Origin of the sequence: Achromobacter sp. SLBN-14 (assembly GCF_006715415.1) — a bacterium.
Classification (GTDB): domain Bacteria; phylum Pseudomonadota; class Gammaproteobacteria; order Burkholderiales; family Burkholderiaceae_B; genus Achromobacter; species Achromobacter mucicolens.
On sequence record NZ_VFNE01000001.1, the window covers coordinates 5,961,570 to 6,018,106 of the forward strand.

The following is a 56,537-nucleotide window of genomic DNA, read 5'->3' on the forward strand; positions in this document are numbered from 1 at the left end:
TCGGCGCCGTGGGCATCGCCCTCGTTTCCCAGCACGTCTTCGACATGCCGCCCTGCGCCTGGTGCGTGTTGCAGCGCCTGATCTACCTGGTGATCGGCGTGGTCGCCCTGGTGGGCGGCTTTGGCGGCGGACGCGCCCTGACGCGGATCTGCGGCTTTCTGGCCGCCCTGCTGTCGCTGTCGGGCATCGTGGCCGCCTGGTACCAGTACAGCGTGGCCGCCAACATGCTCTCGTGCGACCAGACCTTTGCCGATCGTTTCATGACCGGCATCGGCCTGGAAAGCGCCATCCCGTCGCTGTTCGGCATCTACGCCACCTGCATGGACGCCAAGGTGCCGGTGCTGGGCATTGAGTACGCCCTGTGGAGCCTGGCGCTCTTTGTCATCCTGTTCTTCATGGCGCTGCCGGTGGCGTTCAGGCGAGGCCGTGCCTGAACCCCGCGTGCACATGCAGACACTGAAATACCTTGCCGGCTATCCGGAACCGCTGCTGGCGCAGGCCCAGAAACTGCTCGACCAGGACAAGCTGGGCGCGGCCCTCCTGGCGCGCTATCCGGAAGGCGCGCACGACGTGCGCACCGACAAGGCGCTGTACCAGTACGTGACCGAGCTGAAGAACGCCCACATGCGCAATGGCGACCAGATCAACAAGGTTGCGTTCGACAGCAAGATCCATGTGATTCAGCACGCCCTGGGCCAGCACACCTACATTTCGCGGGTGCAAGGCGGCAAGCTGAAGGCCAAGCACGAGATCCGCGTGGCAACGTTGTTCAAGAACGTGCCCGCGCCGTTCCTGAAGATGATCACCGTGCACGAGCTGGCGCACTTGAAGGAGAAGGACCATAACAAGGCCTTCTACAACATGTGCCTGCGCATGGAGCCGCACTACCACCAGTACGAATTCGACCTGCGCCTGTACCTGACGCACCTGGAGGCCACGCGCACGCCGCTGTGGGAAGCGAAAGGCTAGATCGCATCTGCAACGGGTAAAAAAAATGCCGTCCCGAGGGACGGCATTTTGTTCTGCGCGAAACGCCGGCGGCGATCAGGCGTCGTCGGAGGTGTGCCCCATGTTGAAGCGCAGACCGCCCGCGTCTTCGTCCTTGCCGGGCTCGGAGCGCGATTGCCCCAGGCGGGCCAGATACTCGGGCGTGATGTCGCCGGTGATGTACTGGCCATCGAAGCACGAGGCCTCGAAGCGCGTCAGCTTGGGATTGATGTCGCGCACGGCCTGCTGCATGTCGTGCAGGTCCTGGTAGACCAGGCTGTCGGCGCCGATGGCGCGGGCGATTTCCTCGTCGGTGCGGCCGGTGGCGATGAGCTCGCTCTGCGTGGGCATGTCGATGCCGTACACGTTGGGGAAGCGCACAGGAGGCGCGGCCGAGGCGAAGTACACCTTGTTGGCGCCGGCGGCGCGGGCCATGTCGACGATCTCGCGGCTGGTCGTGCCGCGCACGATGGAGTCGTCGACCAGCAGCACGTTCTTGCCCTTGAATTCCATGCCGATGGCATTGAGCTTCTGGCGCACCGACTTCCGGCGCACGGCCTGGCCCGGCATGATGAACGTACGGCCCACGTAGCGGTTCTTGATGAGCCCTTCGCGATAGTCCAGGTTCAGGCGCGCGGCAAGCTGCATGGCGGCCGGGCGCGAGGAATCGGGAATCGGCATGACGACGTCGATGTCGCCCAGGCGCATGTTGCGCGCGACCTTGTCGGCCAGGTACTCACCCATGCGCAGGCGCGCGTCGTACACCGACACGCCGTCGATCATCGAATCGGGGCGGGCGAAGTAGACGTATTCGAAAATGCAGGGGACCAGCTGCGGGTTGTCGGCGCACTGGCGGGCCACCATGCGGCCGTCCAGGTCGATGAAGACGGCTTCGCCGGGTTCCACGTCGCGCACGAACGTGAATCCGCTGCCTTCAAGCGCCACGGATTCCGAGGCAACCATCCATTCCACGCCCTCTTCGGTTTCCTGGCGGCCAATACACAGCGGGCGGATGCCGTTGGGATCGCGGAAGGCCAGCAGGCCGTAGCCGGAAATCTGGGCCACGACGGCATAGGCGCCGCGCACGCGCTTGTGCAGGGCGGACACGGCGCGGAACATGGCGTCCTCGTCGAGCGACACGCCGTTGGCGGCCGATTGCAGCTCGTGCGCCAGCACGTTCAAGAGGACTTCGGAATCGGAGTTCGTGTTGATGTGGCGGCGGTCGACGCGATACAGCGACTCGCGCAGCTCACGCCAGTTGGTCAGGTTGCCGTTGTGGGACAACATGATGCCGAACGGGGCATTGACGTAGAACGGCTGGGCCTCTTCCTCGCTGGCGCTGGAGCCGGCGGTGGGATAGCGGACCTGGCCGACGCCCGACGTGCCGGGCAGCGCGCGCATGTTGCGCGTGCGGAAGACGTCGCGCACCAGGCCGTGCGCCTTGTACATATTGAACTGGTTGCCTTGCGACGTCGCAATGCCCGCGGCGTCCTGCCCGCGATGCTGCAACAGCAGCAAGCTGTCATAGAGCAGCTGGTTGACCGGCCCGCGCCCGATGACCCCTACGATTCCACACATGGTGAGATTTCCTGGTTGATTTGAAGCTAATCAGTACGGCAGCCACGTCGCCAGGGTTGGCGGCAGCCACGTCTTGATATGTTTGATGGCCTCGATGGCCGAATGCGAAAACATGGCGTCCTGCCACCACGGCTCTTGCGGCAGCGGCGTATACCCTGCGGCGGCGACCAGCGCCAGCACGATCAATAGACCACGGGCCAGCCCGAACATTCCGCCCAGGCCGTGATCGGCGGGGCTGAGTCCGGTGCTGCGGATCAGGGCGGCAAGCGTCATATTGACCAACCCCACGCCGAGCAACACGATGATGAACACCGCCGCGTAGGAGACTCCCATGCGCAGCAGCGTCGTTTCAATATAGGGCTCCAGCCAGGTGTACACCGTGGGCCCCCACCATATCGCGGCCACGAAGGCCAGCAGATAGGCGACCAGCGACAGCACCTCTTTGAGCAGGCCGCGCACCAGACCCAGCACACCCGATACCACCAGGATGGCCAGCACGACGAAGTCGAAGCCGGTCACTATTGGGCGGCAATGAAACCATTGTCATAGCCCAGCGTGCGCAACCGCGCCTGGGCCGCCTGGGCCGCCTCGCGCGACGGGAACGGCCCCACGCGCAGACGGTACTGCTGCTTGCCATTGATCGTGGCCTGCTCGACAAAGGCGTTGGTGACGCCGGCCTGATGCAATTTGCCGCGGCGCGACTGGGCGTCTTCGGACGTCGTGTAGGCAGCGATCTGCAGCACGAAATTACCCTTCGCGGCGGCGGGTTTGGACGCTTCCGGCTTGGGCGCCGATGCCGGCGCACTGCGGCCCTCGAGCAGCGCCAGGGCGCGCGCGCCGTCGTCGGAACGCGTTTCAGGCTTGGCTGGCGTGGTCGGCTTGGCGGGCTCGGGCTTGGGCTTGGTTTCGGGCTTGGGCGGCGTGGCCGGCGGGACGGCAGGCGTCGCGGGCGGGGCGGCCGGCTGCGTGGTGTGGGGCGTGGTGGGCGTGCCGGACGCGGCGGCCACGGGCGGCACGGAATTCACGGCGGGAGGCGTTGGCACCGCGGCCGGGTCGGTGGCCCCGGACGCCGAAGGGTCGGCGGGCGCGGCAACCTGGGGGTCGGAGACCTGAGGCTGGAACGGCGTCGTGCGTTCCGGCACCTTGATGGGGATGTTGTCGTCGACCGGGGCGGGCTGAGAGTCCAGCACCATGGGCAGGATGATGACTGCGGCCAGCACCAGCGCCACTGCGCCCGCAAGCCTGCGCCGCGCGCGGCCGCGCAACTCGGCCGCCTGGACCTCGCTGGGCACGGCAGCCCGTTTGGAGGCCTGCGCCTGCTCGGCAGGATCTTTGCGTTTGAAAAAACCCATGGAAGAGAATTCCTTGCGGCGCCTTGCGGCATTGCGGCGGCACGGCCGCCATGACGCGAATGGCCCGATTTGCCTATGCCTTGCGACCCAGAGCCTGCAAAACGGAGGCTACGGTGAGAAACGATCCGAATACGACGATTCTATCATTCTCCCCTGCCCGTTCGCGCGCTGCCGCAAAGGCCTGCGCAGGATCGGCGTAGGCCTGGATGCCGGGGCTTTCGCTGCCGGCGGGCAGCGGCGGGAGCGCCGCGCCGACCTGGTCCGCGAGCGCCTGGCCCGGGGTACCGCGCGGTCCGGGCAGGCCCGCGCAATACCAGTAGTCGATGCGCGAACCGAGCTTGGCCACCACGCCGGCGAGGTCCTTGTCGTTCAGCATGCCGAACACCGCGTGGGTGTACGGATGAAAGCCCATGTTGTCCAGGTTCTGCGCCAGCACGGCGGCGGCGTGCGGGTTGTGCGCAACGTCCAGAATAACGGTGGGCTGGCCCGGCAAGATCTGGAAGCGGCCCGGCAGCGAAGCTTGCAGCAGCCCCAGGCGCACGGCCTGCTGCTGCACGGGCAGCCGGTCGCGCACGGATTCCAGCGCGGCCAGCGCCGCCGAGGCGTTGAGCAATTGATTGGCGCCGCGCAGAGCCGGATAAGCCATCGCGCTGCGGCGCTGCTCGCGCCCGCCGTAGGCCCACTGCTGGCGGTCGCCCGAATAGTTGTAGTCGCGTCCGAAAAGCCACAGGTCCGCGCCGATCTCCTGGACGTAATCCAGCAGCGACTGCGGGGGCACCGGGTCGCTGCAGATGGCGGGCCGGCCGCTGCGGTAGATATGGGCTTTTTCGAAACCGATCTTTTCGCGCGTGTCGCCCAGCCAGTCGGTGTGATCGAGGTCGACGCTGGTGACGATGGCGCAGTCGGCGTCGACGATGTTCACGGCATCCAGGCGTCCGCCCAGGCCGACTTCGAGGACGACGGCGTCGAGCCGCGATTGCGAGAACAGGCGCAGAATGGCCAGCGTGGTGAATTCAAAGTAAGTCAGCGACACGTCGCCGCGCGCGGCTTCGACGGCCTGGAACTGGGCGATCAGGTCCTGGTCGGACGCGATCTGCCCGTTGACGCGGGCGCGCTCGTTGAAGTCGATGAGGTGCGGCGAGGTGTACAGGCCCACCTTGTAGCCCGCCGCAAGCAGGATGGCCTCGAGCATGGCACAGGTGGAACCCTTGCCGTTGGTGCCGCCGACGACGAACTTTATGCCCGGCAGCGACAGCGCCATGCGGTCCGCGACCTGGCGCACCCGGTCCAGGCCCATGTCGATCGCCGTGGCGTGGATGGACTCCAGGTACTGCAGCCAATCAGACAGGTTGGCGGCGGCGTCAGGCGTGCGGACAGAAGACATGAGGCGGGTTCGCGAAAGGAAATCAGCCTGCGATTTTAGCAGTCCGCGCCCGGTGTTTTCCCTAATCCCCTAGGGCGCGACCCGGTATCCCGGAGCAAAAAGTGCTTGCCCATGTTTTTCTCATACGTAAAAATAAATTCATGTATGAAAAATATAAGGAAGAGACATGACGCAGCGTGATACCCCGAGCTGGCTGGTGCGTGAAGCCGACGTCCCCGGTTACCACCCGGCCAACCACACCGGCACCCTCAACCGCCGGCTGATCAGCCCGGACACCGTGGGCGCCCGCGGGGTGGAAGTCCTGCTGGGCGTGATCGACAAGGGCAAGGGTGCGCTGCCGCATGCGCATCCCGGCATCGAACAGGTCTGCTACCTGATATCGGGCACCGCCCGCGCCCAGGTGCAGGACGAATGGGCCGACATGGGCCCGGGCGACTGCTGTTACTTCCCGCCTGACATCCCCCACGTCTTCACGGTGACGAGCGACGAGCCGGCCCGGCTGCTGGTCATCTACACGCCCCCGTACGAAGAATCCCCCGACCGCGTGATACGCGATTTTCCGGCGTCACCCTCGGCCGCTTGACGCGGCTTGACCCAGGCAGCGGCCGCAGAGCCGCGCCGCATTCCATAAAAACAGGAGACACACCCATGCAATCCCTACGCCTGCTGGGCGCCGCGCTAGTGAGCGGCGCCGCCTTGATGGCCGCTGGCCCCGCGCACGCCGCCGATTACCCCACCAAGCCCATCACCCTCGTGGTGCCCTTTCCCGCCGGGTCCGGCACGGACGCCGTGGGCCGCATCTTCGGGGCCGAACTGTCGACCATCCTTGGCCAGCAGGTCGTGGTCGAGAACAAGCCCGGCGCCAACGCGACGATCGCGGCCAACTACGTGGCGCGCGCCAAGCCGGACGGCTACACGCTCTTCGTCACCACCAACACGTCCCATTCGGCCGCGCCGTGGCTGATGAAGAACGTGCCATACGACCCGGTGAAGGATTTCACCCCCATCGCGCGGGGCGGCAACCTGCCCTTCATCCTGGTCGTGAACCCGAAGCGCCCCTGGAAGACGGTGGCTGACCTGGTGGCCGACGCCAAGAAGAATCCCGGCCGCATCACCTATGCCAGCGGCAACAGCACCGGCATCGTCGCCGGCGCAACACTGGCCAACCGCGCCAAGATCGATATCCTGCACGTGCCCTACAAAGGCACGCCGCAGAGCCTGACGGACGTGGTGGGCGGCCAGGTGGACTTCATGTTCACCGATCTGGCCTCGGGCCTGCCGTTCGTGCAGTCGGGGCAATTGCGCGCCCTTGCCGTGTCCACGGCCGAGCGCAGCGCCATCGTGCCCGAACTGCCATCGATGGCCGAAGCGGGCGTGCCCGACTTCGACCTGAATTCCTGGAATGGCTACTTCGGCCCGGCCGGGATGCCGCCCGAAATCGTGGCCAAGCTGAATGCGGCCATCAACAAGATCGCGGCAAATCCCGACACGAAAAAGCGCCTGGCGGGACTGGGATTTGATGCGTTCTCCAGCACCCCCGAGGCCTTCGCCCAGTTCGTCGGTGAACAGCGCGACCTGTGGGGCAAGCTGATCCGCGACGCGGGGATCGAGCAGCAATGATCGACCAGCCCCTGCCCGACACGCCGGCCGCCGGGCCGCTCGCCGGCGTGCGCATTCTGGACCTGAGCTCGGTGGTGATGGGGCCGTATGCGACCCAGGTCCTGGCGGACCTGGGCGCGGACGTCATCAAGGTGGAGTCGCCGGCGGGGGACAACATGCGGGCCGTCGGCCCCATGCGCAACCCGGGCATGGGGCATCTGTACCTGCACCTGAACCGCAACAAGCGGTCGATCGTACTGGACCTGAAGACCCCCGAGGGCCGGGAAGCCTGCCTGAAACTGGCGGAAGGCTGCGACGCCCTGCTCTACAACATCCGCCCGCAGGCGATGGCGCGGCTGGGGCTGTCGTACGAAGCGGTGGCCGCGCGCAACCCGCGAATTGTCTATGTCGGCGCTTATGGATTCGGCGAGGCCGGCCCCTATGCCGGCCGCCCCGCCTACGACGACCTGATCCAGGGACAGACCGGCATTGCCGCGCTGTCCGCGCAGCAGAGCGGCGATGTGCCGCGCTATGCGCCGCTGACGCTGGCTGACCGGGCGGTCGGCCTGCACGTCGGCATCGCGCTGGTATCCGCGGTGCTGGGCGCCCGCACGCTCGGCCGCGGCCAGCAGGTGGAGATCCCCATGTTCGAGGGCATGGCCCACCTGGTGCTGGGCGACCACCTGGGCGGCGCGACCTTCGAGCCGCCGATGGGTCCCACGGGCTACGCGCGCCTCTTGGCGCCGCATCGCCGGCCGTATGCCACCGCGGACGGATACATCTGCCTGCTGATCTACAACGACAAGCACTGGCGTAACTTCTTCGCGTTGATCGGGCGTCCCGAGCTGTCGCAGGATCCGCGCTTTTGCACGCACGGCGCCCGCGCGGCGCACATCAGCGAGGTCTACGCCTTCGTGGCCGAGGTGATCGCCACCCGCCCGAGCCAGGACTGGCTGACGGAACTGGCGCGCGCCGACATTCCCGCCTCGCAGCTCTACACCATCGACGGTCTGCTACAGGACGAGCACCTGACCGCCACCGGCTTCATCCAGGAAATGGACCACCCGTCGGAGGGCCGCATTCGCACCACCGGAACGCTGGGCCGCTACGAAGGCACGCCGACTTCGATACGGCGCCCTGCCCCGCGCCTTGGGCAGCACAGCCGCGAGGTGCTGGCCGAGGCGGGCTACTGCCAGGAACAGATCGACGCCATGCTTGCCCGTGGCATTACCCAGGACGGAAACAACGATGGACTTTGAATTCACTCCCGACCAGCTCGCCCTGCGCGACGCGGTTTCGCGCATCTGCGACCGCTACCCCGACGAATACTGGCTGGAACGAGACCGCGAGGGCGGCTTTCCGGAACCCCTGCACGCGGACCTGGCGCGCGACGGCTGGCTGGGCATCGCGATGCCGCAGGAGTACGGCGGCGCGGGCCTGGGCATGACCGAAGCGGCGCTGATGATGCAGACCATCGCCGCGTCGGGTGCGGGCTTTACCGGCGCCTCGGCCGTCCACATGAACATCTTCGGGCTGAATCCGGTCGTGGTGTTCGGCAGCGATGAACAGCGCGGGCGGTGGCTTGAACCGCTGATCGCCGGGCGGGAAAAGGCCTGCTTTGCGGTCACCGAGCCCGACGCAGGGCTGGACACGACCAAGCTGAGCACCCGCGCCGTGCGCCAGGGCGACGAATACATCGTGCATGGCCGCAAGATCTGGATTTCGACGGCCCAGGTGGCCAGCAAGATGCTGCTGCTGGCCCGCACCACGCCGCTGTCCGAGGTGGACAAGCCCACGCAGGGCCTGTCGCTCTTCTACACCGATCTGGACCGCGAAAAGATCGAAGTGCGGGAGATCGAGAAGATGGGCCGCAAGGCGGTCGATTCGAACATGCTGTTCATCGACGGCCTGCGGATTCCGGTGGCCGATCGTATCGGCGAGGAAGGCCGCGGCTTTGAATACATCCTGCACGGCTTGAATCCCGAGCGCATCCTGATCGCCGCCGAAGCGGTGGGAATTGGCCGCGCGGCGCTGGACCGGGCGGTCAAGTACGCCGGCGAACGCACCGTATTCGGCCGCCCCATCGGCAAGAACCAGGGCATCCAGCACCCGCTTGCCCAGGCGTGGATGCAGCTGGAGGCCGCGGACCTGATGGTGTTCAAGGCGGCCAGCCTGTACGACGCGGGCAAGCCCTGCGGCCCGGCCGCCAACTCGGCCAAGTACCTGGCAGCCGAAGCGGGCTACAACGCCTGCCAGACGGCGGTGATGACGCTGGGCGGCATGGGCTACGCCAAGGAGTACCACGTGGAGCGGTTGCTGCGCGAAAGCTTCATCCCCCGCATCGCGCCGGTCAGCCCGCAGCTCATCATGTGTTTCATTGCGGAAAAGGTGCTGGGCCTGCCCAAGTCGTACTAGGCACACCCGCCCGCAGGCGGGCGCGGTTCAGGCCTGCTGCTCCAGCCCCGTGCACGCCGCCCGCAGGATCCGGGCATACGATTCCTGCTCCGGCTCGATCCGGTAGATCGGGCCGCCCACCGAAATGGCGTAGTGTTCGCCGGACAGCGTGACCGGCCAGGCGATCGCGCCCACGTCGGCGATCGACTCGCCGCTATTCATGAACCATCCCCGCTGCCGCGAGGCGTCCAGATCCGCGAGCAGCGCCTCGCGGGTCACCAGGGTGCGCTCGTTGTAGCGCGTCATGGGGATGCCCGCCAGCAGCGCATCGCGCGCCGTGTCGTCCAGCAGCGAAAGCAACGCCTTACCCAGCGAATTGGCGTGAACGTCCTTGAACTCGCCGGCAACCGGCGCGTATCGGATCGTATGGGGGGAGTCGAGCACATCCAGGTACACGACACGGCCGTCGGCCGACAGCTTGGCGAAGACCACCGTTTCGCGCGTCGCGTCGCGCAGTTCGACCAGGCTGGGATACACCCGGTCCAGGACAGGATCGGCCCGCGCGATGCGCTGGGCCATGGCGAGCAGCCGGCCGGTCGGGTAGTAGCCCTGGCGCCGTCCGGTTTCATACAGGTAGCCCAGGCTGGTGAGCGTGCGGATCAGCGCCAGGCAGCTGGAGACCGGCACGTCCAGCAGGCGGGCCAGTTCCGACAGGGGCAGCGCGCGTTTCTCGCGGGCGTAGGTTTCGATGATTTCGATAACTCGCAACGCCGTCTTGACACTCATTGCCCGATCCAGACTCTTAGCACGTGAACCATCCAGTTGCGCGGGGCTAAAGTTCGCCCCGAGGGTGCCGTTATGGTAACTGAGAATTTCCTGAAAACAGCGCGTTCTCCGAGACGCCCCCCTCGCCGTTGGAGTGATCATGGCCGTAACCCCGTTAGCCCCCGCAGCGTTCGCGTCGTTACCGGTTTCGACCGTTATCGCCACGCCCGACCCTTCCGCCACCGCCACGCCCGCACCCGCCAGCAGCAACAGCAGCGGCTCCGGCAACGCCACGTCGGATCAGGCCAATGCGCAGAAGATGCCGCTCGATAAGGCGCTGGACGAGATCAACGAACAGATGAAGGCCTGGTCGACCCAGCTTCAGTTCGAGATCGACCCGAATGTGCACCAGGTGGTTGTGTCCGTGATCGACGCCGAGTCGGGTGACGTGCTGCGCACCATCCCCAGCGAAGCGGTGCTGAAGATCGCCAAAATGATCGTGAACATGCAGGGAAACGGTATCAAGACCTCGGCCTGATCCGGCACTTAAAACGCCGTTCGCCAAAATTGAAGCGGGGCCCGGCACGAGAACCGTCGAAATAGGCCCGCCTTATGCCTTTACCCGGCCGATAGCCGGGACCACATTTTTGTCAGAATTGCATCGCTAGGAAGGAACTTCACATGGCCACCATCACCAACCTCGGTTCGAATTCAGGCTTGCCCCTGGAGGACATCCTCTCGAAGCTGGAAGCTGCCGAGGAAAAGAAGCTGCAGCAGTACACCGTACGGCAGACCAGCTTCGAAACCCGCGTTACGGCATACGGCCAGCTCAAGAGCGCCGTGGAAGCCGTGCAGAAGGCTGCCGCCGCGCTGGGCAAGCCCGAGACGCTGGGCGCCGTGAAAGGCAGCGTGACCGGCGGCGACGCCCTGACCGCGACCGTGGCCGCCGAAGGCGCCGTGGCCGGCCAGTACACGATCAACGTGAAGAACGTTGCCACCTCCCAGACCCTGCAATCGGGCGCGGTCGCCGACCGCAAGGCGTCCAATGGCGCCACCGGTTCCTTTGAAATCGAACTGGCCGACGGCACCAAGAAGACCGTCGACCTGAAGGACGACACCTCGCTGAACGGCATCGTCAAGGCGGTCAACGCCGACGACTCGCTGGGCGTGCGCGCCACCGTCATCACCGACGGCGACGGCAAGAGCTACCTGATGATGACCGCCAAGGACACGGGCGTGCAGGCGTCGGTCAAGTCCATCACGGTGACGGGCGACCAGTCGCTCAAGGACGTCCTGAACTACAACACCGACGCTGCCGACACCAGCGCGAAGATGACGGCCACCGCCGCTGTCGACGCTGAAATCGACATCAACGGCATCACCGTCAAGAGCGGCACGAACAACATTTCGACCGCCATCGACGGCGTCACGCTCAACCTGTCGTCCAAGACCGAAGCCGGCAAGCCCATCACGCTGAAGCTGGAAAGCGATCCCTCGGTGGCCAGCAAGGCGATCCAGAGCTTCGTGACCGCCTACAACACGCTGCAGACGACGATCAAGAACCTGACGGCTTTCGACGCCGCCGCCGCCACCAACCAGCCGCTGACTGGCGACGGCACGACGCGCGCCATCCAGTCGTCGCTCGCCAGCGCCCTGCAGTTCGTGACGGGCGAAGGCACGCTGCGTTCGCTGGCCGACCTGGGCATCACGACCAACCCGCAGACGCGCCAGCTGACGCTGGACCAGACCAAGCTGGACAAGGCGCTGTCCACGAACGGCGCGGACGTCTCGCGCATGCTGACGGGCGAAAACGGCCTGGCCGCCAATTTTGAAAAGGCGACCAAGGACATCCTGAGCGACACCGGCTCGATCAAGACCAAGACCGACGGTCTGGCCAAGTCGATTGCCAATGTGAAGGATCAGTACACGCGCGCGAAGGCCGCTGGCGAAGCTTCGCTGGAGCTGATGCGCGCGCAGTTCGTCCAGTTGGACAAATTCGTTGCGCAGCAGTCGGTCACGGCCAACTACCTGACGCAGCAGTTCGCGGCCATGAACAAGTCGACGAAGTGATAACCGAGAAGATGCATTAAATGACGTACGCCGCGCGCCGCCCCACAGGCTCATACTCTGTCCGCTCCTACGCCGATATCGGCCTGGAGACCCAAGTGATGAGCGCCACCCCGGAAAGGCTGATCACCCTGCTTTACCAGGGTGCGCGCGCGGCAATCGGACAGGCTCGCCTGCATCTGCAGGAAGGGCGGGTTGCCGAGCGCGGCGCAGCGATCACCAAGGCCATCAAGATCGTCGACGAAGGCCTGAAGATGGGCCTGAACATGGAAGCCGGCGGCGACATCGCCGCCAACCTGAGCCGGCTTTACGACTACATCGTCCGCACCCTGCTCATGGCAAACCTGAAAGCCGACGTCGAGCAGTTGGACATTGCGGACCGCCTGCTGGCGGACCTGGCCGACGCCTGGCAGACTTCCATCGATCGGCCTGCCCCGGGCGCAACGCCTTGATGGCCCCCATAACCGCTATTGCCAGCCATCGATCGCCCGAGATTTCTATGACGTCGCTCACCCAGTCTTCCACCATCCTGGAACAGTACCAGGAGATCGCGCTCTCAACGAGCGAGATGTTGACGGCCGCCCAGGCCGGCGACTGGGACACCGCACTCATGCACGGCCAGCTCTATTGCGAGCAGGTCGAGCGCCTGCGCCATGCCGAACCCGTCAATCCGCTGGACGAAGCCGGGCGCAGCATGAAGTACGACTTGCTTGTGCGCATTCTTGAAAACGATGCCATGACGCGCGACCTGGCGCTGCCCCAGTTGGCGCGGCTGGGCGAACTGCTGGGACGCATGAAGCGCCAGCAGACCCTGCTGTCCGCCTACGGCAACCAGGCGCCTGACGAATGAGCATCGGTCCCGCCGCGCTCGGCAACGTCCTGGTGCAGCGGTTGGACGCCGTGCTTGGCACGACGATGTCCGCCGCGAACGCCAACCAGATTTCGGGCGCGCGGCCCGATGCGGTCAGCCAGCCCGGCAGCCCGGAGAAAGCCGGGCCTTCGGACGGCTCGGCGCGCGATACCCGGCAAGGCATACAAACTGGCGGCGCCCGAGGCGACCGCCAGAATACTGTTGTCGACCCCAAAACCGCCGCCGCGCTGGCACTGGCCGCGCGCGGCCTGGTCACCAGCAGCGACACGACCGCGTCAGCCCCGACCACGCTGGGCACGACGGCCCGCACCATCCTGGCCCTGCTTGCCCAATACCCCGAAGCCGCACCGGCCGTGCAAGGCCGAGCGCCCTTGTGGAGCGCCGATGCGCAGGGCGGACAGCAACCCGGCGGCGCCGCCCCGGGCAGCCAGGCCGGCCCGGCCCAACCCGGCCAACCCGCGCAGGCTGGCCAGCCCGGCCAGCCCGCCGCCGCACCGGCAACCCCGCTGCCCGCTGCCGCCGCCACGTCTGCCGCCACATCTGCCGCCACCCCGGGCGCTACCCCCGGCGCTGCCCCTTCTGCGGCCGCAGACGCGGCCAGCGCCAAGCCGGCCACGCATCCGGCTGGACAAGCCGTTGGCGCGAAAGGCGCCGACGCCGTCTCGCACGCCTCGCTTGCCGCCGGCGGCCCGTCTGCCCGCGCCCTCGGCCAGGCCTTGCGCAATGCGTTGCAGACCAGCGGCCTGTTCTACGAATCGCATCTGACCGACATGGTCTTTGGCCGCAAGAATCCGTCCACGCTGGAGAACGAGCCGCAAGCCCGGCTGTCTCGCGACACGGCCTCGCACGCCAACGTCCAGGCCCGCGGCCGCACCGAAGCGGCCAGCGCCAGCCGGTCTGCCGGCGGCGCAGAAGCGCCGGCATCCTCGGGCGGCTCGGCGGCATCGTCCACGCCCGGCGCGCCGATCAGCGGCATCCATCAGGATCTGACGGTGCTGGTGCGCCAGCAGCTGGACGTGCTGGCCAATCAGACGGTGAACTGGCAAGGCGAAGCCTGGCCCGGCACGCAGATGGAATGGGAAGTCGAACGCGACCCCTACGGCGCCGACCGCGAATCGGCGGTTCCCACCTGGGCCACGCGCGTCAAGCTGGATCTGCCGCGCCTGGGCCTGGTGGACGCGCGCCTGAACCTTGCGGGCGACCAGATCGTGCTGCAGCTCATTGCGCCGCACAGCGCCTCCGAGATCAATGACTCCTCGGACATGCTACGCTCGCGCCTTCTGGCTGCCGGCCTGACCCTGAGCAATCTGACGGTAAGCGTGGTTGAACCCCGCCCCGTCATCCCGACCGATTTCTGATGAACACCCCCTCCTCCCCCGCGGACGCCGGCCCGAACGCCAACCGCAACGCGGCGGTCGCCATCTCGTACGACGAAAGCGACGGCGCGCCCCGCGTGGTGGCCAAGGGCTATGGCCAGCTGGCGGACACGATTGTCCGCGCGGCCGAGGAAAACGGACTGTACGTGCACGAATCGCGCGAACTGGTGGGCTTGCTCATGCAGGTCGACCTGGACGCGCATATTCCCCCCCAACTCTATGTCGCGGTGGCAGAATTGCTCGCCTGGCTCTACCGCCTGGAATCGCGCGACATACCTCAGGCCGCGCGGCCCGAAATCTCTACCTAAGGACGATCACCGTGTTGGATGCCGCCGATCCGGAATTCCTGCTGACCCGGCCGGAAGACATGCGCTCAGCCCTCTTCGAGCTGACGCACCCTGACAGCCACATCCTGGTGCGCGATGCCGCGGACCGTGAGATTGCCGTGCTGATCCTGGGAGCCGACAAGCAGACGCGCCAGTTCTTCTGGCGCCCGCGCGACTACGATGGCGCGGACTTCGAGCAGTCGGACAGCATGGGCCTCTTGAGCGGCACGAACTTCCACTTCCACGCCACCGCCTATGGCGGCGTGCAGATCCGCTTTCGCGTCCAGCGTCCTGAAGTCATCCACTTCGATGACGGCAGCGCGGCGCTGATGTCGCCCTTCCCCGATCGCCTGGCCCGCATCCAGCGGCGCAAGATGTTTCGCGCCTCGATGATCACCAGCGCCAACCGGTGCCTCGCCACGTGGCAACCGGCGCCGGCGGACAAACCGGTGGGTTTCACCGTGCGCGACATTTCGGTGGACGGCGTGGGCCTGCGCGTGGGACTGGCCGTGGGCGAGCTACCCGAGCGCGGCACGGTGATGCAAGACGTGGAGCTGGATTTCGGCGAACTGGGCAAGCTGAGCGCCGACCTGGAAGTGCGCAACATCTATCCGGTGTCGGGCCAGCCGATGGCCGCCGCCGACGGCAGCGACGGTGAAGCGCCCAAGCACGTCTCGCTGACGGGCGAACCCCCGGTCAGCCATGTGGGCGCCCTCTTCATGAACCTGAACGCCCGCCAGGAAAACTGGCTGCAGCAGGTGGTGTGGCGCCTGGAGAAAGGCGCGCAGCGCAACTGAAGCGGCGTCTTGCGGGCACATGGCGTGCCCCTGATGACGCGCTCCTGTTGGCGCCGCTGCAACGCAAAAGGCCTTCCCGCGGGAAGGCCTTTGAACTGCTTGCCGGCCTTACACGGCCATCGACGAGATTTCCTTGTAGGCCGCAACCAGCTTGTTGCGCACCTGGACCGCCGTCTGAAAGCCCAGGCTGGCCTTCTGCAGGTCGATCATGACGTCGTTGAGCGAGATGTCGGGCGCGCCCAGCTCGAAGGCCTTGGCCTGGTTGCTGGCGGCGTTCTGGGCGGAGGTCACGCGACGGATGGAGCGCTGCAGTTCCGCGGCAAAACCGTCGGGTTGCGCGACGCCCTCGCCGGCGGACAGATTACCCGTCTCCGCCTTGCTCACGACCGCGCGCATCTGCTGGAGCATGCCTTCGATGCCGGACAAGCCTGATACAGCCATTACCTATTCCTTGCTGGTGGGGGATTACGCCAAATTGAAGACGCAGCGTAACGCCGATCCGGGCGGTCCATAGCCGACAAGAACCGCCAAAAAACCCGACATTTCAACGAATGCGAACGTCCCCCGCGGGGGATGCGGCCCCGCTTTGCGCCTCGTCATCGACATAGGGCTTAAGTAACGCCAAAAAACGGCTGTTTTCATCGATTGGGATTGGTGTCTCAGGGGCAATAATCCACGCTCTCCCCAGACCAGAAGCACGTTGCATGTGTAATCGGCCCTACCCAGACATGAAGTCATTTTCCCTGCTCCGCGAAGCCAGCGGGAGCCGTCAATGAATCAGCAGGCTACCCTGAGCTCGTCGCTTCTGGCCAAGTTCCCGGTGCTGGAACGGGTCCGCGCGCTTCCCAAGCCCGTCCTGCTCGGCGCCGCCGCGGCCCTTGTCGCGGTGATCGTCGCCGTGGTCATGTGGAGCAGCGAACCGAAGTACAAGGTCCTGTTCTCGAACCTGGACGACCGTGACGGCGGCGCCATCGTGACGGCCCTGGGCACGATGAACGTGCCCTACCGCTACAACGAAAACGGCACCGCGCTGCTGGTGCCCGCCGACCGCGTCTATGACGCCCGGCTGCAGCTGGCCTCGCAAGGCCTGCCGCGCGGCGGCTCCGTCGGCTTCGAGCTGATGGACAACGCCCGCTTCGGCGCCAGCCAGTTTGCGGAACAGATCAACTACCAGCGCGGTCTGGAGGGCGAGCTGGCCCGTTCGATCGAAGCCATGAACACCGTGCAGCACGCCCGCGTCCACCTGGCCATGCCGCGCCAGTCGCTGTTCGTGCGCGAGCGCCAGGCGCCCACCGCCTCCGTGCTGCTGAACCTGTACCCGGGCCGCAGCCTGAGCGATGCGCAGGTGTCCGCGATCTCCTGGCTGGTGGCTTCCAGCGTGCCGGAGCTGACCGCCGAAAGCGTGTCCATCGTCGACCAGAACGGCCGCCTGCTGTCCGCCCCGCTGGGCGAAGGCCGCGGCATGGACGCCGACCAGCTTCGCTTCGTGCGCGAGATCGAGCAGCGGACCGTCGAGCGCATCCTCACCATCCTGAATCCCCTGGTCGGCCCCGGCAACGTGCACGCCCAGGCCACCGCCGACGTCGACTTCTCGCGCCGCGAGGAAACGTCCGAGGTCTACCGTCCGAACCAGGAACCTGGCCAGGCCGCCGTGCGCAGCCAGCAGACCAGCGATTCCACCCAGCGTGGCGTCGGCCCGGCCCAAGGCGTGCCCGGCGCGCTGTCGAATCAGGCGCCCGCCAACGCGCAGGCGCCCATCACCAATCCCCCGCAGCAACAGCCGCCCCGCCCCGGCCAGCCCCCGCAGGCGGCCAACGCGCAGCAGCAACAACAACAACAGCAGCAGACCGGCACGCAGGCCCCCGCCGGCAACCTGAACGAGCGCCGCGACGCGACGACGAACTACGAAGTCGACCGCACCATCAGCCACATCAAGCAGCCCGTGGGCAACCTCAAGCGCATGTCGGTGGCCGTGGTCGTGAACTACGTGCGCGACAAGGACGGCGAACTTCAGGCCTTGCCGCCCGAGGAACTGAACAAGCTCACCAACCTGGTGCGCGAGGCAATGGGCTATTCCGAAGGCCGTGGCGACTCGCTGAACCTGGTCAACAGCCAGTTCAACGACGGCCCGCCGCCGCTGCCGATGTGGCGCGATCCGGAAATGATCTCGCTGTTCAAGACGATCCTGCTCTGGCTGGTCGGTGGCGCCCTGGCCCTGTGGCTGTACCGCAAGATTCGCCGCTCGGTCACCGAGTACCTGTACCCGCCGGTGGATCCGGAACAGGCCGAAGCCGAGCGTGCTGAGGCCGCCCGCGAGGCGCAGGACCTGGCCCGCGCCAAGGAAACCGATCGCTATCAGGACAACCTTGAACGCGCTCGCACCATGGCCAACAAGGATCCGCGCGCCGTCGCGATGGTCCTGCGCACCTGGATGACCAAAGATGAAAAATGATTCCCTGCCAATGGACGGCATGACGCGCAGCGCCGTCCTGATGATGTCGCTGGGCGAAGACGCCGCGGCCGAAGTGTTCAAGTACCTGAGCGCCCGTGAAGTGCAGCAGGTCGGCGCCGCGATGGCGAGCCTGAAGCAGGTCACGCGCAACGACGTCGCCGTCGTGCTGGAAGAGTTCCGCCAGGAAGCCGACCAGTTCATGGCCGTGACGCTGGGCTCGGACGACTACATCCGCAGCGTCCTGACCAAGGCGCTGGGCAGCGACCGCGCAGCCGGCCTGATCGAGGACATCCTGGAAGCCGGCGACGGCGGCAGCGGCATCGACGCGCTGAACTGGCTGGATCCGAACACCGTGGCCGAGCTGATCGGCGACGAGCACCCGCAGATCATCGCGACCATCCTGGTACACCTGGAGCGCGACCGCGCCGCGGGCGTGCTGGCGCTGTTGACCGACCGCTTGCGCAACGACGTCATGCTGCGCATCGCCACCTTCGGCGGCGTGCAGCCGGCCGCGCTGTCCGAGCTGACCGAAGTGCTGAACTCCGTGCTGGCCGGCCAGGGCGCCAAGCGCAGCAAGATGGGCGGCGTGCGCACCGCGGCCGAGATCCTGAACATGATGAACTCGACGCAGGAAGAGACCGTGGTCGCCAGCCTGCGCGAACGCGACAACGACCTGGCGCAGAAGATCATCGACGAGATGTTCGTCTTCGACAACCTGCTCGACGTCGAGGACCGCGCGATCCAGCTCATCCTCAAGGAAATCGACAACGACACGCTCATGGTCGCGCTCAAGGGCGCCCAGGAAGAGCTGCGCGCCAAGTTCCTGCGCAACATGTCCAGCCGTGCGGCCGAAATGCTGCGCGAGGACCTGGAAGCCCAGGGCCCGATCCGCATGTCGAAGGTCGAGACCGAACAGAAGAAGATCCTGCAGATCGCCCGCCGCCTGGCGGAAAGCGGCCAGATCGTGTTGGGCAACTCCGGAGACGACGCGTATGTCTGAAGCGGACAACGGCGCGACGACGCTCATCTCGCGCAGCGCCGCCTGGCGGCGCTGGCAGATGCTGTCGTTCGACGAGCCGGCGCCCGTCGAAGTCGAACCCGAGCCGGAACCCGATCCGGGCCCCGATCCCGCCGTGGTGATGGCGCAGTTGCGCGCCCAGGCGATTGCGGAAGGCCACGAGGAAGGCGTCACGCGCGGTCATGCCGCCGGGTTCGAAGCTGGCCAGCAGGCGGGCTATGAGGCCGGTCTTGCCGCCGGCCGCGAAGCCGGCCACGCCGAAGGCCTGGCCCAGGGCCGCGAACAGGGCGCCGCCGAAGCGCAGCGCCTGCATGCGCTGGTGGAAGCCTGCGCCGTCTCGATCGGCGCGCTGGAAGAAAAGATGGGGCAGAGCCTGTTGACGCTGGCCCTGGACATTGCCCAGCAAGTCGTGCGCACCACCCTCGCCGAACAGCCCGAAACGGTGGTGAACGCCGTGCGCGACGTGCTGCACATCAATCCGACGGCCGGCGGCCAGATGCGCCTGTGGGCCAATCCGGACGATATCGAACTGATCCGTCTGCACCTGGCCGACGAATTGAAGGAAGGCCACTGGCGCGTGCTGGCCGATGAATCCATTCTGCGTGGCGGCTGCCGCGCCGAGACGCCTTTCGGCGACATCGACGCCACCTTGCAGACCCGCTGGCGCCGCGTGGCCGCCTCGCTCGGCCGCAACGCCTCCTGGGAGGAGCCGGTGTGAACGGCAATCCGGCCTCCGAGCAACCCGGCCAGGCTGGCGCGCCCCTCGCGGGCGCCCCGGCCGTTTCCGCGTCGGCCAAGCCGACCGCGCCCGTGCTCGACCGCTGGCAGACGCAGCTTGAGATCGGCTCGATCCGCGCGGCGTCCACCGACCCCTGGCTGGTCAGCGGCAAGATCACGCGCGCGACCGGCCTCGTGCTGCACGCCACCGGCCTGCGCCTGCCCGTCGGCGCCGCCGCCCGCATCGAGATCGCGCGCGGCCACGACCATTGGGCCGACGCCGAAGTCGTGGGCTTTGACGGTCACACGCTGTACCTGATGCCGCAAGCCGACATTTCCGGCCTGCCGCCCGGCGCGCGCGTCGTGCCCGGCGAACCGCCCGTGCAGCGCCAGATTCCGCTGCCGCGCAAGGCCGAACTGAACGGCAACGCCAAGCCCCAGCTAGGCCGCCACCTGCCTGTCGGCAACGCCCTGCTTGGCCGCGTGCTGGACGGCGCGGGCCGTCCGCTCGACGGCCTGGGTCCGCTGACCGGCGCCGAACTGGCGCCCCTGTCTGCCCAACCGATCAACCCGCTGTCGCGCGCGCCCATCGATACGGTGCTGGACACCGGCGTGCGCGCCATCAATGGCCTGCTCACCGTCGGCCGCGGCCAGCGCATGGGCCTGTTCGCCGGTTCCGGCGTCGGTAAATCCGTGCTGCTGGGCATGATGGCCCGCTATACCAAGGCCGACGTGATCGTGGTCGGCCTGATCGGCGAACGGGGCCGTGAAGTCAAGGAATTCATCGAGCACAACCTGGGCCCGGAAGGCCTGGCGCGCTCGGTCGTGGTGGCCGCGCCGGCCGACGTGTCGGCGCTGCTGCGACTGCAAGGCGCCGCGTACGCCACGCGCCTGGCCGAGCATTTCCGCGACCAGGGCCTGGACGTGCTGCTGATCATGGACTCGCTGACCCGCTATGCGATGGCGCAACGGGAAATCGCGCTGGCGATCGGCGAACCGCCCGCCACCAAGGGCTATCCGCCGTCGGTGTTTGCCAAGCTGCCCACGCTGGTGGAACGCGCGGGCATGGGCGCGCCCGGCCCGTCCGGCAAGGCCGGCTCCATCACGGCGTTCTACACCGTGCTGGCCGAGGGCGACGATCAACAGGATCCGATCGCCGACTCGGCGCGCGCGATCCTGGACGGCCACGTCGTGCTGTCGCGCCACCTGGCCGAATCGGGCCACTACCCCGCCATCGACATCGAAGCGTCGATTTCGCGGGCGATGACCTCGCTCATCACGCCGCAGCAGTTCTCCATCGTGCGCCGCTTCAAGCAAAGCCTGTCGCGCTACCAGCGCAACCGCGACCTGATCGCCGTGGGCGCGTACGCCGCCGGCAACGACCCGCAGCTGGACGACGCCATCGCGCGCTACCCGCGCCTGGAAGCCTTCCTGCAGCAGGACATCGGCGAGAACGTCGGGTACGAAGACGCCGTCAATCAATTGCGAGCCAGTTTCGAATCACGGGACACTTATGCCTAGCCAACTGCCTCTGGACATGCTGATCAACCTGGCCAAGGAAAGCACGGACGAAGCCGCGCGCCTGCTCGGCCGGCTGACCGCCGAACGCAGCAATGCGCAACGCCAGCTTTCCATGCTGCACGACTACCGCCAGGACTACCTCGAGCGCCTTCAGACGGCGATGACGACCGGCATGGCCGCCAGCGACTGCCACAACTATCAGCGCTTCATCGGCACGCTGGACGACGCGATCGGCCAGCAGCAGGGCGTGCTGCGCCAGGCCGAGGAAAACCTGTCCAAGGGGCAGCTCTACTGGCAGCAGGAAAAACGCAAGCTCAACTCCTACGATGCCCTGGCGCAGCGCGAACAGCGCGCCCAGGCGCTGGTGGAGTCGCGCCGTGAACAGCGCGCCAACGACGAATACTCCGCCCGCCTGGTCCAGCGCCAGGCCAGCGGCATGCAGCATTAAGCAATACTCACAGGAAGCTTTAGATGACCGCTCCCCTGCCCTTGCCTTCGATCGCGCCGGCCTCTCCGGCGCCGGTCAACGACGCGCGCGGCGCCAAACCGGCTGCCGGGAACAAGAAAGATAAAGGCCCCGCCTTCTCCGACGTCCTGGCGCAACAGCGTCCGGCGCAGCAGCAGCCCAATCAGGCCGCCGACGCCCGGCCCGCGAACGGCAACAGCAAGACGCCGGCCAAGGACGGCAAGCCCGGCGATCCGGCCGCCACGGCCGAAGGCGCCGCCGCCGGCGCCATCAATGACGCGGTGCAGACCGCCGCCCAGGCCGAAGCCGGCGCGCTGGCCGTCGCGGCGCAGCTGCCCGTGGCCCCGTCCGACCTGCCGCAACAGGCCCTGGAGATCGCGGCCCAGGCCGCCGAACAGGTGCAGCTTGCCCGCGGCAATGCCGCTGCGGCCGTCACCGCCATGAACCAGGGCGCCGCCGTGCTGACGGCCGCGCTCAATGCCGCCGACACGTTGGCGCCGCAGGCCGCGCAGCAGACGCCGGTGGCCGCGACCGCCGGCCAGGCGCAAGACGCCGCCGCCCAGATCGCCCGCGACGCCGAAGCCGCGCTGCCGGTCCTCACCGCCGCGGTCAAGCCGGGTTCCGCGCCCGTTGCCCAGGCGCCTGCCGATCCCAAGGCGACGGTCAAGGCCGAAGCGCCCAAGGCGGCTGCCGACCTGCCGCTGCCGCGCGTCGCGCGCGAGACGCCCGCGGACCCGGCCGCGCCCGCGCCGCAGACCCACGTGGCCGATGAAGATCAGCCCGATCTGCTGGCCGGCACGACCCCGCAATTCCAGGCGCCGCAGCATGGCGCCACGCCGCACGAGGCGCTTGGCGCCGCGCTTGCCGCCGCCACCCAGCGGCAGGCCCTGCCGGTCGTCAACCAGGCCGCGCTCGCGCAGCCGGTCGTTCCCGTCGTGCTGCAAGTGGCCACGCCCGTCGGCGCCACCCACTGGGGCACCGAGCTTGGCCAGCAGATGGTCATGATGAGCAACAACGTGCGCCAGGGCATGCAGACGGCGGAACTGCGCCTGGATCCCCCGGACCTGGGCCCGCTGCGCGTCAGCCTGAACCTGGCCGATGGCGTGGCCAGCGCCTCGTTCGTGTCGGCGCACGCCTCCGTGCGCCAGGCCATCGAAGTGGCGATTCCGCAATTGCAGCAGGCGCTCGCCCAGGCCGGCATCTCGCTGGGCCAGACCAGCGTCGGCGAACAGGCCGCGCAACAGGAATTCGCGCAGCAGAACGGCAGCGGCTCGCAGCGTCAGCAAGGCGGCAATGCCGTCGTCGCGGACGGCGTGGCAGAGTCCGCGCAGCCCGCGGTGACGGTGTCGCGCAACGCCAACGCATTGGTCGACACGTTCGCGTAATGATCCGGCAGCCCGCGCCCGGCAACGGATGCGGGCGGTGCAGCAATAGCTTGAGATACGCGGCTTTCGCCCTGTTTTTCGCCTCCAAGCGGCGGTGTGAATTCGGGCAGAATGCTTTCATCCACTAAGAATCCGTTTTCACCAGCGGCATACACGCATCGAACTCCAGATGGCGACTATCAAACCCATTCCCGCGCCGGCGCGCGACGCGAAGTCCTCCGGCGGCATTGGCCGCATCCTTCGGCCGCTGCTGGCGATCCTGGTGCTGCTGCTGGTTGCCGCGGCCAGCGCCGGCGCAACCTGGTTCATCACGCAGCGCCTGCAGCAGCCGCAAGGCGGCGCTCCGGTGCAGCTTGGCGTGGGCCAGGTGCCTGGCGGCCAACCCGGCCAGCCGGGTCAGCCCGGTCAGGCCGGCGGCGTGCAAGGCCAGCCCGGCCAAGGCCCGCAGGCCACGCCGACGACCTTCGTCGCGCCTTCCGCCACCCCGATCGCCGTGCCCGCGCCCATCTTCGTGCCGATCGAAGCCTTCACGGTCACGCTGCAGAACGCGGACACGGAACGCATCATGCACGTCGGCCTGACCCTGCGCGTGAGCGACGAACAGACCCGCACGCGCCTGGAAAAGTACATGCCCGAAGTGCGCAGCCGCATCCTGATGGTGCTGTCGTCGCAGTCGCCCACCGCCGTGCAGACGCAGCAAGGCAAGAACGACATGGTCGCGGCCATCAAGCAGGCTGTGAACCGTCCCTTCTCGCCCCTGCCTGACGGCCAGTACGTGACCGACGTGCTGTTCACGGCGTTCGTGGTGCAATAAGCATGGCCTACGAGGCGTTTCTTTCGCAGGACGAAGTCGATGCGCTGCTGGCCGGCGTCACCGGCGAGAGCGATAGTAAAAAGGAATCCGACGGCCAGAACGCCGGCGCGCGCGCCTACGACTTGAGCTCGCCCGAGCGCGTCGTACGCCGCCGCATGCAGACGCTGGAGCTCATCAACGAACGCTTTGCGCGCAACATGCGCAACGTTCTGCTGAACTTCATGCGCCGCAGCGCCGACATCACCGTCGGCTCGATCAAGATCCAGAAGTACGCGGACTTCGAGCGCAACCTGCCGGTTCCCAGCAATCTGAACATGATTCAGATGAAGCCGCTGCGCGGCACGGCGCTCTTCACCTACGACCCGAATCTGGTGTTCCTGGTCATCGACAGCCTGTTCGGCGGCGATGGCCGCTATCACACGCGGGTCGAAGGCCGGGACTTCACCACCACCGAACAGCGCATCATCCGGCGCCTGCTCAACCTGACCCTGGAAAGCTACGGCAAGTCCTGGGATCCGGTCTATCCGATCGAGTTCGAGTACGTCCGTTCGGAGATGCACACCAAGTTCGCCAGCATCACCGGCAACAACGAAGTGGTGGTCGTCTCCTCGTTCCACATTGAATTCGGCGCGACCGGCGGCGACCTGAACATCTGCCTGCCCTACTCGATGATCGAGCCGGTGCGCGATCTGCTGACGCGCCCGTTGCAGGAAACGACGCTCGAGGAAGTGGATCAGCGCTGGTCGCAGCAGCTGTCGCGCCAGGTGCGCAGCGCCGACATCGACGTGGTCGCGGAATTTGCCCGCATCCCGTCGTCGATCCGCGAACTGATGAGCCTGAAGGTCGGCGACATCCTTCCGGTGGACGTGCCCGAAACCGTCATCGCCCACGTCGACGGCGTGCCGCTGATGGAATGCGGCTACGGCGTCTTCAACGGCCAATACGCCCTGCGCGTACAAAACCTGTTTACCCACGATACAGAACCCAACGAGGCCTCTGACCATGACTGACAAGAACGAGCCCGGCACTGGCTCGTCCCCGGCCGACGACTGGGCCGACGCGCTCGCCGAACAATCCCGCGCCAACCCGCCCACGCAAGCCGACGGTCTGAAGCCGCAGGACGACTGGGCCGCCGCGATGGCGGAACAGGCCGCCACGCCGGCGGCGGCTGCCCCCGCGCCCGCCGCCCCGGCCCCGGCCGCCGCACCCGCTGCGCCCGCGCAATCCGCGGCGCAATCGGTGTTCAAGCCGCTGGCCGGCGCCACGTCCGGCCAAGGCACCGACATCGACCTCATCATGGACGTTCCCGTCCAGTTGACGGTCGAGCTGGGCCGCACCCGCCTGACCATCAAGAACCTGCTCCAGCTGGGCCAGGGCTCCGTGGTCGAACTCGACGGCCTGGCCGGCGAGCCGATGGACATCTTCGTCAACGGCTACCTGATCGCCCAGGGCGAAGTCGTGGTCGTCGAAGAAAAGTACGGCATCCGCCTGACCGACATCATCACCCCGTCCGAGCGGATCAACCGCTTGAACAACCGTCGTTGAACCCTGGCGCCATGACCGAACCTGCTCTGCTGCGCGTCATCGTCGGCCTCGTGCTGGTGGTGGCCGCCATCCTGGTCTCGGCGTGGCTTGCCAAGCGCGCCGGACTGGTGCAACGCGGCGGCGGCAATCTGCTGCGCCAGGTTGCCAGCCTGCCGGTCGGTCCGCGCCAAAGCGTCGTCGTCGTCGAGATCGAAGACACCTGGCTGGTGGTGGGCGTTGGCCCGAACCAGCTCACCACCCTGCATACCCTGCCCGCCGGCCAGTTGCCGGAGGGTTCGCCTTTGCCCACGGCCGCCTTTGCGGCCAAGCTGGGCCAGGCACTCAAGCGCCGCTAAGGCACAACGCCCCGGCGCGATTCAAGCGATACCCATGAGTTTGCCTACCCGCACGACATTCGCACGCGCCGGCCAGCGCGCGCTGCCCATGCTGGCCGCCGCCGCGGTGCTGGGCCTGGCCTTCTTCCCGGCCGGCGTCGTGGCCCAGGCCACGCTGCCCGCGCTGACGGCCACGCCGGGCGCGGACGGCTCGCAGACGTACTCGCTCAGCATGCAGACCATGCTGCTGATGACGTCGCTGTCCTTCCTGCCGGCGGCGCTGCTGATGATGACGGGCTTCACGCGCATCATCATCGTGCTGGGCCTGCTGCGCAGCGCGATGGGCACCGCGATGTCGCCGCCCAACCACGTGCTGATCGGCCTGGCGCTGTTCCTGACCTTCTATACGATGTCGCCGGTGTTCGACAAGATCTACACCGACGCCTACAAGCCCTTGTCCGAAGGGACGATCCAGTTCGAGGCCGCGGTCGAACGCGCCGCCGGTCCCCTGCGCACGTTCATGCTGCACCAGACGCGCGAGAACGACCTGTCGCTGTTCGCCAACCTGGCCAAACAGCCGGCGCTGGAAGACCCCTCGCAGGTGCCGATGCGCATCCTGGTCCCGGCCTTCATCACCAGCGAACTGAAAACCGCCTTCCAGATCGGGTTCACGATCTTCATTCCCTTCCTCATCATCGACCTGGTGGTTGCCAGCGTCCTGATGGCGCTGGGCATGATGATGGTGCCCCCCGTCACCGTGGCGCTGCCGTTCAAGCTGATGCTGTTCGTGCTGGCCGACGGCTGGAACCTGCTCATGGGCTCGCTTGCCCAGAGCTTCTACCAGTAACGCCGCAAGGAGATCGCCATGACTGCCGAAACCGTCATGACCATGACCTACCAGGCGATGAAGGTCGTCCTGGCGATGGCCGGTCCCCTGCTCCTGGTCACGCTGGTGGTGGGTCTGGTCATCAGCATTTTCCAGGCTGCCACGCAGATCAACGAAATGACGCTGTCGTTCATTCCGAAGCTGCTGGCCATGTGCGGCGTGCTGGTGCTGCTGGGCCCGTGGCTGATCGGCGTCATGGTCGACTACATCCGGCAGCTCATCGGCCAGATCCCCATGCTGGTGTCCTGAGCGGCGCCCGCCGCCGGACACGGGTTGCCACGCCATGTTCTCTTTCACGCTCGAGCAGCTCAACGGCTGGGTCGGCCAGTTCCTCTGGCCGTTCGTGCGTATCCTGGCGCTCGTGGCCACCGCGCCCCTGTTCTCCGAATCGCTCATTCCCGTCAAGGTCAAGATTGGCCTGGCTTTCGTGCTGGCCGTGGCGATCGGGCCCGCGCTCGATGCCATGCCGCCGGTGGCGCCCGGATCGTACGCAGGCCTGTGGATGGTAATGCAGCAGGTGCTGATCGGCATCGCCATGGGCTTTACCATGCGCATCGTGTTCGCGGCGGTGCAGACCGCGGGGGAATTCGTGGGACTGCAGATGGGTCTGTCGTTCGCGTCGTTCTTCGATCCCAGCTCGGGCGCCAACACCGCCGTGCTGTCGCGCCTGTTCAACATCGTCGCGATGCTGACCTTCCTGGCGCTGGACGGCCACCTTCTCGTCCTGGCGGCCCTGGTGCGGTCCTTCGATACCTTGCCGATTGCCACGATCCAGCTGCACCAGAATGGCTGGGGCACGGTCGTCGAATGGGGCAAGACGGTGTTCGTGTCGGGCCTGCTGCTGGCGCTGCCGCTGATCTGCGCGCTGCTCACCATCAACCTGGCGATGGGCATCCTGAACCGCGCCGCCCAACAGCTTTCCGTGTTCTCGGTGGGCTTTCCCGTCACGCTCATCATCGGCGTGACGGTGTTGACCATCGTGCTGCCTCACGCCGGCCCGTTCCTGGAATCGCTCTTCGAATCGGGCCTGACCGCGATGAGCCGCGTCGTGGACGCGCTGGCGGGACGCTAGCGGGGCCGGCGAGCGGCCCTGCCGCCAGCCGATCAGTGCTGGCCCACCACGCGGAAGACGCGGATGGTCTCGCGCAGCGCGCCCGACTGATTGCCCAACTGCGTCACCGCGCCGCCCAGCTCCTGAACGAGCGCCGTGTTCTGCTCGGTCATCACGTCCATCTGCGACACCGCGGTGTCCACTTGCTCGATGCCGGTCGACTGTTCCTGCGAGGCGCGCGAGATCTCGCTGATGATGGCCGTGACGCGGTGCACGGCGTCCACGATCTCCTGCATCGTCGCGCCAGCCTGTTCGGCCTGTGCCGAGCCTTCCGTCACGCGATCGACCGAGTCTTCGATCAGCGACTTCACTTCCTTGGCCGCCTGCGCGCTCTTTTGCGCCAGGCTGCGCACCTCGCCCGCCACCACCGCAAAGCCCTTGCCGGATTCGCCAGCCCGGGCCGCTTCCACCGCCGCATTCAGCGCCAGGATGTTGGTCTGGAAGGCGATGCCTTCGATGATGCTGACGATGTCGGCGATCTTGCGCGAGCTGTCTGAAATGCCGTGCATGGTGTTGACCACCTGCCCCACGGCCACGCCGCCGCGCCGCGCGACGTCCATGCTGCTGGCGGCCAGGTCGTTCGCCTGCCGCGCGTTGTCGGCATTCTGACGCACGGTCGAGGTCAGCTGCTGCATGCTGGCGGCCGTCTGCTGCAACGACGCCGCCTGCCCCTGAGTGCGGCCGGCCAGCTCCTGGTTGCCGCGGGCAATGTCCACGGCGGCGTGCGTCGTGCCTTCGATGCCGCGGTACACATCGTGCGCGATGCCGATCAGGCTCTTGCGCATCACTTCCAGCGAAAACTTCAGGCTGCCCACCTCGTCATCCGACTCGGGCACGATCTGCGTGGTGAGATTGCCGGCCGCTACCTGGCGCGCCATGTTGGCCGCGTCCAGCATCGGATCCAGGAGCGAACGCGCCAGGCTCCAGCCCATGCCGTAGATGGCGGCAACGGCCAGCGCTATCGCGCCGCACCCCAGCCCCGCGCCCCACGGCGACAGGCTGTCCCAATTGGCGTGCAGTCCATAGGCGCCCGCCGCGGCGACGAAGCCGGCCGACAGCGTGGCGTGGCGCAGCATGCGGTTGCGCACGCCGGACCGGAACGGAAAGGCCAGCACGTCCAGCCCGCGGCGCCAGCCGGCGCGCACGGGACGGCCGCGCAGGATGCGCACGCCCCTGGCCGTGCCCTCGCGCATGCGCGCATAAAGTTCCTCGGCCATCTCGACCTGCTCTTCCGACGGGCGCACGCGCACCGACGAATAAGCCACGACCTCGCCGTTCTCGACAATGGGCGTGGCGTTGGCCAGCACCCAGTAAAAGCCGCCATCCTTGCGGCGGTTCTTGACGACCCCCAGCCAGGACTCGCCAGCCTCCAGGGTCTCCCAAAGATCCGCGTAGGCCTCCGGGGGCATGTCGGGATGGCGCACGATGTTGTGCGGCTTGCCGATGAGTTCGTCGCGCGTGAAGCCGCTGACATCGACGAACGCAGGGTTGGCATAGACGATGCGGCCCTTGGTATCCGTGCGCGAGATCAGGTATTGATCCTCGCGCAGCTTGGTTTCCACATTGGTGACGGGTAGGTTGACGCGCACGGCTTGTCTCCGGGTTTACAACATATACGACAGCAGATTGAGCGGCATGCAACGGACGCGATGCGAGGCAACGGTGCACTCCCGCCGGCTTCGTCTGGCGCCCGATCCCCCGGTCACCATCGATCACTGTGTTTTCGGCCTGACGCATCAGGCGTTGCCAATGTTTACGGTCATAAAGCAGAAAACTTAACGTGCTTATGACCGCGATCAACGCCCTTATAACCGCTGGAAATAAGACAAGCGATTCCTGCCGGATCCGGGCATTGCGGACGCAAAAAAACCGCGCCCGATCCCGCGTGTGCGGGATCGGGCGCGGCCCGGAACAACAACGATCAGTTCAGCGACGGCGCGGCATAACCGCCGAGCTGGTGCGCAGGCACTTCAATGACTTCGCCTGCGTTGATCTTGAACACGGCCACCGCTTCGGCCAGGCGCTGGGCCTGCTCCTGCAGCGAGCCGGCGGCGGCCGCGGCCTCTTCCACCAGCGCCGCGTTCTGCTGCGTCACTTCGTCCATCTGCGACACCGCGCGGTTGACCTGGTCGATGCCGCTGGACTGTTCCTCGGACGCCGCCGAGATCTCGCCCATGATGTCCGTCACGCGCTTCACCGATGCCACGATTTCCTGCATGGTCGCGCCGGCGCGTTGCACCTGCTGCGAACCGGCGCCCACCTTGGAGACCGAGTCCTCGATCAGACCCTTGATTTCCTTGGCGGCCTGGGCGCTGCGCTGCGCCAGCGAGCGCACTTCGCCCGCCACCACCGCAAAGCCCTTGCCCTGTTCACCGGCACGCGCAGCTTCCACCGCCGCGTTCAGCGCCAGGATGTTGGTCTGGAACGCGATGCCGTCGATGACCGACACAATCTCGGAAATCTTGCGCGAGCTGGCCGAAATGCCTTCCATGGTGTTGACCACTTCCGACACGGCGGAGCCGCCGCGTTCGGCCACGTCCGACGCGCTGGCCGCCAGCTGGTTGGCTTGGCGCGCGTTGTCGGCATTCTGCTTCACAGTCGAGGCCAGCTCTTCCATCGAGGCAGCGGTCTCTTCCAGCGAAGCGGCCTGCTCTTCCGTGCGGCTGGACAGATCCGTGTTGCCCGCGGAAATCTCGCGCGAGCCCACGGTGATCTCGTCCACGCCGCGGCGCACCGTCGACACCGTGCGCGTCAGGCTTTCCTGCATGCGCTTGAGGGCGGCGAACAGCTGGCCGATTTCGTTGTGCGAACGCACTTCCACGCGGCCCGTCAGGTCGCCGGCGGCGATCTTGTCGAAGTGCTGGCCGGCCTCGACCAAGGGGCGCACGACCAGGCGGCCGAACAGGATGCGGGCAAGCACCATCAACAAGAGGGCCAGCGCCACGGCAATGCCCACGGCGATCATGGCCAGCTTGAAGTTCGCTTCGGCCTGATCGATCGTCTGGCGCTGCTGATCGGCGATGTACTTGTCGAACTGGGCGATCGCCTCGATGAAGGCGGCGCTGCGCGGCGTGCCGTATTCGTTGTTCACCATGTAGAACGTCGAATAGTCTTCGCTGCGCAGGGCTTCGACCATCGTGTCCACGCCGTCGTCGATGTACGAGCGATAGCGGCGCACCAGGTTCATCGACAGCTGGCGGCCGGTGTCGTCCTCGAGCATGTTCTTCTGGAAATCGGCGAAGCGGCTGCGCACGCCGGTCAGGAGGTCGGTGGAACCCTTGAGCGCCGCGGCCGCGTCACGCGCCGAATTCTCGCCGCTGCCCCAGCCGGACTCCTGCAGGTGACGAGCGGCCACCATCAGGCCAACGCGTGCACGCAGCATGTCGCTGTTGATGATCTCGACCTGCTTGGCGCGCTCGGTCAGCGCATTGACCTCTCGGATCGATTCATAGTTGCTTTGCAGGAAGTAGGCGGCCAAGCCCCCCACTGCTGCGATCAGCAGCGCGAAAAACGCCATCACCCACAGCAGCATCGTGCCGACGCGCGCATCGCGCAGCCTCAGTTTGCGCTTGACCTTGGGTGCGCGCGCGGCTTTTTTCTTGCCCGCCTTGCCGGCCTTTGCGCCGGATTCGAGACTCGCTTCCATTTATTTCCCCATCCCTCAGGAACTGCTCTGACCAAATGAAAAACCACCCGTGGGACACGCCCTGTTACACAGGGCTTGCACTCAGGGCGACGAACATCGGGCTTGGGGCCCGACGTCTTCTGCTGGACTGCGGGGCTATTTGCCCTGCGGCGCCAGTCCGGCCGGTTCTCCCGGACCCGGAATGTAGATGGTTTGCACCTCGGGGGCCACGGCCGGTTGGGCCCAGTCCTGAGTGATCTCAGGCGCAGGGGCCGGTCCCAACAATTTCTGGCGTTCCCAGGGTTCCAGCAGAATATTGGTGCTGTCGACGAGCCGCATCAGCCGGCCATCGGGGCCGAACTGCAGCAGCGCTTCCTTGCGGCTGTACAGGCCGTCGGCGACAAAGGTGATTTTGTGGGACCAGAGCATCAGCACCGTGCCGTCGCTCTGTTTGAACTGTTGGGCAGGCGGAGCGGTCAGCGCGCGCGCGGCCTCTTCCACCGTCGTCTGACCGGGCGTCAGGGTCGACAGCTTGCTCGGATCGAAGTTATGACCCGTTGCCGCGCAACCCGCGACAAAGGCCGCAATCGCGGCCGCTGCCAGAAGATGTAGATAACCTCGCATACCCTGCCTATTTGCCGGCCTACCCGGCGTCAGAAAGATTCCCAATCGTCGTCCGAAGGCGCCTGCCGCCGGCTTGCGGCCGGTGCGGATGCGGGCTTCGGGTCGGTCTTCGCGGCAGGCGCGGAGCGCGTCGCCGCCGGTCTGCGCGGCGGCCGCGCCGCCGAGGCGCCTGCGGCCGGCTCGGACTTGGTGGCCGTGCTGTGCGCCAGCCGCACCGCGGCGGGCCTGGCGGCCGGCGCGGCGGGCGCCGGCGCAGGCTCGGGCGCCCGCGCGGGTGTCCCGGCAGCCGCCGGCGCCGCCACGCGGGCGGCCGGCCGATGCTGCTGGGCCAACTGGCGCGCCGGCACTTCGATGACTTCGCCCGCATTGATCTTGAACACGGCCACCGCTTCGGCCAGGCGCTGGGCCTGATCCTGCAGCGAACCCGCGGCGGCAGCGGCCTCTTCCACCAGCGCCGCGTTCTGCTGCGTCACTTCGTCCATCTGCGAAACCGCGCGGTTGACCTGGTCGATACCGCTGGACTGCTCTTCGGACGCCGCCGAGATCTCGCCCATGATGTCCGTCACGCGCTTCACCGAAGCCACGATCTCCTGCATCGTCGCGCCGGCGCGTTCAACCTGCTGCGACCCGGCGCCGACCTTGGAGACCGAGTCCTCGATCAGGCCCTTGATTTCCTTGGCCGCCTGCGCGCTGCGCTGCGCGAGCGAACGCACTTCGCCCGCCACCACTGCAAAGCCCTTGCCCTGCTCGCCCGCGCGGGCCGCTTCCACCGCGGCGTTCAGCGCCAGGATGTTGGTCTGGAACGCGATGCCGTCGATGACCGACACGATTTCCGAGATCTTGCGCGAACTGGCCGAAATGCCTTCCATCGTGCTGACCACTTCCGCCACCGCCGAACCGCCGCGCTCGGCTACGTCCGATGCGCTGGCCGCCAGCTGGTTCGCCTGGCGGGCGTTGTCGGCATTCTGCTTGACGGTCGAAGCCAGCTGCTCCATCGATGCGGCGGTCTCTTCCAGGGAGGCCGCCTGCTCTTCCGTGCGGCTGGACAGATCCGTGTTGCCCGCCGAGATCTCGCGCGAACCGACGTTGATTTCGTCCACGCCACGGCGCACCGCGGAAACGGTCCGCGCCAGGCTTTCCTGCATGCGCTTGACTGCCGCCATCAGCGCGCCGACCTCGTTCGTGGAATTCACATCCACCCGCACGGTCAGGTCGCCGGCGGCGATCTTGTCGAAGCTCTCGCCCACGGCGCGCAGCGGACGCAGCACGACGCGGTTCATGAAAAGGAACGCGCCCAGCGACACGGCCAGGATCAGCAGTGCCAGGGCGATGTACACGTAGGTCATCGTCGACGCATGCGCGCGCGACGTCTGCAACATCTCTTGGCTGTACTTGTTGATGTTCGCGGAGAAGTCGGTGAGCTGCTTGAAGAACGCGCCGCTGGCGGCGCCCGCCTTGGTGTTCTTGAGCGACAGGTAGGTCGCGGCATCGCCCTTGTCCAGCGCTGCCATCATGCTTTCCAGCGACTCGGCAAAGCCGTTGAACGCGGAAACCAACTGGCCTTCCGACGCGCGGCCGACCTCGGTGGTCTTCGGAATCGCCTTGAAGGTCTCCATCTTCTTCTTGGAGTCCGCGATCAGCTGCTGGACGATGCGCGAATTCTCGGCGGCGCCGCTCGTGTCGCCAGCGGCGCGTTGCGCGGCGGCAATGTCGGCGCGCACGGTCGCGCGCAGCATCTGGGTGTACGAATCCTTGATCAGATTGCTCTGCTGCACGCTCAGAGAATCCAAGGCGTCGATCGCCCGGGTGTTGGACTGCATGCTGTTCCAACCCAGGACAATGGCAACGAGCGCGGCCAGGGCAACTGCCAACTGGGCCAGCATCAATCCGGTGCGCACCTTCAGATTGCTAAACATTTCCGTAGTTCCGGTAGCCGTCCCGGCGGCGCTTTCGAGGCCGCCGGGCCGTAAAAGGGGTTTTCCTCTACTGCCTGTTCAATGCACTGACGCCCACTACAACCGTCAGAAAGATTCCCAATCGTCGTCCGAGGGCGGCGGACGGCGCGTGGCGGGCTTGGGCGCGGCTGCCGGCGCGTCCGCCGCATCCGCTGCGCGCGCTGCCGGCCGGCGCATCGGGCGCGCGGCGGTCGCGCCCGCCGGCTTGGGCCGGGCCACTTGCGTCAAACGCGGCGCGGGCGCGGCCTTAGGCGCGGGCGCTGCCTCGGCCTGCGCGGCCGGCTTGGCGGGTTCTTCCTGCGCGGGCTTGGGCGCGGCCATCAGCGGCGCGCTGCGTTGCTGCGCCAACTGGCGGGCGGGCACTTCGATCACTTCACCGGCGTTGATCTTGAACACGGACACCGCTTCGGCCAGGCGCTGGGCCTGCTCCTGCAGCGAGCCGGCGGCGGCCGCGGCCTCTTCCACCAGCGCCGCGTTCTGCTGCGTCACTTCATCCATCTGCGAAACCGCGCGGTTCACCTGGTCGATGCCGCTGGACTGTTCTTCGGACGCCGCCGAGATCTCGCCCATGATGTCCGTCACGCGCTTCACCGACGCCACGATTTCCTGCATCGTGGAACCGGCGCGTTCGACCTGCTGAGAACCGGCGCCCACCTTGGTCACGGAGTCTTCGATCAGGCCCTTGATTTCCTTGGCGGCCTGCGCGCTGCGCTGCGCCAGCGAGCGCACTTCGCCCGCCACCACCGCAAAGCCCTTGCCCTGCTCACCCGCGCGGGCCGCTTCCACCGCCGCGTTCAGCGCCAGGATGTTGGTCTGGAACGCAATGCCGTCGATGACCGACACGATCTCCGAGATCTTGCGCGAGCTGGCGGAGATCTCCTGCATTGTGTTGACCACTTCCGACACCGCCGAACCACCGCGCTCGGCCACGTCCGACGCGCTGGCGGCCAGCTGGTTGGCCTGGCGGGCATTGTCCGCGTTCTGCTTGACGGTCGAGGCCAGCTCTTCCATCGAGGCGGCGGTCTCTTCCAGCGAAGCGGCCTGCTGCTCCGTGCGGCTGGACAGGTCGGTGTTGCCCGCGGAGATTTCCCGCGCACCCAGGTTGATCTCTTCGACACCGCGGCGCACCGAGGCCACGGTGCGCGTCAGGCTTTCCTGCATGCGCTTGATGGCGCCAAACAGGTGACCGATTTCGTTGGTGCTGCGCACTTCGATGCGGCCCGTGAAATCGCCGGCCGAAATCTTCTCGAAGTGGTCGCCGGCTTCATGCAGCGGACGCAGGACGGTGCGGTTGATGAAAATCCAGCAGCCCAGCGCCAGAACCAGGGCGATGGCCAGCATCACGATGGTCACGGTGCGGGAAATGTTGTGATCCGTTTCCGCCTGCGCGATGAGCTCGTCGGTGCGCGTGTCGGTGAACTGCAGCACGTTGTTCACGGCCTCGCGGAACGCGGTGTTGGCAGCCCCGCCTGCGTCGTTCAGGTCCAGGTAGTCTTGGATGGCCAGATTCTTCAGCGCGGCGGCCTGCCGGCGGTAAACGTCATCGAACTGCTTGTAGGCGGCGTCCAGCTTGGCCACGATCTCTTCGGAACCCGCCATGCGCGGCGCCTTGCGGAAGGCGTCGAACAACTTCAGGCCATCGGCCATGAGCGCGTCGGCGCGCTGGGCCTGCGAGGTCGACTGTTCGGTCTTGCCCTGCTGCATGTCCATCAGCGAATTGGCAAGCAGCAGGCGTCCGCGCAGGAACGTGCTGTAGGCGCGCTGCAGTTGCGTCGCCTGGTTGGCATAGGCTTCGTTGACCTGTGCCAGCTTGTCGCTGCCGGAGTTCAACCCCATCCACGCCACCCCGTTCGAAATGAACATGGCGCCCGTGAAGAGCAACAGCACCAGAATGATACAAGTGCGAACTTTCAAATTTCCAAGCATGAAATATCCGAGCGTTAAGCAACGAAGAACGACACAACCCACCCTATACGCACTACGGACGCCCCGGCCCTTGGCCGGCAGCGTCCGAAAAGTGCGCCTGTCGCGGTGCGGACACGCCGCGCCGCGCTGAAACCTACCGCATCACTTGCGGCTGAACAGGCTGGAACCCTGAATGGTCATGAAAGCGGCCGAAGCCGCCTGCAAGGCCACCTGGCGCAGCGCGAGCTGGCTGGCGCCCGCGTAGTAATCCAGGTCTTCCAGATCCGACAGCGACTTCGAGTACGACAGGCCCTTCTGCGTGCCGGTGGCGTCCAGCGCCTCCAGCTCGTTCAGGCGGGCGCCCACCGACGCGCCCACGGTCAGGACGTTGTCGTAGTTGGTCGCGAGTTTCTTGTTCGCCGTCGCCAATTCGTTGTTCAGACGCGCCAGCGCCTTTTCATCGCCCGCGATGGGCGAATCCAGGACCTTGATGAGGTTGTCCAAGGTGTTGAACAGATCCACATCGGCCGATTGGATGCTCTCGACATCGATCACGTCGCCATTTTGCGGCGTGCCTTTGACCACCACGGCGACGCCGCCGAAGTCGATGCTGGCGCCTTCCTTGTATTCCGTGGGACCGGCCGGCGGCGCGGGCGTGATCACTGGCGGCACAGGCGGGGTGGCGGACGGGTCGGTCGTGATGACGCGATAGCCCATGTTGCCCGTGGCGGGGTCCGATTCGAACTGCAGGCTGAAATTCTTGCCGATGTTGGGGTTGCCCGGCGTGACCGAGACCGTGCTGAACTGCGCGGTGCCGCCGTTGGCCGCAGACGCCGTGCTCACGTACGCCGTCGAACCCGGATTGGCGCGATTGAAGATGTCGCTGCCCAGGTCGCTGGTGGACAACTGGCGCGACTGGTCGACCTGCACGGTGCGCTCGCCGGTGGCGCCGCTGTAGACGATCTTGCCCGTCGCGTCCTGGGCGTAAGGCACCACGCTGCCTTCATAACCCGAGAACATATATTGGCCATTGCCGTCGGTGCTGTTTGCAAGGCCCAGCAGCGCGTCGCGCGCGCTCTTGAGCGCCGTGGACAGCGCCTGGCGGTCGCTGTCGGCAAACGTGCCGTTACCGGCCTGCACGACGCGCGTGCGCACGTCCTGCAGGGCGGTGGTGATCGAGTCCAGGACGTTGGCTTCCTGGCCAAGATTGGTCTTGGCCGTGTTGCGGTTCAGGCCGTACGTCGTGTTCATGCTCTGCGTCTGCGCGACGCCGATCGACAGGGAAGCCGCCAGCGGATCGTCCGCGGGGGTGAGGAACTTGCGGCCGCTGCCAACCTGTTCCACCAGGCGATTCATGTCGGATTCCTGGGCGAGAACGCCGCTCAGGCCGTTCGTGTACATCATCGTGGTGCTCAGACGCATGGTGCAGCTCCGAAGTGCTTTCTAGTATTCACAGTCAACGTTCTGATCAGCCGCGCAGGCCCAACAGCGTGTCAAAAATGGTGCTCGCCACATCGATGATGCGGGCGCTGGCCTGGTATTGCTCCTGGTACAGCGACAGGCTTACGTATTCTTCGTTCAGGTTCACGCCCGACACCGCCTGCTGCGCGGCCGTCGTCTGCTTGATCAGGTTGACCTGCGCCGTGGCGGCCGTCTTGATCTGCTGCGTCTGCACGCCGACCGTGTTCACGACCTGCGCAAACATGTCGTTGATGCTCATCGTGCCGTGGCTCAGCACCTTGCTGGTTTGCAGCTGCGCCAGCTTCAAGGCGTTCTTGCCGTTGGCATCGCCGCCGTCCAGGTCCGCCGCGGCAACCTTGTCGGGATCGGTGATCAGCACGTTGATGTCGCGGGCCGCGTTACGCGTGGGCGACAGCGACCACTTGTCGCCGGCCTGGGGCGGCGCATTGATGGTCAGCGTCACGCCCATCTCGCTTTCGAGATTCAGCGTGGCGGTGGGCGGCGTACCGGTGGCCGGGCCGTTGTAGACCTGCGAGCCTTCCGGCATGCGCACGACCTGGTAATTGGTGCCGTCGAACGAGATCTCGTAGTCCTTGGCATTGACGTTTGCCAGGTCGGTGAATTCGCCCGAGATCTGCGCGTTGCTCTTGTTTGCCGTATTGGGCACGCTCTGCGGCGAACCGATACTGAAGAAGTCCGTGCCCGGATTGCCCCCCTGGTCCAGGCCCTGCTTGTGCTGTTCGTTGAACGACAGCGCCAGGCCGACGGCCATCTGGCCAAGCTGGTTCTGCATGACGTCCAGCGACGAGGCGCGGAACTGCAACAGGCCGCCCAGCTTGCCGCCGGAGATTTCGGTGTCGTTCATCTCGACCGCGATGGTCTTGCCGGTGCCCGCGGGCAGCGTGTAGGCAATGACCGTGCGGCCCGCGTCCGAGGCGGACGGCACTGCCTGCAGCGGGTAGAGGGTGTTGCCCGACAGCAGCGACTGCCCGCCCTTCGTGAGCGAGATGCTGATCTTGTCGCCCTGCTCGTAGGTCGTGATGCCGATGAGCTGGTTCAGTTCCATGACGGCCTGGTCGCGCTGGTCGAGCAGGTCGTTGGGGGGGCTGCCGCCGGCCTTGCCGGCCGCCAGCGAGATCTGCTGGTTCAGGTCGTCGATGCGGGTCAGGTAGCTGTTGACCTGGTCGACCGTGGTGCTGATCTGCGAGTTCAGGCCTTCACGCTGCTTCTGCATTTCCGAGTAGGCCGAGCGGATCTGCGTCGTCAGGCTGTTGGCCTGGCCGAGCAGGTCGGCGCGCGCGGCGGGATCCGCCGGCTTGCTGGCCACCGTGTTCATGCTGGTGAAGAAATTGGTCAGACCCGGGGCGATGCCCACGGTGCGGTCGGAGAACAGGTTGTTGATCTGCGAGACCTGGTCGAGCTGCGCCTGGAGCTGGGCGCCGCTGCCGTTCGCGCCGACGAGCTGCTTGTACAGGAAGCTGTCGTAGCTGCGCACGACGGTGTCGACCTGGACGCCGCGGCCGATGTAGCCGTTGGCGGTCGCCTGGGCGCCCGCGGTCGAGGTCATGACGCGCTGGCGGTTGTAGCCGACCGTGGTGGCATTGTTGATGTTGTGGCCGGTGGTTGCCAGGCCCGCTTGCGCCGCGTTCAACCCGCCCAGTGCCGTTTTGTACAAATTCATGCTGACAATGCCCCGTATGTAACCGCAGCTGTTATCTCTGGATACCCCGTTTACGGCAGGAGCTCGCCCAAATTTAGAGTCCTTCCAGCATCCGGCGCGAATTTTCCACGTTGGATGCCGCGCCCCGCAGCTGGCCCATGATGCCGATGAGCTTCTGGGCGTAACGCGGGTCCGTCGCGTAACCGGCGTCCTGGATCCGGCGCGCCGCCTCGATCTCGTTGCGGGCCGTCGTCACGCTTTCGTAGCGCGGGCTGTTGCCGATCAGGCGGGCGTAGTCGGCGAAGGATTCCTCGTACGACGCGTAGGCCCGGAACGGCTGCGTCACCTTGCGGGCGACGCCGTCTTCGTATTCGGTGGTCAGCACATTGACGACCTTGCCCTTCCAACTGGGACCGGCCTTGATGCCGAACAGGTTGAAGCTGGTGCTGCCGTCGGCGTGCTTGATCTCTCGCTTGCCCCAGCCGGATTCCAGGGCCGCCTGGCCCATGATGAGGCGGGCCGGCACGCCGCTTTGCTGCGACGCCAGGTTGGCCGCGCGCGACATCTTGGACACAAAATCGACCACGTGCCCGGGCGCGCCTTCCGCCGCGGCCAGCGCGCGGTCGGCGGGCCGGTTGTTGCGCATCACGTTCAGCAACGCGGACACTTCACGCGATCCGCCCGTCTGGAAGTCCAGGTCACCGCCCTGCCCGATGCGCTTGATCGCTTCGTCGGACATCTCGCCGGGCGTGCCCTGCTGCATCTGCGCCAGGATGGCCTGCGACAGGCCGATGCCGGGCGAGGCCAGGTGCAGCGCCAGCTGCTCATCCGCCATGGATTGCAGCATCTGCGTCTGCTGGGAATCGAACAGCCCCTCTTTCGGCGTGGCCTCGCGCATGCGCTTGACCATCATCTGCAGGAACAGCGCCTCGAACTGCTTGGCGACCTGTTTTTGCTGCTCGGTGCCGGCAGGGTCTTTCTTGACGTCGCGCTTCAGGTCCGACAGGCGGCCCATGTCGAAGACCGAGTCCTGCCGGGTGCTGGCGCCTGCCGCGTCGTTGGTGTAAGCCATGTCCGTCAGATGATTTCAAGTTCGGCGCGCAGCGCGCCCGCGCTCTTCATCGCCTGCAGGATGGCCAGCAGGTCCTGCGGCGTGGCGCCCAGGGCGTTCAGGCCCTTGACCACGTCGGCCAGGTTGGCGCTGGTGCTGACGCGCTGCAGCGAACCGTTGTCCTGGCGCACTTCGATCTGGGTATTGGGCACCACCACCGTCTGGCCTTGCGTGAACGGCGTGTCCGGCTGGACCACTTCGTTCTGGCGGTTGATGATGACCGACAGGTTGCCGTGCGCGACGGCGGCCTCTTCGATCATGACCGTGCGGTTCATGACGACCGATCCCGTGCGGGCGTTGATGATGACCTTGGCGACCGTGGGCGCGCGGGTGACCTGCAGGTCTTCCATCTGCGACAGGAAGCGGGCTTGCGAGCCCTGCTCCATGGGCGTACGCACCTGGATCACGCGGCCGTCCAGCGCGGTGGCCGTGCCCTGCCCGAACCTGCGGTTCAGGGCGGTGGCCACGTTCTGCGCCGTGCCGAAGTCGGTGTTGTTCAGTTCGACATGCACGTAGCCGTCGCGCGTGAACGTGGTCGGCACGCCGCGCTCGACGATGGCGCCCGCGCTAATGCGGCCGCCGTTCAGCTGGTTGATCTGCACGCTGGAGCCGCCCGCGGAGGCGCCCGCGCCGCCGACCAGGATGTTGCCCTGGGCAATGGCGTAGACCTGGCTGTCCGCGCCCTTGAGCGGCGTCATCAGCAGCGTGCCGCCGCGCAGGCTCTTGGCGTTGCCCATCGAGGACACCACCACGTCCAGCGTCTGGCCGGGCCGCGCAAACGCCGGCAAGGTGGTCGTGACCATGACGGCCGCCACGTTCTTTAACTGCATGTTGCTGCCGGCGGGCACCGTGATGCCCAGCTGCGACAGCATGTTCGTCAGGCTCTGCTGCGTGAACGGCGTCTGGCGCACCTGGTCGCCGCTGCCGTCCAGGCCCACGACCAGGCCGTAGCCGATCAGCTGGTTGCCGCGCACGCCCTGGATGCTTGCCAGATCCTTGAGCCGTTCGGCGTGCGCCGCGCCGGCGCCCGCGGCCAGGCCGACGGCCACGCACACCCGCGCCAACAGGGACAGCAAGGTGGATATCGGAGTCGGTTGTTTCATGATTTAGAACGGCGAGGCGATCAGGAAGAAGCGTTGCAGCCAGCCCATGGTCTGGACTTCGTCCATGACGCCCTTGCTGCGGTATTCGATGCGCGCATCGGCCACTTGCGTGGACGACACGGTGTTCGTGCCCGTGATGGAGCGCGGATCGACCACGCCGGCAAAGCGCACGTATTCGCTGCCGCGGTTGATGGCGATCTGCTTTTCGCCGGCAACCTGCAGGTTGCCGTTGGACATCACGCCCACCACCGTGGTGGTGATGGTGCCGGTGAAGGCGTTGTTGGCGCTACTGTCGCCCTTGCCCTGCGACACGTTGCCGCCGTTGGCTTCCGTGTTCAGGTTGGCGTTCGCCCAGCTGTCCATGAAGGACGGCGCGGCGGCGATGCCCAGGGTGGCCGAGCCGGTGCGGTTGGTGTTCGTCGCCACGTTCTTGGACGCATTGGTGCGCTCGTTCAAGACGATGGTGACGATGTCGCCCACATTGCGCGGCCGGCGGTCTTCGAACAACGGGTAATTGCCGTATGTCGTGGGCTGGTAGATCGAGCCCGTGGGCTGCGCCATCGGCATCGGCGGCGGCGGCGGCGCCGCCGTCGTCGGCCCGGTCACGATGGGCTCGGGCGGGATGATGGCGCAGCCAGCCGCCAGCAGAGCCAGCGCAGACGCAAATACCAGGCGCAGGACAGACATGGGCATCACAGTTGGGTCAGGCGGGCCAGCATTTCGTCCGACGTCTTGACGGCCTTGCTGTTCATTTCGTAGGCGCGTTGCGTCGTGATCATGTTGACCAGTTCCTCGGCGACGTTGACGTTGGAGGTCTCGACATACTTTTGCATGATCGAGCCCGCGCCGTCCACACCGGGCTGAAGCAGGTTCGCCGGGCCCGACGAGTCGGTTTCCAGGTACAGGTTTTCGCCGATGCTTTGCAGGCCGGTCGGGTTGATGAAGGTGGCGATCTGCAACTGGCCGATCTGCACGTTCACGCCGGCCGCGCCGGGTTGCGTCACCGACACCATGCCGTCGTTGCCGATGGTGATGGACAGCGCGTTGTCCGGCACGTTGATCGGCGGCTGGATGACGTAGCCGCTGACGGTCACGAGCTGGCCGTTCTGGTCGCGCTGCAGGGCGCCGTCACGGGTGTAGGCCTGCGTGCCATCGGGCAGTTCCACCGGCAGGAAGCCGCGGCCGTTGATGGCCACGTCCATTTCGCTGCCCGTGTTGTTCAGGTTGCCGGTCGAGTGGATGCGCTCGGTCGCGGCCACGCGTGCACCGGTGCCCAGCTGCAGGCCGGACGGCAGTTGCGTGGCGTCGCCCACCTGGGCGCCGGGCTGGCGCAGCGTCTGGTACATCAGGTCCTGGAACACGGCACGGCCGCGCTTGAACCCATTGGTGGAGACGTTGGCCAAGTTGTTGGAAATCACGTCCATGGAGGTCTGCTGACCTTCCAGGCCCGTCTTGGCGATCCACAGCGAACGCATCATGATGAGAAACTCCGGTGCCGCGGCTTGGCCGCGAACAAAATGTTTATTTAAATCAGGCGCTTACGGACAAAATGCCGTTGGCGCGTTCCGCATTGCGGTCCGACTGCTGAATCACCTGCATCTGCTGCTCGAAGCGGCGGGCGTTTTCGATCATGCCCACCATCGACGCCATCGGATTGGTGTTGCTGCCTTCCAGCACGCCCGACAACAGGCGCAGGCCGGGATCGGCAGGCAGCGGCGGCGCGGGCTGGCCATTGACCGGCGCCATGCGGAAGACACCGTCGTCGCCGTGCACCAGCTGCTTGTTGTCCGGATTGACGAGCTTGAGCCGGCCCAGGTTCAGGATGTTGTTCGGCGCGTCGCCGGCGCCCAGCGCCGTGATCGTGCCGTCGGACGTGATGGTCAGCGCGGCCTGGTCGGGCACGTCGATGGGACCGCCCTGGTCCGACAGGACCGGCTGGCCCAGCGACGTCTGCAACAGGCCGTTGATGCCCACCTGCAGGCTGCCGGCGCGCGTATAGGCTTCGCCCTGCGGGGTCTGCACCGCGATCCAGCCGGCTTCGCTGGACAGCGCCACGTCCAGGTCGCGGCCCGTGGTCTGCATGGTGCCCATCTGAAAGCTGTTGCCGGGCGTGGACGCCACCGTCGAAACACGCGTAGGCAGGCTCACCCCGTCCGTCACCGGAACCGAACGGTACAGCGCGATCTGCTCGCGAAAGCCCGTCGTGTTCACGTTGGCCATGTTGTTGGAGAGCGCGGCCTGGTGCTCCGTGATCCGCGCTGCGCCATTCATGGCGGTGTAGATGATTCGATCCATTGCCTATTCCGTGGGTATCGTCGGTGTCGTCACTTGCCCAGCGGGCATTACTTCAGGTTCATCAGGACTTGCATGATTTCGTCCTGGGTCTTGATGGTCTGCGAATTGGCCTGGTAGGTGCGCTGGGCAATGATCATGTTGACCAGCTCGCGGCTCATGTCCACGTTGGACGCTTCCGTTGCCTGGCCCACCACCGTCGACATGCTGTTGGTGCCGGGCTGGCCCAGGATCGGCTGGCCGGAGGCCGCCGTTTCCTTCCAGGCGTTGTTGCCCACGGGCTGCAGGCCCTGCAGGTTCGAGAAGTCGGCCAGGACGAGCGTGCCGACAACCTGGGTTTCGCCGTTGGTGTAGCTGGCGACCAGGCTGCCGTCGTTGCTGATGTTGATGCCGCTGAATTCGCCGGACGTGTAGCCGTCGGGCTTGGCGACCAGCTTGTAGTTGCTGCCGTATTGCGTCGTGCCGGTGTAGTTGACTGCGATGTTCAGCGGATCGGCCGGGGTGGCGGTGCCGCCAGGCTGGGCGAACGTCAGGTTCACGATCGGCGCGCTGGTCAGCGTGCCGGCGTTGTTGAACGTGAATTGCTGGGGGTTGCCCCACACGCCGCCGGCTTCCGTCGTGGGCGCCATGGCCTGGCCGTCCATCGTGTAGTACACGTCGTACACGCTGGTGCCGGCCGTGGCTTCACGCTTGACGAAGTACTGCATGACCTGGTGCGAGTTGCCCAGGGAGTCGAACACCGTCATGGGCGAGGCGTTCGTGTAGGTGCTGGAGATCTTCGGATCGAACGGCTTGCCGATTTCCGTGACGGCGGCGGTGTAGTCCACGAAGCCGGGGATGTCTTCCAGCGCGCCAGCGGCAACCTGACCCGTGCCGTCGATCGTGACGGTGTTGGGCGCCGTGCCGTACGTGGCGGCCGGCGGGTTGCCCGGGGTCCACGTCAGCGCGCCGCCGGCGGCCTTGGTGAACGTGTAGGCGGTGCCGCCCAGCGTGACCGAGCCAGGCACGGCCGGCGAGGTCACGGTGTCGACCTGGTAGATGACCTTGGCGTTGGCGTCCAGGTTGGCCACGGTGGTGGCGGTGCTGGTGGCCTGCGGCGCCACGTTGGCGGTCGGCAGTTGCAGTTCGACCGGGTTCGCGCCGATCGCGCCCGCGGGGTAGCCGGTCAGGCGGTAGCCTTGGGCGTTCACGATGAAGTTGTTCTTGTCGACGAGGAACTCGCCGTTGCGCGTGTACATGACCGAGCCGCTCTGGTCGGTCACGCGGAACATGCCCTTGGCGCCATCGATGGCGATGTCGTATTCGCCGCCGCCGCCCGTCACCGCGCCAACGGTGAAGCGCTGGTTGATGGCCGCGACCTTGACGCCCAGGCCCACGCGCGAGCTGGCGTAGACGTCAGCGAACGATGCGGTCGCCGACTTGAAGCCGACGGTGCCCGAGTTGGCGATGTTGTTGCCGATGACGTCCAGGTTCTGCGCAGCGGCGTTCAAGCCGCTCAATCCTTGTCCGAAGCCCATGTTTACTCTCGCTAATCTTTAGTGGAAAAGCCGTCGCCCGTGCGCCGGCACCGATTCATATCCGCCCGTTCAGGCGCCGATCACCTTGCGCACGTCCAGCATGCTGGTCTGGCCGTCCAGGCCAAGATCCAGTCGCAGGCCGTTGGTCGAGTACGCCACGCTCTTGACGTTGCCGTAGCTCAGCACTTCCGTATTCACCTTCGCGCCGTCCCCGTCGGTGGCCAGCACGGACACGTTGTAGGCGCCCGCTTCCAGCGCCACCCCGGCGTCGTTCTTGCCGTCCCATTCCAGCGTGTACACGCCGGTCTTCTGTTCGCCCAGCTCGATGGTGCGAACCACCGCGCCGTTCGAATCGGAAATGCGAACCTGCACCTTGGCGGCGTCGCCCTGCAGGTCCAGGCCGTAGGGCGTGACCACGCGGTCCGCCGGGTTGGCGCTGTCCACGCCGACCTTGACCTTCGTGCCCGGGATCAGGACGCCCTTGCCGATCATCGACACGGCGTTCATCGACTGGGACACGTCGATCTGGCCGCTGATGGCCAGCATGGTGTTCTTCAGGTTGGTGATGCCTTCCACCGTGGAGATCTGCGCCAGTTGCGACGTCAGCTCCGCGTTCTGCATCGGGTTCAGCGGATCCTGGTTCTTGAGCTGCGTGACCAGCAGCTTCAGGAACTGGTCCTGCAGGCCCTGCGCGGTGCTTGCGCTGTTGGCGCCGGTTTGCGCCAGGCCCATGGCCGTGGTGCTCGTGGATTGATCGACGGTGGTCATGGATACACTCTGGCTGGAAATTAGGACTGGCCGATGGTGAGCGTCTTCTGCATCAACGCCTTGGCGGTGTTGAGCACTTCGACGTTGGCCTGGTAGGACCGCGATGCCGCGATCATGTTGACCGTTTCGGCCACCGGATCGACGTTGGGCATGCTGACGTAGCCCTGGGCGTCGGCCAGGGGATGCTTCGGGTCGTAGACCTGCTTGAGGGGCGACTGGTCCTGGACCACGCCGGCCACGCGCACGCCGCCGATCTCCTGGCCCAGCGCCTGACCCGCGGCGGGGTTGACCTGGAACACGACCTGGCGCGCACGGTACGGCTGGCCGTCCGGGCCCACCACGCTGTCGGCGTTGGCCATGTTGCTGGCCGCCACGTTCATGCGCTGCGACTGCGCGCTCAGCGCCGAGCCGGCGATATCGAAAATGCTCAACAAGGACATTGCCTGTTGCTCCCTTTAAAGATCAATCCTGAATGGCGGTCTGCAGCCCGCGGATGCGGTTGGAGATGAGCTGCATCGTGCTCTGGTAATGCAGCGTGTTGTCGGCGAACTGCACGCGCTCGATGTCCATGTCCACCGTGTTGCCGTCCATGCTGGGCTGGTACGGCAGGCGGTACAGCAGATCCGTCGGGCCCTGCGACACGGCCTTGGCCGGAATGTGGCGGGCGGAGGTCAGCTTGAGCGACGTGTCGGGCAGGCGCATCGTGCCTTCGATGGCGGCTTGCATCGCCGCCTTGAAGTCGATGTCGCGCGCCTTGTAGTTGGGCGTGTCGGCGTTGGCGATGTTCGAGGAAAGCACTTCCTGGCGCTGCGCGCGCAGTGCCAGAGCCTGCTGGTAGAACCGGAAATCTTCGTTGAGCCTGTCGAGCATCGTGGTGCCTTGAATACGTTGCAAATCAGATAAAGCGAGGGACACCGGACACACCGTTATCCCATTGGATGACGGCATGATAGGGGCCGGACTGGTAACACAATCAGCCAAATAACCCGTCATTTCTCATCCAATTCACGTATTGCCGAAAGCCGCCCACTTCTACAATTCATCCATCATGAAAATCTCCGCACGACTCCTTCACGCGCGCGCAGGCCTGGCTGTCCTGCTTCTGGCCTCGGCGGGCGCCGCCCAGGCCCAGGCGGCGGCCACCCAGGCGCCGGAAGCGATCGTCATGGCGGCCCAGACCTATCTGCAGGAGCAGCTGGCCTCCCTGCCCGGCCAGGCGTCCATTGCCATTGATCCGCCGCGCACCGACCGGCTGGCGCCCTGCGACACCTTGTCCCCGTTTCTGCCTTCCGGCATGAAGCTGCGCTCGCGCATGACCGTCGGCGTGCGCTGCAATGCGGCCAAAGGCTGGACCGCCTACGTGCAGGCGACCGTCAGCGTGGCCGGCCACTATTACGTGGCCTCGCGCCTGATTGCCGCCGGCCAGGCCCTGACCCCGGCAGACCTGGACGCCCGCGACGGCGATCTGGTCGCCCTGCCCCCCGGCGCCATCACCGACCCGCAGGCGGTGGCCGGCATGACCGCCGCGTTCCGCATCAACGCCGGCCAGCCCATCCGCAGCTCCTCGCTGCGCAACGCCCAGTCGGTGCAGCGCGGCACCAACGTGCGCATCAACGCGCGAGGCAAGGGTTTCACGGTCAGCAGCGAGGGCGAAGCCCTGGAAAACGCCCCGCCCGGCGCGGTGGTCCAGGTCAAGACGGCGGGCGGTCAAGTGGTCAGCGGTATCGTCCGAAACGCCACCCTGGTGGAAATACAGCTCTAGATAATGTTACAAATCGCGTTGCGGCGGGTGTGTATATACCCTAAAGTTCCTTCGCCCCTTGTCGTTACAGAGACATAAGTAGGCGGATCCGTCGCAAACCGACCCAGGACGCCCTGCGGAGAAAACCTTGAAAATCAATTCGACCACCAACCGGCCCCTGGCGGCCGACGCCGTCGGTGCACGCGCCGAGTCCGCGGTCAGCCAGGCCTATGGCGCCGGCAGCGCCACCGGCTCGAGCAGCTCGCAAGTCGCGCTGAGTTCGGCGTCGCGCAAGATGCTGGCCCTGCAAGACGGCTCGAACGACATCAACGTCGAGCGCGTTGCCGCCATCCGCGCCGCGATCGCATCCGGGCAGCTCAAGATCGACACCGGCCGCATCGCCGACAGCCTGATCGCCAGCGCCCGCGACCTTCTGAAATAGCCTGCCCTTTCTTTATATAGAGCCGTCTGTCATGAGCCTCGTCGATTCCCTGCAATCCTGCATGAAGCAGGAAGACACCCTGATCTCCGAGTTCTCCTCGATCCTCGAGGAAGAAACCGAGGTCCTGGTCAGCCAGGGCAGCGTCGAGGCGCTGAACCAGATCACCGAACGCAAGCGCGGCATCGCGCAGCAATTGGTCGACCTGAGCCAGACCCGCGACAACCTGCTTACCGAAATCGGCCTGCCCACGGGCCACGTCGGCACCGAACAAGCCGCGGCGCAGTATCCGCAGCTCTCCGGCGTCTGGCAGGCGCTCCTGTCCAAGTCGGCCTCCGCCAGCGAAATCAACATGCGCAATGGCGCCCTGATCGACGTGCACCTGCGCTATACCCAGCAGTCGCTGGACGCCCTGCGCAACGTCGGCGTCGGCAGCGCCTCGACCTACAACGCGCAAGGCCGCGGCGCCCGCAGCGCACCGGGCCGCCGGCCGATCGTGGCGGGCTGAACGCTCCAGCCTCCCAATAGAAAACGGCGTGCCTGGCACGCCGTTTTTTTGTTTGCGGCCGCCCGGTCGCCGGGCGCGGCTTCACGCCCCGCCCGTCATCTCCAGCAGCGCAAACATCTTCAGCAGCGCCACCGGCAGCATCTTGCCGGACAGCTTGCGTTCGGTGCCCACGATGCCCGACAGCGGGCCGCGCACGACGTCGGCCGCTGGCGAATGGGCCAGTTGCCAGCAAGCGGCGCCCAGCTGACCGGCCATCAGCGACTGGCGCGCCAGCGTGTGGGCGCCGTCGACCGCGGGCAGCGCCTGCCAGGCATTGGCCATGTAGCGGAACGCGGCCTTGGCCTCGTCCTGCAGGACCAGCCAGCGCGCGATCGTCGCGGCGTCGGCCTGCGAGGCCGGCAGGTTGGTGGCGCCGAACAACTGGCCCGCGACCTCGCCGGTCACGGTGTCGATCAGCCGCGCGCAGATGAGGCGCACGCTGGCGCCCTGCCCCTTGCCCGGCAGCACGACTTCGGTGCCCGACGCCCACAGCGCCAGCGGCACGGTCTTGCCGGCCGCCGTCACCCGCAGACCCGGCATGTCGCCAGGCTGGCCCACGGGCAGATAGCCCACGCTCTTGCCGACGGCATTCAGGTTGGTCGGGCACTCGTCCTGGATCACCCGCAGGCCGCCCGGGCAACGAGCCACCCACGATACGCCCTGCTCGGAGAAGGGTTGCCACAGCGCAACCGTGCCTGCCTCCAACATGTGGACCAGCGGCACGGACTGCAGGCGCTCGCCCAGCCATGCCACGCGCGATTGCAGCGCCAGCGCCGGATCCGGCTGCGCCGGCGCGGCAGGCGCAAACGAACTCAGCATGCCGTGCGGCAGCACCAGTTGCTGCGCGGGCGCGGCAAGCGCAGCGCCGCGATCGCTCATCAGCAGTGCGCCGAGCAGCGCGCCGCCGGGCAAGGCGTCGCCCTTCATGGCGGTCTTGCCGTGCATCACAAGCAGGTTGCGGGTGCAGGCGGCGGAGAATTCCCGGCGCGCCATCGACAACGGCTCGTCGCCCAGCGCGGCCAGGCTGGAACCGGCGCCGTCGCTGACGTATTCACGCCAGGCGGTGCGCGCCTGCAGGCACGCCGGGTCGTTGTCCAGCCACGAAATCATGTCGTCCAGGCTCTGCGCCGCGGCGATCGACCCCGCGCCCGCCTGTTGCGGCAGGATCGCCGAGGCCAGCAGCTGACGGCGGCGCGCCGGATCCACGGCGTCCGGCTCGCGCGACGACGACACCAGCGACGCCAGATCGGCCTCGCTCGGGGTGTACAGCGCACGGGCGCGCTCCACCATCGAGAACGCGCGGTCGATCAGCACGTCTGCGCGCGCCAGCTCCATGTGCTCGGGCACTTTCTGGCCGACGGACATGTAATGGATCGGCAAGCGGTGGCGGATGGCGGTGTCCAGCGCCGCGCCCAAGCGCGTGGCTTCGTCCAGCTTGGTGATGATGCAGCCGGCGACATCCTCGCCGACGCCATTGCGGTAGGCGTGCGCGACTTCGTCCAGCGTGTCGCCCTGGCTGGCGGCATTGAGCACCAGCAGCCGGCGCACCGGCTTGCCCGCGTTGCACAGCATCGACGCCTGCTCGGCCACCAGGCGGTCGCGCTGGCTGATGCCCGTCGTGTCGATCAGGACGATCTTGCGGTTGCCCAGCTCGGCCAGGATGCGGCGCAGCTCGCCGGCATCGCGCACCGAATGCGCGGGCACGCCCATCAGGCGGCCGTAGATCTGCAATTGTTCCAGCGCGCCGATCCGGAACAGGTCGGTCGTCAGCATGGCGACCTGCTCGCGTCCCTCGCGGGCCACGCAGCGCGCGGCCAGCTTGGCCAACGTGGTGGTCTTGCCCACGCCGGTGGGGCCGACCAGCGCGTACACGCCACCAGCCAGGAATTCGTCTTCGGAACGCACCACCGGCAGGTGCGTCACCAGTTCATTGCGCGCCCAGCTCTGCGCCGCCTCGGCGGAGAGGCCTTGCGGCAGGCGTTCGACCAGCGTGCGGACCAGTTTGGTGCTGAACCCCGCATCCAGCAGGCTGCGGAATAGCGCGGCGGCGGCCGGCTCCCGCCCCGGACCCTGACGTCCGCCCCACAGCAGGCCGTCCATGCGGGTTTCGAGCGCTCCGCGCAACGCGCTGATGGCATCTTGCAGACCGGCGGCGGTATCGGCAGCCAGCGGCGCGGGCGGCAAACCCTGCGGCGGGCGGACCGGCGCGTCCGGCATGCGGCCCATGGAAGGTGCGGCGGACAAGGTGGCCGGTGGCGCGGAGGACAGGGGCGACGCGGCCGGCGGCATGGCGGGCGGCTGCGCAGGTGTGACGGGCGCCGCGGCGTAACCGCGCGGCGCGTGGTAGGCGGTCGCGGGCGCGGCGGCCATTGCGGCAGCCGCCGGCGCGACGGACGCGGCCATGCGCTCGGGCATGGCGTGTTCCGGCGTCATGCGAGCGGCCGGCGCGGGCACGGGGGCTGCGGCGGCCGAAGGACGGATCGGCGCAAGCGGCGGCAACTCGACGCGGATGGGCGCGGCCGGCTGAGGCGCTGCCGGCTGAGCCGCGGCGTGCTGAGGTGCTACCGGCTGCGGCGCGACCTGCTGAGCCGCGGCGAGCTGAGACCCGACCGGCTGAGACCCGGCCGGCACGGCGGCGGCGGGCGCAGCCGTTGCCGAACCCGGTATCGAAGAAGCCGGCGCGAAGTCCATCGGCGATGCCAACGATTCCGACGCAGGCTGCGCGGAAGCCGCATAAGCGGATTGGTAGGCGGCAATGGACCGCGCCGGCGCCGCATAGCTGGCCGGCGACATGGCAGGCGACATGGCGGGCGGCATCCCCGGCGGCATCGCCGGCATCTTGGCCGGCGCCCCTTGCGGCCGCTCCATCCCGGCAGGCGCGCCGATCGACGGTGCCGCGGCTGGGCGCTGCGGCGCGGACTGCGCATGAGCCGGCGCCTCGCGCGGCGGCGTCTGCGCTGTCGGCGCGTCGTCGAACGCGCCATCGACGGTGGCCAGCACCTCGATGCCGCCCTCGACGCTGCGGTTCGACACGATCAACGCGTCCGGCCCGAGGGCCTCGCGCACCTGGCGCATCACGTCACGGGTGTTTGCCCCGTAAAAGCGGCTGATCTTCATTGCCCATTGCTCCCGCCGATCAGCGCCGTCACGCGGACGATGCGCTCATCGGGAATTTCCGTATTCGACAAGACGCCCAACTGCGGCAGATGATGGCGCAGGAAGCGCGACAGCGGCGCGCGCAACACCGGCGACACCAGCAGCACCGGCGCATTGCCCTGCGATTCCTGCCGTTCGACCGCCGCCTGCGCCTCGCGCAGCAGCGTGTCGGCCAGACCCGGCTCCAGGCCGCCGCTGGTCGTCATGGCCTGCGACAGCACGCGTTCCAGCTTCACATCCAGCCCGATCACGCGCAGCTCGCCCTCGCCCGGGAACCACTGCTGCGTGATGGCGCGGCCCAGCGCGCGGCGCGTCAGCGCGATCAGCTCGTTGATGTCGGGCTGGCCACCCGAACCGGCAGCCAGCGCCGCCAGACGCGGACCGTGCTCGGACAGCGTGTCGATGATGGTGCGCATGTCGCGGATCGGCACTTCTTCGGACAGCAGGCCCTGCAGCACCTTCTGCAACGCGGTCAGCGACAGCGTCTTGGGCACCAGGTCCTCGACCAGCTTGGGCGCGTCGCGGCCGATGCGATCCAGCAGCTGCTGCACTTCCTGGCGGCCCAGCAGGTTCGAACCGTGGCGGTGCATCAGGTGATTCAGGTGGGTGGCCACGACCGTGCCCGCATCCACCACCGTATAGCCGGCCACCTGGGCCTGGTCGCGCAGCGAACTGTCGATCCACAGCGCCGGCAGGCCGAACGCCGGATCGGTCGTCGGGGTGCCCTTGATCTGCATGGTCACGCCGCCCGGGTCGATGGCCAGCCACTGGCCGGGCATCGCCACGCCGTTGCCCACTTCCACACCCGACAGCAGGATGCGGTAATCGTTGGGCTTGAGTTCCAGGTTGTCGCGGATGTGCACGACCGGCGGCAGAAAGCCCACGTCCTGCGCAAACTTCTTGCGCAGGCTGCGGATGCGGTGCAGCAGCTCGCCGTTCTGGGCGTGGTCCACCAGCGGGATCAGGCGGTAGCCGACCTCCAGCCCCAGTTGGTCCACCATCGACACGTCTTCCCAGCTTGCCTCGGCGGCCGCGGCCTGCGCCTGGGTGATCGCCTGCGGCGGTATCTCTTCGGCCGCCACCGCGGCGGCCTGCTTGCGTTTGAGCAATGCCCAGCCGCCCCAGCCCAGCGCGCCGGCCAGCGTCAGGAAGGCGATGTGGGGCATGTTGGGGATGAGGCCCATGATGCCGATGATGCCGGCGGTCAGGAACAGCACGCTCGGGTTCGAGAACAGCTGGCTGATGATCTGCTGGCCGATGTCCTGGTCCGTCGACACGCGCGACACGACCACGCCGGCGGCGGTGGAGATCACCAGCGCCGGGATCTGGGCCACGAGGCCGTCACCGATGGTCAGCAGCGTGTAGACGCGGCCGGCTTCGCCCATGGACATGTCGTGTTGCGCCACGCCCACGACCAGGCCGCCGATGACGTTGATCGCCATGATGAGCAGGCCGGCGATGGCGTCGCCGCGCACGAACTTGCTGGCGCCGTCCATCGAGCCGAAGAAGTCCGACTCCTGCGACACTTCCGCGCGGCGCTTGCGCGCCTCGTCCTCGCCGATCAGGCCGGCGTTCAGGTCCGCGTCGATCGCCATCTGCTTGCCGGGCATGGCGTCCAGGGTGAAGCGCGCGCCGACTTCGGCGATACGGCCCGCACCCTTGGTGATGACGATGAAGTTGATGATGGTCAGGATGACGAAGACGATGATCCCGACCGCGAAGTTGCCGCCCACCAGGAAGTGGCCGAAGGCCTCGATCACCTTGCCCGCGGCGTCCGGACCCGTGTGACCATGCAGCAGCACGACGCGCGTGGACGCGACGTTCAGCGACAGGCGCAGCAGCGTCGCAAACAGCAGCACGGCCGGGAACGCGGCAAAATCCAGCGGCTTGCGCGTGAACATGGCCACCAGCAGGATCATCACGGACAACGCGATGTTGAAGGTGAACAGCAGGTCCAGGAGGAACGTGGGCAGGGGCAGCACCATCATGCCCAGCACCATCACGATCAGGATGGGACCCGCCAGCAGCCGCGCGTGCGTGCCGCCGTTACTCTTCAACATGGTGAGCAGTGCGCTCATTCCTTAAACTCCTTGTGCTGCGGTTTTTGCCTGCGGGTCCAGTTCGGCTGGCACGTTCAGTTTCGTGGGGGCCATCGGTTCATGCCCCCAGCCCGAGCGCCAGGATCGTAGCTGGAATACCCATGCCAGCACTTCCGCCACCGCGGTATACAGCTCGGCCGGGATTTCTTGTCCCAGCTCGACGTGTTGATGCAATGCGCGCGCCAGCGGCGGCGCTTCCAATGTGGGAATCTTGTTCTCGGCGGCCAGTTCGCGGATCTTCGCGGCGATCAGGCCCGTGCCCTTGGCCAGCACGCGCGGCGCGCCGCCCTTCGATTCGTCGTACTTCAGCGCCACTGCGTAGTGCGTCGGGTTCGTCACGACGACGTCGGCCTTGGGCACCTCGGACATCATGCGGCGGCGGGCGGCCTGGCGCTGCTGCTGCCGGATACGCGCCTTCACGTGCGGATCGCCTTCGCTTTCCTTGTGTTCCTGGCGCACGTCCTCCTTGGACATCCGCAGCTTCTTCAAATGGCTCCAGATCTGCCAGGGCACGTCCAGCAAAACGATGATGAGGAGCGAGGCCACGATGAAGGCGCAGCACATCGCCACCAGGCTGAGCGCCTTGGTCAGCGCGGCCGACGGCGCCACGTGCATCAGCCCCAACATGTCGTCGTGATAGCGCCAGATGACCCAGACGGCCACGCCGCCGACCAGCATGGCCTTGGCCAGCGCCTTGATCAGCTCCACCACCGTCTGCGACGAGAACATGCGCTTCAAACCCGCCAGCGGGCTGAGCTTGGAAAAATTGGGCTGCAAGGGCTTGGTCGAAATGACCAGGCCGCCCAGCACGACGCTAGACAGCACCGCCACCACCGCCAGCAGCCCAAAGATCGGCAACAGCACCATCAGCGCGTGACCGAAGCCGCTCACCGCCTGCTCGACCATCACCCCCGGATCCAGCGCGACGCGCTGATCGAACGCCAGCCCGCTGCGCAGCACGCCGGTCAGGCCCTGGTACAGCGATCCTCCGCCCGCCCAGATCGCCGCAACGCCCACCGCCAGCATCATGAACGTGCCCAGTTCCCGGGAACGCGCAATCTGCCCCTCCTCGCGCGCCTTTTCCAGGCGCCTGGGAGAGGCGGCTTCGGTTTTCTCGAGGTCGCTTTCTTCGGACATGCTCTACGGGATTGTTGCGGCTCGCTGACGTGGGAATGCAAGCCGCCCGCCGAGATTCTAGGAGGCGCCGGGGGTTGGCGATATGCCAAGAAAAGGGGGGAAAGCGGCGCTATTCCCAGATGCGCCGCCGGCTGCCGGCCAGCCCCCCGGGAGCAGCCGCCTCAGCCCGCCGCCTGGGCCACCCGGCCGCTGGCGGCGTGGCCGTCCAGGATGGCCTGATAGCGCGCGTAATCCAGCCCGATGCGCACGGCGCCCCAGTGTTCCGGCCCCAGATAAATGGGCAGGGAAATGTCGTTGACGATCTCGCCGGTGTCGCGGGAATACGTCTGGAACAGCTGCGCGCCGGTGTTGGCGGCCAGCCGGGCGCCCACGGGATCGTCGAAGATGCGCTTGTTGCGCACCCGCGCGATGTCGACCTTCGGATCGCCGGTCGGGGCCAGCGAGAACCGGCTGTTGTGGGCGGGCGCGTAGCCCCGGTTATCCACCAGAATCGTATAGATGGCGCCCGGCACGGCCTCCAGCACGCTGTCGAGCAGCCGCGTGAGCGACTCGTCGATCGCGCGGTCGTAAGCCGTGTGATAACGCGGCGGCTCGCTGCCGGCAATGCGCTGGTAGTGGCGGTCGAACACGTCCACGCCGCGCCGCCGGGCATCCTGCAGCAGACCGGCTGCCGCACCGGCAAACGCCTCCAGCGATTCCGACAGGCTGTCGAACGCGGTGCCACCGGTGCGCATGTCGGCCAGCACTTCCTGCACGCTTTCCGTCTGCCGCCGGATGCGGTCGATCTCGACCGACATGCTGCCCACCCGTTCCAGCACGTCCGCGCTCAAGGCCGCAATGCGCCCGACCTCCTCGCTCATGCCGTGGTTGGTGGCATCGACCTCGCCGATGGCCTGGACCACGTCGCTCACCTGCCGGTTCATGCTGTCGAAGTCGCGCACGAAGCGCTCGAAGCCGCGGGAGGTCCGGTCCAGCACCGCGCCCGAGGCGTCCACGTCCTCGCGCAGCGTGCCCGTCTGGCGTTGCGTGGCTCCGACAAGGTCGAGCATCTGCGTCGTGTGGCGGCCGATGTCGCTGGTGGCGGTGTTGACGCGCTCGGCCAGCCGGCCGACCTCGCTGGCGACCACCGCGAAGCCGCGGCCCGCGTCCCCGGCCCGGGCGGCCTCAACGCCGGCGTTCAAGGCAAGCAGCTGCGTCTGCAGCGCAATGCCCTTGATTGTCTTGCTGATGTCGCCCACCGACTGCGCGCGCGCCGCCAGTTGCCCCACCACTTCGGTGAAGGCGGCCATCTCATGCGTCATGCGGTCCACGCGCGTCTTGACCTCGGTCAGCTCGGCCAGCGCCTGCCGCGCCGCCTGCAGGTTCTGGCCCGACACCGCGGCAATGTCGCGGGCGTGGGTGGAGGTCGACGCAGACAGATCGGCGATCTGCGCCCCGCTGGCGGCCAGGGCCTCGGCCGCCCTCGCCTGCTCGCGCGCCAGCAGTGAACAGCGTCCCGCCTGGAATTGCGTGCGCGCCGCGTTCAGCGCGATCTCGATGCTGGATTGGCGCACGGTCATGATCCGAAGCCGGATCTGCGACAGGAACCGGTAGAGCGGCCAGGCGGCCGGACTGAAGGACAAGGGGCGCTCGGACAGCACCGCGTCGCCGCGGTTGAGCCGACGCAACAATC

At 66.9% G+C, this 56,537-nt stretch carries 55 protein-coding genes (2 of these 55 cut by a window edge); 29 read left to right on the forward strand and 26 right to left on the reverse strand.

The features are described 5' to 3' along the window. Both FBY20_RS27410 and FBY20_RS27415 read left to right on the forward strand, forming a co-directional pair. A protein-coding gene (locus tag FBY20_RS27410; protein ID WP_056316739.1) for a disulfide bond formation protein B crosses the window boundary here: on the forward strand, positions 1-434 show its 3' portion. 49 nt of this gene lie to the left of the window's left edge; the window shows 434 of its 483 coding nt (coding positions 50-483); the start codon falls outside the window, past its left edge; the stop codon is at positions 432-434. 13 nt (positions 435-447) lie between these two features. Next, a complete protein-coding gene (locus tag FBY20_RS27415; RefSeq protein ID WP_142056260.1) occupies positions 448-969 on the forward strand; it encodes a YgjP-like metallopeptidase domain-containing protein in 522 nt (173 codons plus the stop codon). A 75-nt stretch (positions 970-1,044) separates the two neighbouring features. Here the strand turns inward: FBY20_RS27415 and purF are convergent, their stop codons facing one another. From purF to folC, 4 genes are all read right to left on the reverse strand, one after another. Next, entirely contained in the window at positions 1,045-2,565 is a 1,521-nt protein-coding gene (purF, locus tag FBY20_RS27420) for an amidophosphoribosyltransferase (protein ID WP_062841383.1), read from the reverse strand. A gap of 30 nt (positions 2,566-2,595) precedes the next feature. Continuing rightward, entirely contained in the window at positions 2,596-3,084 is a 489-nt protein-coding gene (locus FBY20_RS27425; RefSeq protein ID WP_056316730.1) for a CvpA family protein, read from the reverse strand. After that, the gene (locus tag FBY20_RS27430; protein ID WP_142055693.1) at positions 3,084-3,917 is read right to left on the reverse strand and encodes an SPOR domain-containing protein; all 834 of its coding nucleotides are present in this window, start codon (positions 3,915-3,917) and stop codon (positions 3,084-3,086) included. The genes FBY20_RS27425 and FBY20_RS27430 overlap by 1 nt, the downstream gene beginning before the upstream one ends. 73 nt (positions 3,918-3,990) lie before the next feature. Beyond that, complete coding sequence (gene folC / locus FBY20_RS27435; protein ID WP_142055695.1) at positions 3,991-5,301, reverse strand: bifunctional tetrahydrofolate synthase/dihydrofolate synthase; 1,311 nt, start codon at positions 5,299-5,301, stop codon at positions 3,991-3,993. A 166-nt stretch (positions 5,302-5,467) separates the two neighbouring features. Between folC and FBY20_RS27440 the strand changes: the two genes are divergently transcribed. From FBY20_RS27440 to FBY20_RS27455, 4 genes are all read left to right on the forward strand, one after another. Further along, on the forward strand, positions 5,468-5,884 hold the full coding sequence (locus FBY20_RS27440; RefSeq protein ID WP_142055697.1) for a cupin domain-containing protein: 417 nt from the start codon (positions 5,468-5,470) through the stop codon (positions 5,882-5,884). Positions 5,885-5,949: 65 nt separating this feature from the next. After that, positions 5,950-6,921 (forward strand): tripartite tricarboxylate transporter substrate binding protein, encoded by a 972-nt coding sequence (locus FBY20_RS27445; RefSeq protein ID WP_174245456.1) that lies wholly within the window; start codon positions 5,950-5,952, stop codon positions 6,919-6,921. Further along, positions 6,918-8,159: a CaiB/BaiF CoA-transferase family protein gene (locus FBY20_RS27450; protein ID WP_142055699.1), complete on the forward strand. Its 1,242-nt coding sequence runs from the start codon at positions 6,918-6,920 to the stop codon at positions 8,157-8,159. The genes FBY20_RS27445 and FBY20_RS27450 overlap by 4 nt, the downstream gene beginning before the upstream one ends. Beyond that, positions 8,149-9,315 (forward strand): acyl-CoA dehydrogenase family protein, encoded by a 1,167-nt coding sequence (locus FBY20_RS27455; RefSeq protein ID WP_142055701.1) that lies wholly within the window; start codon positions 8,149-8,151, stop codon positions 9,313-9,315. The genes FBY20_RS27450 and FBY20_RS27455 overlap by 11 nt, the downstream gene beginning before the upstream one ends. A gap of 27 nt (positions 9,316-9,342) precedes the next feature. On the opposite strand, the gene FBY20_RS27460 is transcribed toward FBY20_RS27455, so the two are convergent. Then, the gene (locus tag FBY20_RS27460; protein ID WP_142055703.1) at positions 9,343-10,080 is read right to left on the reverse strand and encodes an IclR family transcriptional regulator; all 738 of its coding nucleotides are present in this window, start codon (positions 10,078-10,080) and stop codon (positions 9,343-9,345) included. A 139-nt stretch (positions 10,081-10,219) separates the two neighbouring features. Here FBY20_RS27460 and FBY20_RS27465 point away from each other — a divergent pair, with 139 nt between their 5' ends. The 7 genes from FBY20_RS27465 (at position 10,220) to FBY20_RS27495 (ending at position 15,496) form a co-directional block, all read left to right on the forward strand. Then, on the forward strand, positions 10,220-10,597 hold the full coding sequence (locus FBY20_RS27465) for a flagellar protein FlaG (RefSeq protein WP_056316709.1): 378 nt from the start codon (positions 10,220-10,222) through the stop codon (positions 10,595-10,597). A 143-nt stretch (positions 10,598-10,740) separates the two neighbouring features. Then, complete coding sequence (fliD, locus tag FBY20_RS27470; RefSeq protein WP_062841389.1) at positions 10,741-12,129, forward strand: flagellar filament capping protein FliD; 1,389 nt, start codon at positions 10,741-10,743, stop codon at positions 12,127-12,129. A 20-nt stretch (positions 12,130-12,149) separates the two neighbouring features. Next, positions 12,150-12,578, forward strand: coding sequence for a flagellar export chaperone FliS (gene fliS, locus FBY20_RS27475; protein WP_056316703.1), 429 nt, complete (start codon positions 12,150-12,152; stop codon positions 12,576-12,578). Positions 12,579-12,625: 47 nt separating this feature from the next. After that, positions 12,626-12,976: a flagellar protein FliT gene (locus FBY20_RS27480; RefSeq protein ID WP_062841391.1), complete on the forward strand. Its 351-nt coding sequence runs from the start codon at positions 12,626-12,628 to the stop codon at positions 12,974-12,976. Next, positions 12,973-14,355 carry a flagellar hook-length control protein FliK gene (locus FBY20_RS27485; protein WP_142055705.1) on the forward strand — a complete coding sequence of 461 codons (1,383 nt, stop codon included), beginning with the start codon at positions 12,973-12,975 and terminating at the stop codon, positions 14,353-14,355. The genes FBY20_RS27480 and FBY20_RS27485 overlap by 4 nt, the downstream gene beginning before the upstream one ends. Next, positions 14,355-14,681, forward strand: a complete 327-nt coding sequence (locus FBY20_RS27490; RefSeq protein WP_056316694.1) for an EscU/YscU/HrcU family type III secretion system export apparatus switch protein — start codon at positions 14,355-14,357, stop codon at positions 14,679-14,681. Before FBY20_RS27485 ends, FBY20_RS27490 begins: the two co-directional genes overlap by 1 nt. Before the next feature lie 11 nt (positions 14,682-14,692). After that, positions 14,693-15,496 (forward strand): flagellar brake protein, encoded by an 804-nt coding sequence (locus FBY20_RS27495; protein ID WP_369818492.1) that lies wholly within the window; start codon positions 14,693-14,695, stop codon positions 15,494-15,496. A gap of 108 nt (positions 15,497-15,604) precedes the next feature. Here the strand turns inward: FBY20_RS27495 and fliE are convergent, their stop codons facing one another. After that, positions 15,605-15,937, reverse strand: coding sequence for a flagellar hook-basal body complex protein FliE (gene fliE, locus FBY20_RS27500; protein WP_056316686.1), 333 nt, complete (start codon positions 15,935-15,937; stop codon positions 15,605-15,607). Positions 15,938-16,268: 331 nt separating this feature from the next. On the opposite strand from fliE, the gene fliF reads away from it, so the two are divergent. The 13 genes from fliF (at position 16,269) to fliR (ending at position 27,686) form a co-directional block, all read left to right on the forward strand. Continuing rightward, positions 16,269-17,948 carry a flagellar basal-body MS-ring/collar protein FliF gene (gene fliF / locus FBY20_RS27505; RefSeq protein ID WP_142055707.1) on the forward strand — a complete coding sequence of 560 codons (1,680 nt, stop codon included), beginning with the start codon at positions 16,269-16,271 and terminating at the stop codon, positions 17,946-17,948. Then, entirely contained in the window at positions 17,938-18,948 is a 1,011-nt protein-coding gene (fliG, locus tag FBY20_RS27510; protein WP_056316680.1) for a flagellar motor switch protein FliG, read from the forward strand. Before fliF ends, fliG begins: the two co-directional genes overlap by 11 nt. Continuing rightward, positions 18,941-19,684: a flagellar assembly protein FliH gene (gene fliH / locus FBY20_RS27515; RefSeq protein WP_142055709.1), complete on the forward strand. Its 744-nt coding sequence runs from the start codon at positions 18,941-18,943 to the stop codon at positions 19,682-19,684. Before fliG ends, fliH begins: the two co-directional genes overlap by 8 nt. A 92-nt stretch (positions 19,685-19,776) precedes the next feature. Beyond that, entirely contained in the window at positions 19,777-21,204 is a 1,428-nt protein-coding gene (gene fliI, locus FBY20_RS27520) for a flagellar protein export ATPase FliI (RefSeq protein WP_056318674.1), read from the forward strand. Further along, entirely contained in the window at positions 21,197-21,652 is a 456-nt protein-coding gene (gene fliJ / locus FBY20_RS27525) for a flagellar export protein FliJ (RefSeq protein ID WP_056316675.1), read from the forward strand. Before fliI ends, fliJ begins: the two co-directional genes overlap by 8 nt. Before the next feature lie 23 nt (positions 21,653-21,675). Beyond that, the gene (locus tag FBY20_RS27530; protein WP_142055711.1) at positions 21,676-23,055 is read left to right on the forward strand and encodes a flagellar hook-length control protein FliK; all 1,380 of its coding nucleotides are present in this window, start codon (positions 21,676-21,678) and stop codon (positions 23,053-23,055) included. Positions 23,056-23,224: 169 nt separating this feature from the next. Then, positions 23,225-23,869, forward strand: a complete 645-nt coding sequence (fliL, locus tag FBY20_RS27535) for a flagellar basal body-associated protein FliL (protein WP_056316670.1) — start codon at positions 23,225-23,227, stop codon at positions 23,867-23,869. 2 nt (positions 23,870-23,871) lie between these two features. Continuing rightward, positions 23,872-24,879, forward strand: coding sequence for a flagellar motor switch protein FliM (gene fliM, locus FBY20_RS27540; protein WP_056316666.1), 1,008 nt, complete (start codon positions 23,872-23,874; stop codon positions 24,877-24,879). Next, entirely contained in the window at positions 24,872-25,414 is a 543-nt protein-coding gene (fliN, locus tag FBY20_RS27545) for a flagellar motor switch protein FliN (protein WP_056316662.1), read from the forward strand. The genes fliM and fliN overlap by 8 nt, the downstream gene beginning before the upstream one ends. Positions 25,415-25,425: 11 nt before the next feature. Further along, complete coding sequence (gene fliO / locus FBY20_RS27550; protein WP_056316659.1) at positions 25,426-25,749, forward strand: flagellar biosynthetic protein FliO; 324 nt, start codon at positions 25,426-25,428, stop codon at positions 25,747-25,749. Positions 25,750-25,783: 34 nt separating this feature from the next. Then, positions 25,784-26,575, forward strand: coding sequence for a flagellar type III secretion system pore protein FliP (fliP, locus tag FBY20_RS27555; protein WP_369818491.1), 792 nt, complete (start codon positions 25,784-25,786; stop codon positions 26,573-26,575). Positions 26,576-26,593: 18 nt separating this feature from the next. Beyond that, positions 26,594-26,863 (forward strand): flagellar biosynthesis protein FliQ, encoded by a 270-nt coding sequence (gene fliQ, locus FBY20_RS27560; protein ID WP_056316656.1) that lies wholly within the window; start codon positions 26,594-26,596, stop codon positions 26,861-26,863. A 34-nt stretch (positions 26,864-26,897) separates the two neighbouring features. Then, on the forward strand, positions 26,898-27,686 hold the full coding sequence (gene fliR / locus FBY20_RS27565; RefSeq protein ID WP_128828151.1) for a flagellar biosynthetic protein FliR: 789 nt from the start codon (positions 26,898-26,900) through the stop codon (positions 27,684-27,686). Positions 27,687-27,718: 32 nt separating this feature from the next. Here the strand turns inward: fliR and FBY20_RS27570 are convergent, their stop codons facing one another. The 16 genes from FBY20_RS27570 to flgB form a co-directional block, all read right to left on the reverse strand. Further along, positions 27,719-29,314 (reverse strand): PAS domain-containing methyl-accepting chemotaxis protein, encoded by a 1,596-nt coding sequence (locus FBY20_RS27570; protein ID WP_142055713.1) that lies wholly within the window; start codon positions 29,312-29,314, stop codon positions 27,719-27,721. A gap of 332 nt (positions 29,315-29,646) precedes the next feature. Then, a complete protein-coding gene (locus FBY20_RS27575) occupies positions 29,647-31,371 on the reverse strand; it encodes a methyl-accepting chemotaxis protein (RefSeq protein ID WP_062840925.1) in 1,725 nt (574 codons plus the stop codon). A 135-nt stretch (positions 31,372-31,506) separates the two neighbouring features. Continuing rightward, positions 31,507-31,974, reverse strand: a complete 468-nt coding sequence (locus FBY20_RS27580) for a hypothetical protein (protein ID WP_056316644.1) — start codon at positions 31,972-31,974, stop codon at positions 31,507-31,509. A gap of 29 nt (positions 31,975-32,003) precedes the next feature. Next, entirely contained in the window at positions 32,004-33,890 is a 1,887-nt protein-coding gene (locus FBY20_RS27585) for a methyl-accepting chemotaxis protein (protein WP_142055715.1), read from the reverse strand. A 105-nt stretch (positions 33,891-33,995) separates the two neighbouring features. Next, entirely contained in the window at positions 33,996-35,855 is a 1,860-nt protein-coding gene (locus FBY20_RS27590; protein WP_142055716.1) for a methyl-accepting chemotaxis protein, read from the reverse strand. Positions 35,856-35,996: 141 nt separating this feature from the next. After that, on the reverse strand, positions 35,997-37,256 hold the full coding sequence (gene flgL / locus FBY20_RS27595) for a flagellar hook-associated protein FlgL (protein WP_056316635.1): 1,260 nt from the start codon (positions 37,254-37,256) through the stop codon (positions 35,997-35,999). 46 nt (positions 37,257-37,302) lie between these two features. Beyond that, positions 37,303-38,976 carry a flagellar hook-associated protein FlgK gene (flgK, locus tag FBY20_RS27600; RefSeq protein ID WP_056316633.1) on the reverse strand — a complete coding sequence of 558 codons (1,674 nt, stop codon included), beginning with the start codon at positions 38,974-38,976 and terminating at the stop codon, positions 37,303-37,305. Positions 38,977-39,049: 73 nt separating this feature from the next. Beyond that, positions 39,050-40,027 (reverse strand): flagellar assembly peptidoglycan hydrolase FlgJ, encoded by a 978-nt coding sequence (flgJ, locus tag FBY20_RS27605; RefSeq protein ID WP_142055718.1) that lies wholly within the window; start codon positions 40,025-40,027, stop codon positions 39,050-39,052. A gap of 5 nt (positions 40,028-40,032) precedes the next feature. After that, positions 40,033-41,169, reverse strand: coding sequence for a flagellar basal body P-ring protein FlgI (locus FBY20_RS27610; RefSeq protein WP_056316626.1), 1,137 nt, complete (start codon positions 41,167-41,169; stop codon positions 40,033-40,035). 3 nt (positions 41,170-41,172) lie between these two features. Next, positions 41,173-41,862 carry a flagellar basal body L-ring protein FlgH gene (locus tag FBY20_RS27615; protein WP_056316623.1) on the reverse strand — a complete coding sequence of 230 codons (690 nt, stop codon included), beginning with the start codon at positions 41,860-41,862 and terminating at the stop codon, positions 41,173-41,175. Further along, positions 41,862-42,647, reverse strand: coding sequence for a flagellar basal-body rod protein FlgG (gene flgG / locus FBY20_RS27620; protein ID WP_056316620.1), 786 nt, complete (start codon positions 42,645-42,647; stop codon positions 41,862-41,864). Before flgG ends, FBY20_RS27615 begins: the two co-directional genes overlap by 1 nt. Before the next feature lie 52 nt (positions 42,648-42,699). Next, complete coding sequence (locus tag FBY20_RS27625) at positions 42,700-43,464, reverse strand: flagellar basal body rod protein FlgF (RefSeq protein WP_056316617.1); 765 nt, start codon at positions 43,462-43,464, stop codon at positions 42,700-42,702. Positions 43,465-43,511: 47 nt separating this feature from the next. Then, positions 43,512-44,978, reverse strand: coding sequence for a flagellar hook-basal body complex protein (locus FBY20_RS27630; protein WP_142055720.1), 1,467 nt, complete (start codon positions 44,976-44,978; stop codon positions 43,512-43,514). A gap of 69 nt (positions 44,979-45,047) precedes the next feature. Further along, positions 45,048-45,746: a flagellar hook capping FlgD N-terminal domain-containing protein gene (locus FBY20_RS27635; protein WP_142055722.1), complete on the reverse strand. Its 699-nt coding sequence runs from the start codon at positions 45,744-45,746 to the stop codon at positions 45,048-45,050. A gap of 20 nt (positions 45,747-45,766) precedes the next feature. After that, on the reverse strand, positions 45,767-46,186 hold the full coding sequence (flgC, locus tag FBY20_RS27640) for a flagellar basal body rod protein FlgC (RefSeq protein ID WP_056316609.1): 420 nt from the start codon (positions 46,184-46,186) through the stop codon (positions 45,767-45,769). 22 nt (positions 46,187-46,208) lie between these two features. Continuing rightward, entirely contained in the window at positions 46,209-46,616 is a 408-nt protein-coding gene (gene flgB, locus FBY20_RS27645) for a flagellar basal body rod protein FlgB (protein WP_056316606.1), read from the reverse strand. Between the two features lie 178 nt (positions 46,617-46,794). Between flgB and flgA the strand changes: the two genes are divergently transcribed. From flgA to FBY20_RS27660, 3 genes are all read left to right on the forward strand, one after another. Beyond that, entirely contained in the window at positions 46,795-47,508 is a 714-nt protein-coding gene (gene flgA / locus FBY20_RS27650) for a flagellar basal body P-ring formation chaperone FlgA (protein ID WP_056318671.1), read from the forward strand. Positions 47,509-47,635: 127 nt separating this feature from the next. Continuing rightward, entirely contained in the window at positions 47,636-47,929 is a 294-nt protein-coding gene (flgM, locus tag FBY20_RS27655; protein ID WP_056316603.1) for a flagellar biosynthesis anti-sigma factor FlgM, read from the forward strand. A gap of 31 nt (positions 47,930-47,960) precedes the next feature. Continuing rightward, the gene (locus FBY20_RS27660; protein ID WP_142055725.1) at positions 47,961-48,434 is read left to right on the forward strand and encodes a flagella synthesis protein FlgN; all 474 of its coding nucleotides are present in this window, start codon (positions 47,961-47,963) and stop codon (positions 48,432-48,434) included. Positions 48,435-48,515: 81 nt separating this feature from the next. On the opposite strand, the gene flhF is transcribed toward FBY20_RS27660, so the two are convergent. The 4 genes from flhF to FBY20_RS27680 form a co-directional block, all read right to left on the reverse strand. Continuing rightward, positions 48,516-51,590 carry a flagellar biosynthesis protein FlhF gene (gene flhF / locus FBY20_RS27665; protein ID WP_142055727.1) on the reverse strand — a complete coding sequence of 1,025 codons (3,075 nt, stop codon included), beginning with the start codon at positions 51,588-51,590 and terminating at the stop codon, positions 48,516-48,518. After that, complete coding sequence (gene flhA, locus FBY20_RS27670; protein WP_056316595.1) at positions 51,587-53,707, reverse strand: flagellar biosynthesis protein FlhA; 2,121 nt, start codon at positions 53,705-53,707, stop codon at positions 51,587-51,589. Before flhA ends, flhF begins: the two co-directional genes overlap by 4 nt. A gap of 3 nt (positions 53,708-53,710) precedes the next feature. Beyond that, on the reverse strand, positions 53,711-54,865 hold the full coding sequence (gene flhB / locus FBY20_RS27675) for a flagellar biosynthesis protein FlhB (RefSeq protein WP_056316590.1): 1,155 nt from the start codon (positions 54,863-54,865) through the stop codon (positions 53,711-53,713). A gap of 161 nt (positions 54,866-55,026) precedes the next feature. Further along, positions 55,027-56,537, reverse strand: partial view of a methyl-accepting chemotaxis protein gene (locus tag FBY20_RS27680; protein ID WP_255452515.1) — the 3' portion only. 40 nt of this gene lie beyond the right edge of the window; only the last 1,511 of its 1,551 coding nucleotides appear in the window; the start codon falls outside the window, past its right edge — the gene reads right to left on this strand; the stop codon is at positions 55,027-55,029.

Bases quoted from the DNA above. Each gene is read 5' to 3' on its own strand.
- FBY20_RS27415 (WP_142056260.1), top strand. From the start codon at position 448: ATGCAGACACTGAAATACCTTGCCGGCTATCCGGAACCGCTGCTGGCG.
- purF (WP_062841383.1), bottom strand. From the start codon at position 2,565: ATGTGTGGAATCGTAGGGGTCATCGGGCGCGGGCCGGTCAACCAGCTG.
- FBY20_RS27430 (WP_142055693.1), bottom strand. From the start codon at position 3,917: ATGGGTTTTTTCAAACGCAAAGATCCTGCCGAGCAGGCGCAGGCCTCC.
- folC (WP_142055695.1), bottom strand. From the start codon at position 5,301: ATGTCTTCTGTCCGCACGCCTGACGCCGCCGCCAACCTGTCTGATTGG.
- FBY20_RS27440 (WP_142055697.1), top strand. From the start codon at position 5,468: ATGACGCAGCGTGATACCCCGAGCTGGCTGGTGCGTGAAGCCGACGTC.
- FBY20_RS27445 (WP_174245456.1), top strand. From the start codon at position 5,950: ATGCAATCCCTACGCCTGCTGGGCGCCGCGCTAGTGAGCGGCGCCGCC.
- FBY20_RS27450 (WP_142055699.1), top strand. From the start codon at position 6,918: ATGATCGACCAGCCCCTGCCCGACACGCCGGCCGCCGGGCCGCTCGCC.
- FBY20_RS27455 (WP_142055701.1), top strand. From the start codon at position 8,149: ATGGACTTTGAATTCACTCCCGACCAGCTCGCCCTGCGCGACGCGGTT.
- FBY20_RS27460 (WP_142055703.1), bottom strand. From the start codon at position 10,080: ATGAGTGTCAAGACGGCGTTGCGAGTTATCGAAATCATCGAAACCTAC.
- FBY20_RS27465 (WP_056316709.1), top strand. From the start codon at position 10,220: ATGGCCGTAACCCCGTTAGCCCCCGCAGCGTTCGCGTCGTTACCGGTT.
- fliD (WP_062841389.1), top strand. From the start codon at position 10,741: ATGGCCACCATCACCAACCTCGGTTCGAATTCAGGCTTGCCCCTGGAG.
- fliS (WP_056316703.1), top strand. From the start codon at position 12,150: ATGACGTACGCCGCGCGCCGCCCCACAGGCTCATACTCTGTCCGCTCC.
- FBY20_RS27480 (WP_062841391.1), top strand. From the start codon at position 12,626: ATGACGTCGCTCACCCAGTCTTCCACCATCCTGGAACAGTACCAGGAG.
- FBY20_RS27485 (WP_142055705.1), top strand. From the start codon at position 12,973: ATGAGCATCGGTCCCGCCGCGCTCGGCAACGTCCTGGTGCAGCGGTTG.
- FBY20_RS27490 (WP_056316694.1), top strand. From the start codon at position 14,355: ATGAACACCCCCTCCTCCCCCGCGGACGCCGGCCCGAACGCCAACCGC.
- fliE (WP_056316686.1), bottom strand. From the start codon at position 15,937: ATGGCTGTATCAGGCTTGTCCGGCATCGAAGGCATGCTCCAGCAGATG.
- fliF (WP_142055707.1), top strand. From the start codon at position 16,269: ATGAATCAGCAGGCTACCCTGAGCTCGTCGCTTCTGGCCAAGTTCCCG.
- fliG (WP_056316680.1), top strand. From the start codon at position 17,938: ATGAAAAATGATTCCCTGCCAATGGACGGCATGACGCGCAGCGCCGTC.
- fliH (WP_142055709.1), top strand. From the start codon at position 18,941: ATGTCTGAAGCGGACAACGGCGCGACGACGCTCATCTCGCGCAGCGCC.
- fliJ (WP_056316675.1), top strand. From the start codon at position 21,197: ATGCCTAGCCAACTGCCTCTGGACATGCTGATCAACCTGGCCAAGGAA.
- FBY20_RS27530 (WP_142055711.1), top strand. From the start codon at position 21,676: ATGACCGCTCCCCTGCCCTTGCCTTCGATCGCGCCGGCCTCTCCGGCG.
- fliL (WP_056316670.1), top strand. From the start codon at position 23,225: ATGGCGACTATCAAACCCATTCCCGCGCCGGCGCGCGACGCGAAGTCC.
- fliM (WP_056316666.1), top strand. From the start codon at position 23,872: ATGGCCTACGAGGCGTTTCTTTCGCAGGACGAAGTCGATGCGCTGCTG.
- fliN (WP_056316662.1), top strand. From the start codon at position 24,872: ATGACTGACAAGAACGAGCCCGGCACTGGCTCGTCCCCGGCCGACGAC.
- fliO (WP_056316659.1), top strand. From the start codon at position 25,426: ATGACCGAACCTGCTCTGCTGCGCGTCATCGTCGGCCTCGTGCTGGTG.
- fliP (WP_369818491.1), top strand. From the start codon at position 25,784: ATGAGTTTGCCTACCCGCACGACATTCGCACGCGCCGGCCAGCGCGCG.
- fliQ (WP_056316656.1), top strand. From the start codon at position 26,594: ATGACTGCCGAAACCGTCATGACCATGACCTACCAGGCGATGAAGGTC.
- fliR (WP_128828151.1), top strand. From the start codon at position 26,898: ATGTTCTCTTTCACGCTCGAGCAGCTCAACGGCTGGGTCGGCCAGTTC.
- FBY20_RS27575 (WP_062840925.1), bottom strand. From the start codon at position 31,371: ATGGAAGCGAGTCTCGAATCCGGCGCAAAGGCCGGCAAGGCGGGCAAG.
- FBY20_RS27580 (WP_056316644.1), bottom strand. From the start codon at position 31,974: ATGCGAGGTTATCTACATCTTCTGGCAGCGGCCGCGATTGCGGCCTTT.
- FBY20_RS27585 (WP_142055715.1), bottom strand. From the start codon at position 33,890: ATGTTTAGCAATCTGAAGGTGCGCACCGGATTGATGCTGGCCCAGTTG.
- FBY20_RS27590 (WP_142055716.1), bottom strand. From the start codon at position 35,855: ATGCTTGGAAATTTGAAAGTTCGCACTTGTATCATTCTGGTGCTGTTG.
- flgL (WP_056316635.1), bottom strand. From the start codon at position 37,256: ATGCGTCTGAGCACCACGATGATGTACACGAACGGCCTGAGCGGCGTT.
- flgK (WP_056316633.1), bottom strand. From the start codon at position 38,976: ATGAATTTGTACAAAACGGCACTGGGCGGGTTGAACGCGGCGCAAGCG.
- flgJ (WP_142055718.1), bottom strand. From the start codon at position 40,027: ATGGCTTACACCAACGACGCGGCAGGCGCCAGCACCCGGCAGGACTCG.
- FBY20_RS27610 (WP_056316626.1), bottom strand. From the start codon at position 41,169: ATGAAACAACCGACTCCGATATCCACCTTGCTGTCCCTGTTGGCGCGG.
- FBY20_RS27615 (WP_056316623.1), bottom strand. From the start codon at position 41,862: ATGCCCATGTCTGTCCTGCGCCTGGTATTTGCGTCTGCGCTGGCTCTG.
- flgG (WP_056316620.1), bottom strand. From the start codon at position 42,647: ATGATGCGTTCGCTGTGGATCGCCAAGACGGGCCTGGAAGGTCAGCAG.
- FBY20_RS27625 (WP_056316617.1), bottom strand. From the start codon at position 43,464: ATGGATCGAATCATCTACACCGCCATGAATGGCGCAGCGCGGATCACG.
- FBY20_RS27630 (WP_142055720.1), bottom strand. From the start codon at position 44,978: ATGGGCTTCGGACAAGGATTGAGCGGCTTGAACGCCGCTGCGCAGAAC.
- FBY20_RS27635 (WP_142055722.1), bottom strand. From the start codon at position 45,746: ATGACCACCGTCGATCAATCCACGAGCACCACGGCCATGGGCCTGGCG.
- flgC (WP_056316609.1), bottom strand. From the start codon at position 46,186: ATGTCCTTGTTGAGCATTTTCGATATCGCCGGCTCGGCGCTGAGCGCG.
- flgB (WP_056316606.1), bottom strand. From the start codon at position 46,616: ATGCTCGACAGGCTCAACGAAGATTTCCGGTTCTACCAGCAGGCTCTG.
- flgA (WP_056318671.1), top strand. From the start codon at position 46,795: ATGAAAATCTCCGCACGACTCCTTCACGCGCGCGCAGGCCTGGCTGTC.
- FBY20_RS27660 (WP_142055725.1), top strand. From the start codon at position 47,961: ATGAGCCTCGTCGATTCCCTGCAATCCTGCATGAAGCAGGAAGACACC.
- flhF (WP_142055727.1), bottom strand. From the start codon at position 51,590: ATGAAGATCAGCCGCTTTTACGGGGCAAACACCCGTGACGTGATGCGC.
- flhA (WP_056316595.1), bottom strand. From the start codon at position 53,707: ATGAGCGCACTGCTCACCATGTTGAAGAGTAACGGCGGCACGCACGCG.
- flhB (WP_056316590.1), bottom strand. From the start codon at position 54,865: ATGTCCGAAGAAAGCGACCTCGAGAAAACCGAAGCCGCCTCTCCCAGG.